This window comes from Kocuria sp. CH-021 (assembly GCF_049716185.1).
Classification (GTDB): domain Bacteria; phylum Actinomycetota; class Actinomycetes; order Actinomycetales; family Micrococcaceae; genus Kocuria; species Kocuria cellulosilytica.
The window spans coordinates 1-47,525 of sequence record NZ_JBNAFK010000026.1; the positions used below are offsets into that span (position 1 = coordinate 1).

Sequence of the window (47,525 nt, forward strand, 5' to 3'; positions counted from 1 at the left end):
CGGGGCTTCCGCAACTTCGACAACTACCGCCTACGAGCCCTGCTCGCCGCCGGCGGTCACCGGCCGTGGAGAAAGACACCTACCCATGCTCATCTGTGAAGGGCCGGTTTATGTCCTTCCGGGCATGTTCTGCGGGATCTCTTCTAGTCTGGACCGCACGTGACCGACCGATCCCGGAGGCGGCACCATGCCAGCCATCGCCCTGCGCCGACTTCTGCTGTCCGGCACCGCCGTCCTGGTCGTGCTGGCACCGGCAGCCGCAACAGTCCTTCCCCGGCTCCCCGCCGATCCGGTTCCTGCGGTCGCGGAGCACCCGTCCCCGGGGGTGGGCCACGGCCGGGAGGAGCCCCAGGGGCAGGCCGACGACGTCGACCCCACGGCCTACGTGGGCGGACCCGAGGTGCTGCGCGACGGTGCGGACGCCGACGGTTCCGCCGGGCGGATCAGCGGCCACGTGTTCGACGACAGCAACAGGGACAGCGTCCGGCAGGAGCACGAGGAGGGCCTGGAGGGCGTCGCCGTGTCCAACGGCCGGGACGTGGTGCGCACCGACCAACGGGGGTACTGGGAGCTGCCGCTGGCCGAGGGGCAGACCGTGTTCGTCACCAAGCCCGCCGGCTGGGACACCCCGGTCGACGAGACGAACTTCGCCCGGTTCCACTACCACCACGAGCCCGAGGGCACCGCCCAGGACCTGCGGTTCGGCGGTCTGGCCGCCACGGGGGAGGCCCCCGACGCCCTGAACTTCCCCCTGGCGCGCAACGAGGACAGCGCTCGCCGGGACCAGACCTGCGGGTTCCTGGGCGACGTGCAGACCTACTCCCACCAGGAGATCGGCTTCGCCCGCACCGGGCTGGTGCGGGACCTCGCCGCGCGCCAGGACCTGGAGGACTGCGGCCTGCTCCTGCTGGGCGACCTGGCCGGCGGCGACCTGGGGCTGTACCCGCGGCTGAAGGAGAACCTCTCCGGCGCCGGAGCCCCGATCCGCGCGGTGCCGGGCAACCACGACTACGACATCGACTCCACGGACCCCGAGGAGTCCTTCGACACCTTCAAGCAGCACGTCGGCCCGGAGAACTTCTCCTACGACGTGGGCGAGGTGCACGTCGTCGGACTGAACAACCTCTCCTACCCGTGCCGGCCCGAGGAGAACGCCGACGGCAGGCACGGCCAGTGCGCCGACCCGGAGAACGACCCCCAGTACAACGGCGTCCTCGGCGAGGAGACCCTGGCCTGGATCGAGGCGGACCTCGCCACGGTGCCGGAGGACAAGCTCGTGGTCGTCGCCACGCACGTGCCGCTGGTCTCCTACGCCGACTCCTCCAGCACCATGCACCAGACCGACGACGTCACGGAGCTCTACGCCCTGCTCGAGGGCCGCGAGGCGATCTCCTTCTCCGGGCACACCCACTCGGTCGAGAACATGACGGCCGGCACCACTGTGGCCGGGTGGCAGGAGTCGGCGGGCGTCCAGGAGCTGCCCTTCCACCACATCGTGGCCGGCGCCCCGAGCGGCGACTGGTACATCGGCGACCTCGATGTCGACGGCGTGCCCATGGCGCTGCAGCGGGACGGGGCCCCGCCCGGCTGGTTCTCGCTCGACGTGCAGGGCACCGGCTACCGGGAGAACTTCCACGCGATCGGCCGCGACGGGGACCGGATGGGACTGGCCGTGAACTCCCCGTACTGGCGGGACTGGTACAACACCCTCGCCGCGTGGGGCGAGGCCAACCTGGGCAACTGGGACGCCGTGCCCCCGGTGAACGTCAACGACCTCGGGGACCCCGGCATGGTCACGGCCGAGGACCTGCGGGGCGGCACCCGGCTGTCCGCCAACGTGTGGAACGGCACCCGGGAGACCCGCGTGACCATGTCCGTCGACGGCGGGGAGCCGCTGGAGACCACCCACACCCAGCCCGGCGCCGGCGAGGAGAAGGCCCAGGGCGCCGAGGTGGCGGACCCCTACGCGGCCACCCGCCAGCTGATGATCGCCCGCCACGCCTTCGAGTCCACCTCCGGGAACGAGGACGCCCAGGGGTTCCAGGCCTTCTACGGGATCCAGGCCGGCCCGGCGGCCCCGCGGCCGGGCTACCACGTCGCCCGGAGCACGACCCATCTCTGGCAGCTCGAGCTCCCGGCCGACCTGGAGCCCGGCGTGCACACCGCGGAGGTGACGGCCACGGACCGCCACGGACGCGAGAGCACCGAGTGGCTGACCTTCGAGGTCGTCGAGGAGCGACCGCAGATGTCGTTCCGCACCGAGGTCTTCGCGGGCTGATCCCGTCCCACGGTGCGGCGGGGTCCGGCCGGTGCGTCCGGCCGGACCCCGCCGACGTCACACGGCCGCCCGGGCCCGCACGGCGGCGGCCGCGTCCTCGGCCACGAGGTCCGCGTTGATCGCCGCGGCCGCGCCGAGCCCCGCTCCCGCGGCGGAGGAGACCATGGCCGAGAGATCACCGGCGTTGCCGGCCGCCCACACCCCGGGGACCTCGGTGGCGCCCATCGGGCCCGTGGCGATCAGCGTCCCGGCGGGGTGGTCGGTCAGGGTGCCGCCGAGCTGCTCGTAGAGCTCCGCCCGGGCCACGAACCGGGGCGCCACGACCACGGCGTCCACCGGGACCTCCCGGCCGTCGTCGAGGACCACCGCGCGCAGCGCGCCCTCCTCGAGGCGCAGCCGCCGGACGGGTCCCTCGACCACCCGGACCCCCAGGGCGTCGAGCTGATCCCACGCCTCGGCGCCGGGATCCGGCATCCGGTGCGGGAAGAGGGTGACGTCCTCGCTGAGCTGCCGGAACAGCAGCGTCTGGTGGATGCTCATGGGCACCGCGCCGAGCACCCCGATGCGCCGGCCGCGGACCTCCCAGCCGTGGCAGTAGGGGCAGTGCAGCACGCTGCGCCCCCACAGCTCGGCCACCCCGGGCACGTCGGGGAGCTCGTCGACCAGCCCGGTGGCGAGCAGCAGCCGTCGCGCCCGCAGCACGCCGCCGCCCGCGAGGCCGAGCGTGAACCCGTCCGCCTCGGCCCGGGCGGTCACGGCCCGGCCGGCCACGATCCGCGCCCCGTACTGCTCCGCCTCGCGCCGGCCGGCGGCCAGCAGCTCCAGCGGCGGGATCCCCTCGCGGCCGAGGAGGTTGTGCGCGCCGGCGGCCGGGGCGTTGCGCGGTTCGCCGGCGTCCACCACGACCACCGAGCGCCGCGAGCGCGCCAGGGCCACGGCGGCACTCAGGCCGGCGGCGCCGCCGCCGACGACCACCACGTCATGGGTCGGTTCCGGGCTCATGGCACACCTCAGGCTTTCCTGCGCTCTCGTCCGGCCGGGAACTCCCGGCCACAGCACCACGGTAGACGCACTGTGCGTACAAGACATAGCATCTTGCTCATGACGCAAGAACTGGACCTGGACGCCGTGATCCGCCGGCGCATCCGCGGCCTCCGGCTGGCGCGCGGCTGGTCCCTGGACGCGCTCGCGGCCCGGTGCCGGCTCAGCCCGTCCACGCTGAGCCGGCTCGAGACCGGGCACCGCCGGATCGCCCTGGACCAGCTGGTGCCCATCGCCCGCGCGCTCGACACCTCGCTGGACCAGCTCGTGGAGTCCCCCGAGGACGAGGACGTCGTGATCCGCCCGCAGCCCAGCAGCACGCCGGGGCTGACCACGTGGTTGCTGTCCACCGAGCGGGCGCTGCACGGGATGACCGTGGCCAAGATGCGCATCCTGCCGGGCCGCCCGCCCGCCCCGGAGCGGCTCGCGGTGCACCCCGGCCGGGACTGGTTCACCGTGCTCTCGGGGACCGCCCGCCTGCACCTGGGGGAGCGGGTGATCGTGGTCGAGGCGGGTCAGGCGGCGCAGTTCTCCACGATGGTCCCGCACGCCATCGTGGCGCAGGGCGGGCCGGTGGAGATCCTCACCGTGCTCGACCACGACGGCGAGCGCGCCCATCTGCACGCGGACGGTCCGGCCGGGGCCCGGCAGGAGCCGGCCCCGGCCGAGGGTCCGGGGGTCCGCGGCGCCGAGCACGACCGGGGCGCATCCCGGGGCCGGCCGGGGCGCCCCGGCCGAGGAGCAGGGCCCGGAGAATAATTGCCGTCCCCGCCCGGTTGTACAGTCGACCAGGCGCTGCCCGTGCGAGGGCGCGCCGCTCCCGCCTCGATCCAGGACCGTGAGATGACCTGTGCCCTGCCGTCCTTCCGGACGCCCCCGACCGTCCCCCCGCCCGTTCCCGGCGGGGGCGACGACGACGCCCGCTGTCTCGGGGTGGACATCGGCGGGACGACCATCAAGTACGCGGTCGTGGACCCGGTCCGCGGCACCACCGTCGGCCCCGTCCGCCGGGTGCCCACGCCCGCGCCGGCGACTCCGGCGGCAGTGGTGGCCGCCCTCCGCGGGGTCCTGGTGGGGCTGGAGGACGCGCCGGAGCTGGGCCGGCCCCTGACCGGGGTCGGCGTGGGCGTCCCGGCCATCATCGACCACGGCATCGCCCGCTCGGCCGCCCATCTCGACGACTCCTGGATCGGCGCGGACGCCCGGGAGCTGCTCGCCACCGGGCTGGGGCGGCAGGTCGCGGTGCTCAACGACGCCGACGCCGCCGGGCTGGCCGAGGTGCGCTTCGGCGCCGCCCGGGACGCCCGGGGCACGGTGCTGGTGATCACGCTGGGCACGGGGATCGGCTCGGCGCTGTTCCTGGACGGGGAGCTGATCCCCAACAGCGAGTTCGGCCACGTCTGGCTGGACGGCCGCGACGTGGACGGCTGGGCCGGCGCCTCCGCCCGGACGGTGGAGGCGCTGGACTGGCCGACCTACACGGACCGGCTCCAGCGCTACCTGTCCCACCTCGAGCGTCTGATCTCCCCGGACCTGATCGTCCTCGGCGGGGGCATCAGCGAGCGGCACCAGGAGTTCCTGCCCCACCTGCGGCTGCGCGCCCGCGTGGCCCCCGCGCAGCTGCGCAACGCGGCCGGCATCGTCGGCGCCGGCCGCCAGGCCCACCTCGGGGCGGAGCGCGCGGGCCGCCTCGCCGGGATCCGCTGAGCGGGTCCCAGGCCCGGCTGCCTGCACGTCCGTGCACCACGGGCCGCGGCGCGTGGACCGATGCGAAGGACTCTTCCCCCGTGTGACGTGGATCTCTATCATGGACAGGGACAGCGTGGTCGAGCACCCCGCCCGGCACCGGGACCTCAGCAGGTCCCCGTGCGCTCCCACGACTGGAGATCCCCGCCATGAGTCTTTCCGCACTGAGCCCCGTTCCCGACGACACCGGTCCCCTCGACGTCCTCCCGGGCATCGGCGTGGGTCCGGCCGTCGAGCCGGTCGCGTCGATCACCGTCTCCCACGTCGCCCGGTACCGCATGCGCACCGACCGCGCCGGCCTGGACCTCCGCGCCGGTGAGGCGGTGCTGTGCGCCCCCTACGAGCCGGTCGAGCTCGGGATGGTCGTGCTGGTCCGCTGCGAGGTCGACGGCTACACCCCGGGTGCCCTGATCCCGGCGGCCGACGTCGAGTACCTCGAACCGGTCGGCCCGTCCTTCGGCCCGTTCGTCTGGGGCACGCCCGGCGTCCGCGACTGAGCGCGGTGCCCGGCCCGCGGCGTCACGCCTCGGTCAGGGCGTCCGCCTTGTGGGTCGCACGGGCCCCGGTGTCGGCGGACTCCACGATGTAGTGCGGGTCGTCCGCGCTCGCGCGGTACGTGCGGCCGTCGAACTCGAAGTCCTCGGTCCTCTTCTCGACCACGGTGCCCTCGGTGGTGCCCTGCGGGGTGTTCCACGTGACCTTGGTGCCCTTGCTCAGACCCATCAGCTGCTCCTTCTCCCGTGCTCGTCCGCGCCGGCGTCCGTGCACCCTCGCGCCGGTCCCGGCCGCCGCGGCACGCCCTCGGCGGCCGGGCACTCCCGGGTGTGGGGCCCAACCTACCGACGGATCGGGGCTCTGGCGAGCGTCCGCGGGCGCAGGGCACGGGCGGGCCACGCCGGCCGGGCCGCACCGGGCGAGCCGGAACCATCGGGTCGCGACGCGCGGGCCACGGGCGGCTGGGCCGCCGCTGCCGCGCCCCGGCTATCGGGCGGAGGCGGCGGGTTCGCGGGTGGCCGGGCCCTCGCGCGACGTGCGGGCACCGCGTCCTCCGGTGTCCCGGTCCTCGTCGCCGGTCCGCCGGTCGGCAGGCCGGCCGGCGGACCGGCGGCGCCCCCGAGGCGGCCCTCGGCGAGCGCCTCGGGCTCGACGTCCTGCTCGATCGTCGTGGCCAGCGGCTTCTCGGTCACGAAGCACAGCAGGGCGGCCGCGAGCAGCCCCAGGGGCATGATCCACAGGAAGATGGGGGTCAGGGCGTCGTTGTAGGAGGTCACGATGGGGTCCTGCAGCGCCTGGGGGAGCGAGGCGACCACGGCAGGGGTCAGCGAGTTGGTCCCGCCCGCGCCGCCCTCGAGCGCGGCCGCCGGCAGGCGCTCGGCCAGCAGATCGGCCAGCCGGCCCGCGAAGACGCTGCCGACCACGCCCGAGCCCAGGGTGGCGCCGATCTGGCGGAAGAAGTTGTTCGCCGCGGTGGCGGTGCCGACCTGCCGCAGCGGGAAGGTGTTCTGCACGATCAGCACCAGCACCTGCATGGACAGGCCCAGGCCGAGGCCCAGGACCGAGATGTAGAGGCACACGTGCCACACGCCCTGCTCGGAGGTCAGGGTCGCGAGCAGACCCATGGCCACGGCCACGAGCACGCTCCCGGCCACCGGCAGCCACTTGTAGCGGCCCGTCCGGCTCACCGCCCGCCCGGCGAGCACCGAGGTCAGGAGCATGGTGCCCATCATCGGCACCATCAGCAGCCCGGAGCGGGTGGCGTCGATGCCGAAGACCATCTGCAGGTAGGTGGGCAGGTAGCCGAGGGCCCCGAACATCGCCACGCCGGTGAGCAGTCCGGCCAGGGTGGTGAGGACGAAGTTGCGCTCGCGGAACAGGTGCATCGGGATGATCGGCTCGGCGGTGCGCCGTTCCACGGCCACGAAGGCCGCGGAGGTCACGAGCGTCCCGGCGATCAGGCCGAGGATCACGGGGTCGGTCCAGGCGTACTTGCCGCCGCCCCAGGTGGCGAACAGCACCAGGCAGGTCGTGGCCACGGCCAGCAGCGCCATGCCGCCGATGTCCAGGCGCGGCCGGCCGCTGTGCCGGGGGAGCTTGAGGAACAGGACGGCCCCGGCCAGCGCCAGGAGCCCGAGCGGGATGTTGATCCAGAAGACCCAGCGCCAGCCGGGACCTTCGGTGAAGAACCCGCCCAGCAGCGGGCCGGCCACCGAGGCGAGGGCGAAGACGCCGCCCATGACGCCCATGTACTTGCCGCGCTCCCGGGCGGGGACCACGTCGGCGATGGCGGCCTGGGAGAGGATGATCAGCCCGCCGCCGCCGAGGCCCTGGACGGCGCGGGCGGCGATGAGGACCTCGATGCTGCCCGCGAGCGCGCCGATCACGGAGCCGGCCATGAACACCAGGATCGCGCCCAGGAGCAGGGGCTTGCGGCCCATCAGGTCCCCGAGCTTGCCGTAGACGGGCATCATGATGGTCGAGGCCAGGATGTAGGCGGTGATCACCCACAGCATCTCGTCGACCCCGTTGAGCTCGCCCACGATCGTGGGCAGCGCGGTGCTGAGCACGGTCTGGTTGAGCGCGGCCAGCAGCATGGAGAGCATGAGGCCCACGAAGAGCAGCACGAGGTGCCGGGAGCCGGTGGCCTGCTCGGTCCGGTGGGTGGGGGTGCGGGTCATGAGAGCTTCTCCTGGAGGCGGTGGAAGAGGGCGAGCGCCGACTCGTGGTCCTCGGTCGGCAGCCCGCGTGCCGGGGAGTAGCCCTCGGCGGTGATGGCGAAGCGCAGGGGGACCCCGGCGAGGAGCACCAGCATCCGGGCGACCTCGTCCACGGGGTGCTCCCCGATCCCGGGGGACCACTCCGGCTCCCGGGCGAGCAGCTCCGCGAGGGTGTGGCGCACCAGGGCCTCGGCCTCGAGCATCAGCTCGTGCCGGCGGCGGCCCAGGCTCGGATGGTCCTGCAGGAGCCTCCGGCGCCGCTCGGCGTCCGGGCCCGCGTAGGCGCTGCGGGACACGGCCAGGAGCAGGCGCGAGACCTGGCCCAGCAGGTCGTGCCCGAGGGAGAAGCCCTCCAGGAGCGCCGGGTCCAGCGAGGGGGCCCGCATGCCCAGGACGGCGTCCTCCTTGGCGGGGAAGTAGTTGAAGAAGGTGCGCGGGGAGACTCCGGCCGCGGCGGCGACGGCCTCCACCGTGGTGCCCTCGACCCCGTGCTCGACCGCGAGGGCTGCGGCCGCCTCGTGGATCGCGGACCAGGTCTCGGCCTTCTTGCGGGCGCGCAGGGTGGGGGCAGGATCGGTGGGCATGCCCATATTCTTGCACTTCTGCACTTTTTGCACAACTGCAATATTGTGGGCCTCCCGCTCGCCCGCGCGAATGGGGCCGGGCGGCTCAGTCCTCGAGCGGGTCGTGCCCCCAGTTCATGAGGGAGTAGCGCCACCGGGTCTCGCGCACGTCCCCGTCGGGCCGCTGGGCCAGGTGGCGGTGGACGTAGCCGACGACCTTGCGCATGTGCTCGTGGTCGGCGTCCGTGCGCTCACCCTCCGGCGTCCGCAGGATCTCCACGATGCGCCGCCCGGAGCGGTGGCCCACCGACTCCCCACCGTCGTCCTGGCCCACCGAGGCGGACTCCTCGGTCTCCAGCCAGTCCGACAGCTGCCCGGCGGTCATGTTGACGGCCTCGTCGAAGTCCTTGCCGGTGGTGTCGTCGCCGCTGCTCATGTCTCGCTCCTCAGGACCAGTTCGGTGTACTCGTCTGCTTGGATCTGCACGTGCGCCCGCGCCTGCGCCCGGGCCGTCTCCGGGTCGTGCGCCAGGACGGCCTCCGCGATCGCCCGGTGCTCGTCCAGGCTCCTGGCCATCCGGTCGCCCACGCGCAGCTGGAGGCGGCGGTAGACCTCCAGGGCGCCCTGCAGCTTCTCCGCCTCCGCGCGCAGGAACTCGTTGCCGGAGCCCGCGTAGATCGCCCGGTGGAAGCGGCTGTTGGCGTCGTAGTAGCCGTCCGGGTCGCCCTCCTGTACGAAGCGCCGGCACGCCTCGAGCGTCGCGGTCATCTCCGCGGCCGTCCCGGGGGGCATCCGCCGGGCGGCCAGCTCGGCACAGAGGCCCTCCAGGTCCGCCATGACCTCGAACCGCTCCGCGAGTTCGCGCACGCCCAGGCGGGAGACGAAGGTCCCGTGCTTGGGCCGGATCTGCACCATCCCCGAGTTGCTGAGGTGCTGGAGCGCGTCGCGGACCGGGGTCCGGGAGCACCCGTACTCGGCGGAGATGCTCGTCAGGTCCAGCTTGTCGCCGGGGCGGTAGCGGCCGGCGACGATGGCCTCCTCCAGGCCCCGCCGCACGCGCACGGCTTCGGTCATCGTTGCTCCTTCGACGAGTGGTCCAAATCTATCCCAGCCGAGCTGTGGTGCAGCTCACACGAATGCTCTACAGTGCAGTGATATATACAACAGCGCTCGAGATGTACACATCATTCCCGTCAGGAGCTGACCATGGACGCGTCACCCCATCTGCCGAGGCGGCTGACCGAGCAGTGCGCCGCGCTGCTCGACGTCGGCGACGGCCACTTCAAGCCGACCCTGGCCTCCGCCGTGCTGGACGGGTTCGAAGGGCTCGGCCCCGAGGGGCAGCTCGCGTTCTTCCGCCACCTCCACGGCGACCTGGGGGCGGCCCCGGCCGCCGTGGACGACGCCATCGCCCGGTGGCAGGACGCGCCCTCCCAGCAGTCGGCCCAGCGGCTGCACGCGGCCAGCGAGTCGCCGCGCCAGGCGCTGCTGCGCGCCCTGAACCTCGCGGAGGACGGCACCTTCCGTCTCGTCTCCATGCGCTCGCGCTTCCTGGCGGTGCTGGCCGAGCACCCGGAGCTCGAGCCGGTGGACCAGGACTTCCTGCACCTGTTCCGGTCCTGGTTCAACGCCGGCTTCCTCAAGCTGCACGAGCTCTCCTGGGACTCGCCGAGCTCGCTCGTGGAGCACGTCCTCGAGTACGAGTCCGTGCACCCGCTCGGCGGCTGGGCGGACCTGCGGTCCCGGCTCCAGCCGGCGGACCGCCAGTGCTTCGCCTTCCTGCACCCCTCCATGGGGGACCGCCCGCTGATCTTCGTGGAGGTGGCCGTGACCGAGGAGATCCCCTCCTCCACGGACTTCATCACCGACCTCGACCGGGCGCGGCAGGGCTCCGGCCGGACGGTGGCGACGCTGTACTCCATCAACAACACGTTCCCGGGGCTGCGCGGCATCCCGTTCGGCAACCACCTCATCAAGCAGGTGATCGCCCACGTGCGGCGGCACGATCCGGAGGTGACCACGTTCGTGACGCTCTCGCCGGTGCCGGGGTTCCGCCGGTGGCTCGAGACGCGCCCGGCCGGCGGGACCGGGGGGAGGCGCCTGGCCGCGGAGGCGGACGCCGCCCTGCGCCCCGGAGCCCCGGCCGGCGCCGTCGAGGCCGTCCGGCCGGCGATCGTGGCCGCGGCCCGCAGCTACCTCCTGGAGAGCACCGACGGCCGCGGCAGACCCCTGGACCGCGTGGCACGGTTCCACCTGCGCAACGGCGCCGTGCTGGACCGCATCAACTGGCCGGCGAGCACGGAGCCGCACGTTCTCGACCAGTCCTTCGGGCTCATGGTCAATTACCTCTACGACGCACCCAGCGGCAGCGACGAGCGCGCGAGGGACGACACCGAACGGGTCGCCGTCCCGGCGTCCCGCGCCGCGGCAGCGGCCCACCGACCGACCACCACCGAGGAGACGACATGAGGACCATCCACCAGCTGTTCGAGGACGCCGTGGAGAGACACGGCGAGAAGGCGCTCAGCATCGAGCCGGACGGGCGCCGGCTGACCTACGCCGCGGTGCACGCGCTGACCGAGGAGCTGGCCGGCACCCTGACCGCGCTCGGCGTGCGGCCCGGCGACCGGGTCGCGGTCAGGACCGAGAAGCTGCCCGAGGTCGTCGCGCTCTACCTGGCCACCCTGCGGGTGGGCGCGATCTACCTGCCGCTGAACACGGCGTACACCGGCAGCGAGCTCCGGTACTTCGTCGAGGACGCCCGGCCGGCCCTGTTCGTCTGCACCCCCGGCGAGGAGGAGGAGCTGGCCGGGAACAGCCCGGACGGCGTCCGCTACCTGTCGATGGGCCCGCACCGGACCGGCACGCTCTTCGAGCAGGGGAGCACCCGCCCGGGGCCCCCGGCCGCCGTGGACCTCGACGCGCCGGCGGCCATCCTCTACACCTCGGGCACCACCGGGCGCTCCAAGGGCGCCGTGCTGACCCACCGCAACCTCGCCAGCAACTGTGCCACCCTGACCGAGGCGTGGCAGTACACGCACGACGACGTGCTCATCCACGCGCTGCCGATCTTCCACATCCACGGGCTCTTCGTGGCCGTCAACATGTCGGTGACCACCGGGGCCACCATGCACTTCCTGCCGAAGTTCGACCCGCAGGCGGTCCTCGACCTGATGCCCGAGGCCACGGTGCTCATGGGGGTGCCCACGTTCTACACCCGTCTGCTCCGGCACCCGGACCTGACGGCCGAGCGCACGCGGACCATGCGGCTGTTCGTCAGCGGGTCGGCGCCCCTGACCGCCGAGACCCACCACGAGTGGCAGGACCGCACCGGCCACGCCATCCTCGAGCGCTACGGCATGACCGAGACCGGCATGATGTGCTCCAACCCGTACGCCGGTGAGCGCAGGGCCGGAACCGTCGGCCCGCCCCTGCCGGGCATCAGCATCCGCGTGGCCGAGCGCGGGAGCAGCGCCGAGCTCCCGGCCGGGGAGGTCGGCTCGATCCAGGTCGCGGGCCCCAACGTGTTCCGGGAGTACTGGAACCAGCCGGAGAAGACCGCCGAGGAGTTCACCGACGACGGGTTCTTCGTCACCGGCGACCTGGGCGTGGTCGACGACGACGGCTACCTCGCCATCGTGGGGCGGGACAAGGACCTCATCATCTCGGGCGGCTACAACATCTACCCCAAGGAGATCGAGGAGCTCATCGACGAGCACCCCGCCGTGCGGGAGTCCGCGGTCGTCGGCGTGCCGCACCCCGATCTCGGGGAGGTGCCCGTCGCCGTCGTCGTGCCCCAGGACGGCGCTCCGGCCGACCCGGAGGAGATCCTCGAGAGCATCCGGCCGCGGCTGGCGCGGTTCAAGCAGCCCCGGCGGGTCGAGTTCGCCGGCGAGCTGCCCCGGAACGTCATGGGCAAGATCCAGAAGGCGGCGCTGCGCCAGGAGCACGCGGCGCTGTTCCAGCAGGCACCGACCGGACCGAAGGGCTGAGGGGCGGACATGATCATCACAGCCCCTGGCGTAGCGGTACTGGCCGGGTGCTTCCTGACGGGAATGCTCATCGGTGAATTCCTGGGGCTGTTGTTGGGGGTCGACGCCAATGTGGGCGGTGTCGGCTTCGCCATGGTCCTGCTCGTGCTCGTCACCCACCGGATGCGCCGGGCGGGCATGCTGCCCTCGGCGACCGAGCACGGGGTGTTCTTCTGGAGCGCGATGTACATCCCGATCGTGGTGGCCATGGCGGCCACCCAGAACGTGGTCTCCGCCGTGAGCGGCGGCCCCATGGCGCTGCTGGTCGGGCTCGCGGCGCTCACCGCGGGGGCCGCGCTGGTCCCGGTGCTCGCCCGGATCGGGGGGCAGGCGGACCCGCTGCCTCCCCGGGAGCAGGACAAGGCGATGGAGGAGGTCTCCTGATGGACGTCGTCGCAGAACTGCTGGAGTCCAACGGGCTCGTCTTCGCGTTCCTCGTGGTCGGGGTGCTCATCCTGGTCTCGAACTACTTCTCCCGGCGGCTGACCCGCGGCCGGCTCCAGGGCTCGGCCATCGCCATCACCGTCGGCCTCGTCCTCGCGTACTTCGGCGGCCTGCACACCGGTGGTGAGCGCGGGCTCGCGGACATCGCGGTCTTCGCCGGGCTCGGCCTCATGGGCGGCTCCATGCTGCGGGACTTCGCCATCGTCTCGACCGCCTACGGGGTGGACCTGGACGTGATCAAGAAGGCCGGCGTCACCGGGGTGCTCGCCGTGCTGCTGGGCGTCTTCGTCTCGGCCGTCGTCGGTGCGGCCATCGCCGCCGGGTTCGGGTACACCGACCCGGTCAGCATGGCGACGATCGGCGGCGGCGCGGCCACCTACATCGTCGGCCCGGTCACCGGCACGGCGCTGGGCGCGAGCAGCGAGGTCATCGCGCTCAGTGTGGCCGCCGGCCTGGTCAAGTCCGTGGTCGTGATGATCGGCACGCCGTTCATCGCCCCGCTGATCAAGCTCGACAACTACAAGTCGGCCATGGCGTTCGGCGGGCTGATGGGCACCACCTCCGGAGTGGCCGGCGGGCTGGCCGCCACGGACGAGCGGCTCGTGCCGTACGGCGCCATGACCGCGACGTTCTTCACGGGGATGGGCGTGCTGCTCGTGCCCTCGGTCTTCTACTTCGCCCTGGTGCTCCTCACCGGCGGCTGAGCCACAGGACTCCGTTGCGAGTGTGACCCCGGTCCTGGCAGGACCGGGGTCACACCCGTGCGCGGAGGGGCCTCAGGCGGCGACGCCCACCTGGATCAGGGTGTTCCAGGGGTCCTCGAAGCGCAGCACGGCGCCGTCGTGCCGGGTGGGGACCCGGTGGTCCGCGAGCCGGGCCTCGAGGGCCGCGACGTCGTCGGCGCCCGGCAGGTCGATGTTGACCTGGCCCAGCCCCAGGGAGGCCGCGCGCGGGCCCGCCCCGGCGCTCTGCCAGGTGTTGAGCGCGATGTGGTGGTGGTAGCCGCCGGCGGCGATGAACAGCGCGGAGCCGATGTCGCTCATCACCTCGAAGCCGAGGACGTCCACGTAGAACTGCCGGCCCAGCGGGATGTCGCCCACCTGCAGGTGGACGTGGCCCAGGGTGGCGGGCGGCGCCGCCGGGCGCTGCCCGTCCTGCGGGACCAGGTGCTCCTGCAGGAAGCCGTTCGGGTCCAGCGGGTTGGAGGCCAGCGTCAGGAGGCCGTTGGCCTCCCGCCGCCACGTGTCGCGGGGGCGGTCGGCGTAGAGCTCCACGCCGTTGCCCTCGGGGTCGTCGAAGTAGAAGGCCTGGCTGTAGAGGTGGTCGGCGCTGCCGGTGAAGGAGCGGGGCGCCACGGTCGCCACGGACGCCAGCGCCGCGGCCAGGGCGGGCTCGTCCTCGAAGACCACCGCGGTATGGAACAGCCCGGCCTGCCCGCGGCGGGCCGGCGGCAGCTCCTTGACCTGGCGCAGCAGCATCACTGTCCGGCCGTCCCGGCCCAGCACCGCGGTGTCCCCGGAGTGGGCGAGCACGTCGAGGGTGATGGCATCCGAGTAGTAGGCGACCATCGTGTCCAGGTTGGAGACCAGCAGCTCCACGGCGCCCATGCGGGTGCCGGCGGACAGCAGGTCCTCGGCAGGGCGCCTCGTCAGGCTCTCGGGGGCGGGGTTCTGGGGAAAGATCGGCATCTCGGGGTTCTCCGTCGGCGTGGGCAGCGCATTGGTTGATGTGTCCCCAATGCTAGCCCGAGAAGCTTTCCGAGGCAAGTAAATGGTCGGTAGGACTCTCCGGGGGCCGCCCGGTCACGGGCGCGGGCGCCGTGACCGGGCCGCCGCGCCGTCCGCGCTCGCCGCGGCCCGAGCCGCGCCGGAGCCACGGCGGACCCGTGGCGGCCCCGTGGCAGCCCCGTGGCCGGAGGACCGGTCAGAGGACGAAGATCAGGGCGGCGATGACGCCCAGGATCACCAGGAAGACGATGCCCCAGGCCTTGAGGTTGTCGGAGTCGTCCTCCTCGGGCTCGGCCGGGCGCGGCGGCCAGCCGCCCGGACCGGGGCCGAACACCGGTCCGGAGGGTCCCTGCCCACCCGCTCCCGGTCCTGCGGGCGTTCCCTGCTCGGCGCCGTGCCCGGGAGCGCCGTACTGAGGGGCGCCGTACCCGGGTCCGCCGTATCCCGGTGCGCCCTGACCGGGAGCCCCCTGGCCGGGGTACTGCCCGGGCGGCGGGGGAGCCGGCGTCGCGGGACTCACGCCCCACCGCGGCGCCTCGGGCGGGTCCGCGGGCGGGGCCTCCGGTGGCGGCGACCCTGCGCCGGGACCGCCCGCCGCGGGCGGCGCCGGGGCGGGCGGCGGTCCCGCGACCGGGCCCGGCGTCGGCGGCAGGGCCTCGCCCGAGAGCACGGGGCCGTCCTCGCGGTGGCCCTTCTCCGCCTCGGTCAGCAGGGTCACGAACTGCTCGAGCGGCTCGGAGCCGTCGTGCTCCCGCGCCAGGAAGCGCTCGGCGCGGCGGCGCACCACCTTGTAGACGCGCCCGTCGTCGGGAACGCCCAGGTCCCGGGCGGCCCGCGCCACGGCGAGCGGGGGCTGCTCCGGCAGGGGGTTCGTGCCCCACTCCAGGAGCCCGGTCAGCAGCGGGCGCTCGAGCACCGAGGACAGCGCCGCCCGGGCGCCCGGCACCCGGGTCAGCTCCAGCAGCCCGCTCGGCGGGGCGGACGGGCACCCCGGCACGTCGCTGGGCAGCCGGGCCGCGCGCTCCAGCCAGAAGGTGTCGCCGAAGAGGGTGGCGAGCAGCACGGCCGCGGCCAGCCGGTCGTCGCCCGGCGCGGCGTCCTCCGGGGCGCCCTGCTCCCAGTGGGTGCCGAGCGCGCGGCGGGCGGGCTCACCGGCCAGCCGGACGCGCAGCTGCACGTCCTCCGGGCCGCGGGCGGTCTCCGCGGGACGCTCCACCGCGTGCCGCACCTGGGGGTCGAGCTCGGGGTCCATGGGCCACTCCTCCGTCGTCGTCCGTGGGTCCATGCTCTCAGAACGTGCTGAGCGCAGGCGGGGAGCCGGGGAGGGATCAGGCGGGGAGCAGGCTGCGCAGCTGCCCCGCGGCGACCCGGGGATCGGGGGCCTCGGTGACGGCGCGGACGACGACGACGCCGCGCGCCCCGGCCGCCAGCACCTGCGGGAGCCGCGGCTCGTCGATGCCGCCGATGGCGAACCACGGCACGGGCAGGACCTCCGGGCCCGCGGCGAGCCGGGCCTCCGTGAGCTCGGCGACCGCGCGGACGAACTCCAGGCCGGTGGCGGGGCGCCCCGGCTTGGTGGGCGTGGCCCAGACGGGGCCGGTGCAGAAGTAGTCGACGTCCGGGTCCTCCAGCGCCTCCCGGGCCTGGCCGAGGTCGTGGGTGGAGCGCCCGATCAGCACGTCGGAGCCCAGCAGCTGCCGGGCCTGCGCGGGGGAGAGGTCGTGCTGGCCCACGTGGAAGACGTCGGCGCCCACGAGGGCGGCGATGTCGGCGCGGTCGTTGACGGCGAACAGGGCGTCGTACTCGGCGGCGACCCGGCCCAGCAGCCGCAGCGCGGCGATCTCCTCGTCCGCGTCGATGCTCTTGTCCCGCAGCTGGACGATGTCCGCGCCGCCGGCGTACGCCGCGTGCAGGAACTCCTCGAGGTCACCCCGGTTCCGGCGGGCGTCCGTGCACACGTACAGCCGGGCGGCGTGGAGCGCGGCCGTCCGGGCGTCGCGCAGGGAGGAGTCAGCGGGGACGGAGTCGGCGGGGACGGAGTCGGCGGGGGCGGAGGCGGCACGGGTATGCTGGGTCACACGCTGATGATAGGTCAGCGGTTCTGCGGGAGCCTCACCGGGGGCTGAGAGGGCGTCCAGCGCCGACCGCCACACCTGATGCGGGTCATGCCGCCGTAGGAAAGGACAGCCCGAGTGACGTCTGCGCACCCCGCCCCGGCGACCGCGCCCCATCCTCTGGTCGAGCAGCCCGTGCACGTCCGGGCCGACGTCGTCGTGGTCGGCGCGGGGGTGATCGGCCTGGCCACCGCCTGGGAGCTGCGCCGCCGCGGCCGCTCCGTGGCCGTGGTGGACCCCGAGCCGGGCTCCGGCGCCAGCCGCGCCGCGGCCGGGATGCTGGCCCCGGTGAGCGAGGTGCAGTACCAGCAGGAGCCCCTCTACCCCCTCATGACCGCCTCGGCGGCCGAGTACCCGGCGTTCGTGGCCGCCCTCGAGCAGGCCGCCGGCGGGACGGTGGGCCACCGGGCCACCGAGACCCTGGTCTGCGGTGTGGACGCCGCCGACCGGCAGGCCCTGGCGGACCTCCGCGAGCTGCAGGCCCGGCACGGCATGACCGTGGAGCAGCTGAGCCTGCGGGCCGCCCGGGCCCTCGAACCGGCCCTGAGCCCCCGGCTGTCCGCCGCGTTCCGGATCCCCGACGACCACCAGGTGGACCCGCGCGGCCTCGTGGCCGGACTGCTCGCCGCCCTCACCGCCCCGGAGCCCTCGGAGCCTTCCGAGTCCGCTCAGCCACCAAAGCCCCCGGCATCCCCGGGACCCTCCCGGTCCCCGGCCTCGTCGGAATCCCGGGAATCCCCGGAATCTCCGGGGTCCCTGCGGTCCCCGGAGGGCGCCGGGCTCCCCGGCCTCCCGGGCGGGCGCGACGGCGGGCCGGCCCGCCTCGTCCACGGCCGCGCCACGGGACTGCGCCGCAGCGCCGAGGGCGCCGTGACCGGTGTCCGCCTGGCCGACGGCGGGATGGTCTCGGCGTCCTGGACCGTGCTCGCCCCGGGGACCGGCCTCGGCGACCTCGAGGAGCTGCCGGAGGGCTGGCACCCGCCCCTGCGCCCGGTGCACGGGGACATCCTGCGCGCCCGGGTCCCCGCCGGAGCGCCCGAGCTGCTCGAGCGCACCGTCCGCGGCCTGGTGCACGGGACACCCGTCTACCTGGTGCCCCGCACCGACGGGACCGTGGTGATCGGGGCGACCTCCCGCGAGGACGACCTCGCCGGACCCAGCGCCGGCGGCGTGTTCCGGCTGCTGCGCGACGCCCAGGCGCTGGTGCCCGGCGTCACCGACCTCGAGCTCGTCGAGGTGCTGGCCCGCGCCCGGCCCGGCACCCCGGACGACATCCCGTACCTGGGGCGGGTCCGCGACCCGGACGGCACGCCCGTGCCGGGGCTCGTGGTCTCCACCGGCTACTTCCGCCACGGCGTCCTGCTGGCCCCGCTGGCCGCCCGGCTCGCCGCGCAGCTCGTCGCCGGCGGCGCCGGGCCGGACCCCGGCGCCGACGCCGAGCACCTCGCCACCACCGACCCGCACCGCTTCGACCGCCCCGTCGAGGCCCGTCGAGGGGACCCCGCCCCGGCCGCCGCCGGGCCCGGCCCCGGGAACAGGAGCACCCGATGACCGCCATCACCCTCAACGGCCGGCCGCACACGGCGGCGGAGGACGCCACCGTCGTCGACCTCGTCGCCGAGACCGTCGGCCGCGCCCTGGGCCCGGACGGCGCCCCGCGGGACGGCGGGCGCCTCGGCGTCGCCGTGGCCGTGGACGCCGCGGTCGTCCCCCGCAGCCGCTGGGCCCGCACGCCCGTGGCCGAGGGCCAGGCCGTCGAGATCATCACCGCTGTCCAAGGAGGCTGACGTGACCCACCCGCACCCCCACCCCATACACGACCCGCTGGTGCTCGACGGCACGGAACTGTCCTCCCGGCTGATCATGGGCACCGGAGGCCTCAGCTCGCTGCACACCCTCGAGCAGGCGCTGCTGGCCTCCGGCACCGAGCTGACCACCGTGGCCCTGCGCCGCTACGCACCCGGTCAGGGGGACTCCCTCTTCGCGATGCTCGAGCGCAACGACATCCGGATCCTGCCCAACACCGCCGGCTGCTACACCGCCCGGGACGCGCTGCTGACCGCCGAGCTCGGGCGGGAGGCGCTCGAGACCGACTGGGTGAAGCTCGAGGTCATCGCCGACGAGGACACGCTGCTGCCCGACGTGGTGGAGCTCCTCGACGCCACTGAGCAGCTCGTGGCCCGCGGCTTCAAGGTCTTCGCCTACACCTCGGACGACCCGGCCGTGGCCCGGCGCCTCGAGGACCTGGGCGCGGCCGCGGTGATGCCCCTGGGCGCCCCCATCGGCACGGGGCTGGGCATCCTCAACCCGCACAACATCGAGCTCATCGCCTCCCGGGCGTCGGTGCCCGTGGTGCTCGACGCCGGGATCGGCACCGCCTCCGAGGCCGCCCTGGCCATGGAGCTGGGCTGCGACGCCGTGCTGCTCGCCAGCGCCGTCACCCGCGCCCAGGACCCGGTGGCGATGGCCACCGCGATGCGCCACGCCGTGCTCGCCGGCCGGCTCGCCGCCGGGGCCGGGCGCATCCCCGCCCGCCGCCACGCCCACGCGTCCTCGCCCATGGCCGGGCGGGTCGGCACGGACGCCCCCGACGACGGGCCCGCCGTCGGCCCGGCCGACGTCCCGCGCGGTGACTGGGCACCCGTGGGGGAGCGGCCGTGAGCCCGCTGCCCCCGCTCGTGGCGCCCGGCCCCGAGCTGACGCGCGAGGAGCTCGAGCGCTACGCCCGGCACCTGACCCTGCCCGGGATCGGGCCGCTCGGCCAGCGGCGGCTGGGCCGCGCCCGCGTGCTCGTCGTCGGCGCCGGGGGTCTGGGCGCCCCGGCCCTGCAGTACCTCGCGGCGGCGGGGGTGGGGACCATCGGGATCGTCGACGACGACGTCGTGGCGCTCTCCAACCTGCAGCGCCAGGTGGTGCACACCACCGCCGACGTCGGCCGGCCCAAGGCCGTCTCCGCCGCCGAGGCCGTCACCGCGCTCAACCCGCTGGTCGAGGTCCGCACCCATCCCGTCCGGCTGGACGCGGACAACGCCGTGGACATCATCCGCGGGTACGACCTCGTCCTGGACGGCGCCGACAACTTCACGACCCGCTACGTGGTCAGCGACGCCGCCGCCCTGACCGGCACCCCCTGCGTGTGGGGCTCCATCCTGCGCTTCGAGGGCCAGGTCAGCGTCTTCTGGGCCGGGCACGGACCCACCTACCGGGACCTCTACCCCGAGGCCCCGCCGGACGGCGAAGTGCCCAGCTGCGCCGAGGGCGGGGTCTTCGGCATGCTCCCCGCGACCATCGGCTCGGTCATGGTCACCGAGGCCGTCAAGCTCGTCACCGGCACCGGCGAGCCCCTGCTCGGGCGGGTGCTGCTGCACGACGCGCTCGCGATGACCTGGCGCGAGATGCGCCTGACCGCGGACCCCGCGGCCGCCCCGGTCACCGCGGTGGCCCGGCCCGCCGCCGGCTGCGCGCTGCCCGGGGCGGACCCCGCCGAGACCGTCGGGGCGGCCGAGCTGGCCCGGCTGCTCGAGCGCCGCTCCCGCGGAGAGGCGTCCTTCGCCCTGGTGGACGTGCGCGAGGACTGGGAGCGGGAGCTCGTGGCCATCGACGGCGCCGTGCCCGTGCCCCTGCAGAAGATCCTGGACCGCGGCGCGGACGCCCTGCCCCCGGAGGCCCGCGGCGCGGACCTCGTGCTGCACTGCAAGGCCGGGGCCCGCTCCGCGACCGCGCTCGCCGCGCTGCGGCCCTTCTACGCCGGGCGGGAGGAGCGGGTCCGGCACCTCGAGGGCGGGGTGCTCGCCTGGGTGGAGCAGGTGGCCCCGGACCAGCAGGTCTACTGAGGCGGTCCGCCGCACTCCCCTCCTTCCCCGGGCGGACGACCGGGTCGATACACCACTCCGGACGAGATGACCGTCTGTGACGCCGTCGTGACATCCGATGACGCGCACAGGTCATCGGCTGGCTCCGGACCCGGGTGGTCTGGTGCGATGTCGGACGTCCCATTCAGAGCGGCTGAGAGATCTGGCTCGACGACGCCGCAGCAACCCGCCCTCCCCCGGGGCCAGGGTGCTAAGGCCAGAACCGATGGAGATCCCGGATCTGCAGCCGGTCCCTGACGTCGGCGCCCGGCGCTGCCGTCACCGGGCCGGACCCTGGCGCGACCGGCACTCCTCGGTGCGACCGAGAGGACCACCGCATGACCCGCACCACGGACGAGAGGACCGCTGTCCGTTCCCGCGCCGGCACGAACCCCGCCGCCGGCCTGCCCCGGGACTACGCCGGGCTCCAGGAGCACTTCCGGCCCCTGTTCGCGGAGATCGCCGCCGGCTCCCTGGACCGGGACCTCCAACGCGTGCTGCCCCACGCGGAGGTCCGCCGGCTGGACCGGGCCGGCTTCGGCGCCCTGCGCGTCCCGGCGGCCCACGGCGGTCCGGAGGTCGGCCTCGAGGACTTCACCCGGCTGCTGATCGACCTGGCCGAGGCCGACTCCAACATCGCCCACCTCTACCGCTCCCACGCCGGCTTCGTGGAGTCCCTGCGCTTCCTGCCCCGGGAGCTCCAGGAGGTCTGGTACCCGCGGGTGCTGGCCGGGGCCACCGTGGGCAACGCCTCCACGGAGAAGGGCGGCAACGCGCTCGGCACCCTGAACACCGTGCTGAGCCGGACCGCCGGGGGCTGGGAGCTCACCGGCCGGAAGTACTACGCCACCGGCTCGGTCTTCTCCGACTACACCCGCGTCTCGGCCGCCCTGGACGGCCAGGACGGCCGCCGCTTCGCCGTCGTCCCCACGGACGCCGAGGGCGTCACGCTCGAGGACGACTGGGACGGCTTCGGGCAGAAGCTCACCGGCACCGGCACCGCGGTCTTCGACCGGGTGCGCGTCCCGGACGACGCCGTGCTGGACCGCACCGCCGGCAGCGCGGAGGCCGTCCACGAGGCCGCCTTCTTCCAGCTGGTGCTGCTGGCCGTGCTGGCCGGCATCGCCCGGGCCGCCCGGCGGGACGCCGTGGACACCATTGCCGCCCGCCGGCGGACCTTCAACACCGGGCTCGGCCTGCCGTTCCGGGAGGACCCGCTGATCCAGGAGGCCACCGGACGGATCTCCGCCAAGGCCTTCGCCGCGGAGGCCACCGTGCTGCACGCCGCCCGTGCCCTGGACGCCGGGATCGCCGCCGCCGCCGCGGCCGGCGCCGACCGGCCGGAGTTCACCGGAACCCTCCCGGCGGCGCTGCACCAGTCCGAGATCGCCGTGGAGCACGCCCAGGTCACCGTGCCGGAGCTGGCGCTCGGCGCGGCCCAGGACCTGTTCCTCACCGTGGGCGCCTCCGCCACGTCCACGGCCAAGGGGCTGGACCGGCACTGGCGCAACGCCCAGACCGTGGCCACCCACAACCCGATCGCCTTCCGTGCCCGCGCCCTCGGCGACTACCTCATCAACGGCACCCTGCCGGAGGGCCTGAACGCCATCGGCGACGCGAAGACCCCCGCCGACCGAACCCCAGGAGCCTGACCCATGACCACCACGAGCACGGCCGCCGCGGGCCGCAGCAGCATCGTCCACGGCAAGAAGCGCGTCCTGGCCTCGGCCTTCGCCGGCACCACCATCGAGTGGTACGACTTCTACCTTTACGGCACCGCCGCCGCGCTGGTCTTCAACGTCCAGTTCTTCCCCATGGCCACCGAGGTCGGCGGCATCGTCGCGTCCTTCGCCACGCTCGCGGTCGGGGTCATCGCCCGGCCCCTGGGCGGGATCATCGCCGGGCACCTGGGCGACCGGATCGGCCGCAAGGCCCTGCTGGTGGCCTCCCTGATGCTCATGGGCGTGGCCTCCACCCTGATCGGGCTGCTGCCGACCTACGAGGTGATCGGCTGGTGGGCCGTCGTCGGGCTCGTGGTCCTGCGCATCCTCCAGGGCCTGTCCGCCGGCGCCGAGTGGGGCGGCTCCGCGCTGCTGAGCGTGGAGCACTCACCGGCCCGGCACCGCGGGTTCTTCGGGTCCTTCACCCAGATCGGCTCCTCCGCCGGCATGCTGCTGGCCACCGGGGCGTTCTTCATCGTGCAGAACGTCATGAGCGAGGAGCAGTTCGCCGCCTACGGCTGGCGCATCCCCTTCCTGCTCTCGGCCCTGCTGGTGGCGATCGGCCTGTGGATCCGCCTCGGCGTGGCCGACGCCCCGGAGTTCCTGGCGCACCGGGCCTCGGGCAACGTGGCCACCGCGCCCCTGCGGGAGCTGCTGACCCACCACCGCCGCCCGCTGCTGGTCACGATCGGCCTGCGCCTGGCCCAGAACGCCGTCTACTACCTGGTGACGGTCTACATGCTGACCTACCTGCGGGACGTGCGCGGGGACAGCGCCGCGGGCGTGACCGCGGTGATGATCGCCTCGGCCATCGGCCTGTTCTCCACCCCGTTCTGGGGCTGGCTCTCCGACCGGGTGGGCCGCAAGGTCGTCTCGGTGACCGCCTACGCGGCGATCGGCGTCTTCGGCTGGGTGCTGTTCGCCTTCCTCGACACCGGCCCGCTCGCCCTGCTGCCGCTCGTGGTGATCCTGGGCATCAACCTCGTCCACGACGCGATCTACGGGCCGCAGGCGGCCTGGTTCGCCGAGCAGTTCCCCGTGCACGTGCGCTACTCGGGGGTGAGCTTCGGCTACCAGGTCGGCACCGTCCTGGGCGGCGGGCTGATGCCGATGATCGCCGCCCTGCTGTTCGCCGCCGGCGGGGGCACCCCGTGGCTCATCGCCGGCTACCTCTCCGGACTGGCGGTGCTCTCGATCGTCGCCGCCCTGGCCGCGAAGGACCCCGCCCGCGAACAGCGCGGCACCGAGCTCACCGACCTGCACGACATCCGCAGCGCCCTCGGCGCGACCCGAGCCGCCGACGCCGGGACCACCCCCGGGACCACCCCCGAGACAACCCCTGCGAGGAGCACCGTATGACCCGCCCCCTGCTGCTGAACGCCTTCGACATGATGGTGCCCGTGCACCAGTCACCGGGACTGTGGCGCCACCCCGAGGCCGGGGTCACGCAGTTCGACACGCTCGAGTACTGGACGTCCCTGGCCCGCACCCTCGAGAACGGCGGCTTCGCCTCGCTGTTCCTGGCGGACATCCCCGGCGTCTACGACGTGTACGGCGGCGGGACCGAGGCCACTGCCCGCGGAGGAGTGCAGTACCCGCTGCTCGACCCGCTCGTCGCGGTGCCGGCGATGGCCGCGGCGACCGAGCGGCTCGGCTTCGGGGTGACCGCCTCGGTCACCTACGAGGCCCCCTACCTGCTGGCCCGCACCTTCGCGACCCTGGACCACTTCACCCGCGGCCGGGTGGCGTGGAACGTGGTCACCTCCTACCAGGACTCCGCCGCCCGGAACCTGGGCATGGACCGGCAGATCCCGCACGACGAGCGCTACGACCGCGCCGACGAGTACATGGAGGTCATGTACAAGCTCCTCGAGGGATCCTTCGAGCCCGGGGCCGTGAAGGCCGACGCCGCCGCCGGGGTCTTCGTGGACCCCGACCTCTCGCACCCCGTCGGCCACGAGGGCACCTGGTTCTCCGTGCCCGGCCACGCGCTGACCCACCCCGGGCCCCAGGGCACCCCGCTGCTGTTCCAGGCCGGCGCCTCGAAGCGCGGGCAGCAGTTCGCCGTCGACCACGCCGAGGCCATCTTCTTCATCGGCAACACCCCGCAGCTCGTGCGCCGGTGGACCGACGGCGTCCGGGCCGAGCTCGCCGAGCGGGGGCGGGCCGAGGACGCCGTGAAGACCTTCACCATGGCCACGGTGGTGGTCGCCGAGACCGACGAGGAGGCCCACGCCAGACTGGCGGGGTACCGCCGGCACGTGGACATCGAGGGAGCGCTGTCCCTGTTCGGCGGCTGGACCGGGGTCGACCTCGCCGGGGCGGACCCCGAGGCGCCGCTCGAGTACGTGGCCACCGACGCCAACCAGTCCGCGCTCGCGGCGTTCACCTCGCTGTCCCCGGACCGGACCTGGACGGTGCGGGACCTGGCCGAGTTCGTGGCCATCGGCGGCCGCGGGCCCGTCATCGCAGGGTCCCCCGGCACCGTGGCGGACGAGCTGGAGCGCTGGCGCGAGGAGGCCGGAGTCGACGGCTTCAACATCTCGGCGGCCGTGCGGCCGGCGGACCTGGAGCGGTTCAGCACGATGGTGTCGCCCGAGCTGCGGCGCCGGGGCCTGCTGCCGGAACCCGGCACCGTCCCCGCCGGCAGGACCCTGCGCGAGGCGCTGACCGGCGCCGGTCCGCGGCTGGCCGACGACCACCGCGGGGCCTCCTACCGCCGGTGACCGCTGGGCCTTCGAGGCACACCGCTCGACGGGTCCGTCGGACGGTCACTGTCCCGGTTCCTCGGCGCGGCGGAGTGCACCTGCCCCGGAGAGGGCAGGAGCGCTTCGCCGCGCCGAGGCGCAGAAGGCGACCATCGGCCGCCGGGGAACGGATCATGGGGGTCGCGGGCAATCAGGTGCCATCGGAGAGGGGAACGAGGCGCCACGGATGTGCCCACACATGGTCCACTAGAAGCCCCGGAGGATCACGTTCCAGTAGTCCCGGGGGAGGACCTCGAGGTCGAAGAACCAGGAGGCGCGGTTCGGGGCCAGCAGCGGCACACCGGGGATGCTGGGTGCCAGTTCGTTGTCCCGGTCGAACTCGGCCAGCACGGCCCGGCCCCGCTGCACCGTCACGGGGGTCACGGTGTACCCGTCGTAAAAGGCGGTGGGCTCCCGGCCATCGCGGGTGGCCAGGAGATTCTCGGTGAGGATCTTCGTCTGGTGGCGCAGTGCCCCGCCGGACGAGGTGGTCTCCAGCGCGGCAGCGTCCCCGCAGGCCCACACGCCGGGCACACGGCGGTGACGCAGGGTCTGTGCATCCACGTCCGCGTAGCCGGCCCAAGCGGTGCCCGCGCCCGGCGCGACGCCCAGTCCCGCGTCGGCGATCCAGGCCGGGGCCCGGTGGACGGGGCTGTGGTGCAGCAGGTCGTAGGGCAGGTCCCGGGGCGTCCCGTCGACCGTGGCCCGCAGCCGGCGGGAGCCGGCGTCGATCGACTGCACGTGGGTGCTCGTCAGGACCGTGATGCCGTAGCGCCGGACCCAGGGCTGCAGCACCCGGTCCACGTCCGGCTGGCCGAACACGGTGGCAGTGGGCGTCAGCAGGGTCACCTCGATGTCCTGCAGGACACCCTGGCGCTGCCAGTAGTCGCAGGCCAGGTAGAGGATCTTCTGCCCGATCTGCGGAGTGGGTGCCGGGCCGTCCGGGATGGTGAACAGCGCCCGGCCGCGGCGCAGCCCGCGGATCAGCTCCCACGTCTTGGGGGCCAGCTCCACGGTGTAGTTGGTCGAGGCGTGCGGGCCGGCCATCGCCTCGGCACTGCCGGGGACACGGTCCCAGTCCGGGGTGGAGCCGGCGCAGATCACGACGTCCCGGTAGCCGATGTGCTCGCCGGACGACAGCGTGGCCGTCCGTGCTGCCGGATCCAGTGCCTGGACACGGTCCTGGACCCATCGCACGCCGCGAGGCATCACGCGGTGCTGGGCCCGGGACATCTGCCGCACGGTCTTCAGCCCGGCGCCCACGTAGGAGAGCATCGGCCGGTAGTGGTGCGTGGACTTCGGCTCCGCGATCACGATGTCCGTGATGCCCCTGCGGCGCAGTCGTGCGGCCAGCGAGATCCCGGCATTGCCGCCGCCGATCACGAGGACGTCAGTGGCGTGATCCGAGGGTGCAGTGGTCATCATGACTCCGTGGGACGAGGATGGCTCCACGGCCCCGAGCGGGGCCGCCCGACCATTCGACCACGAGCCGCGGCGCCCGCGCCCGAGCGGTGGGCATCCGAGGATTGAGAGGCTCCATGGGCGTCCATGTCGAGGAACTTGCCCGTCAGGACAGCTGATCGACGGTGCGATGCCGGTGCCTGTTCCGCCAAGGGTCCGGATGAAGTGGCGTCCTGTGTCCCATGGGATGCGAGACGTCTCGTCGAGCTCGAGGTGACTGTGCCACTTCCTTGGTAGTGGGACGACCCGCGTGGAGATCCTTGACTGATGTGCATGCTCGGCGTTTCTTGTACCAAAGCTTGGACCAAAAGTCATGAACCGGTTAGGCCGTACGGATTCGACTTCCGGTACGCTGGGCGCATGGAATTGGGCTACGCGCGGGTCTCGACGGCCAAACAGGACCTCGACCGGCAGATCGATGCCCTTCGGCAAGTCGGGATCGCGCCCGAGCGGATCTATGTGGACAAGAAGTCTGGGGCCACCACGGAGCGTCCCGGACTGACCGCGGCCCTGGCCTACGCCCGCCAAGGCGACGTGATCGTGGTGCACACCCTGGACCGGCTCGGGCGCACCGTGCGCGACACCCTGAACCTGATCCACGATCTCGCGGAGCGGGGGGTGGGGGTGCGCAACTTGGCGGACCCGATCAAGGTTGACTCCACTAACCCGAATGATCCGATGGCGCAGCTGGCGGTGGTGCTGCTGGCGCTGTTCGGGCAGATGGAACGGACCTACACCCTCGAGCGCGCCGCCCATGCCCGGTCGGTGGCCACGGCCAAGGGCCGGCGGATCGGGCGGCCTTCGGTGGTGGATCCGGACAAGCTGGCCTACGCAGCCCATCTGCGCGCCAGCGGGCACACGGTGGCTGAGATCGTGGCCAAGACCGGGATCACCCGCACCACCCTCTACCGCCACCTGCCGCCGAGGCCTCCGGCGGCGGTGACCGCCGGGCCGGTCACCGCCGCCGAAGCCGACCCTGGTCCGACAGACTGACTCCTCACCACACCCCTGACTGTCCGGGCTCAGCCAGAAGAGCATCCCCAGCTGGCTGGGCTCTGCCCACGGTCACGGGCGTTAGTGGCGATGATCCCCTCCGCACCGACGCCGGTGTTCCCGACGTCCGTCCCGAGCTTCTGCATTGGCTGCTCGACCGCCTCGGATCATGGGTGAGCAGCGCGTTGGACTGCCGGTGCTGCGGTGGCGGTGCTACGCAGGACCACCGGATGGGAGAGCTGATGGGCCAAGGGCAGGGCCGGGTCCTGCTCCTGGGCGGAGAATCCCTCGCTGTGCTGGGAAAGCAGAGAGCCGGACATGGGATGGTGTCCGGCTTTCTGTGTGGGAGATGCCTTTCCGCCACAGCACCAGTGTGAAACACCGTGAGGGCCGCTGACTAGAGGTTTCGTGCCGTGGTGGACGCGTATGACCGAGTGAGTCCAGGGGGCGACGTCGATGACGATAGTTGCCCTGGGATCAACGTCGCTCACAAGGGCGCCGCCCGACCGAGGGGATGACTCGTCAGTCGAGGGCTGGGCTGAGCGACGTCTTCTTGAGGGCGGATGCGCCTGCCGTCGCTGCGAGATCGTGGATAGATGTGGCAGGGGCGGGGTGGCCCCCCGGCCATCCCGCCCCGTGCTGCTTCGTCGCGGACCATGATCTGGCGCGCACCATGGATCCCCCCGGAACCATGGTGCGCCCGGTCAACACGGCCGAAGCTGGAGGATGGTCTGATGCAGATCACCTGTCCCCCTGGTAAGCCAGGATGCTCGCCCCCGCCCCGTGCGGCAATGTCGGGGCTGTGTTCGCGTTCACAACCTGAAACAACAATGTGCGGTCGTGAATAGAAGGGGTCGGGGTGGTCGGGCGTGGCGGGAAGGAGTGGCCCGTGCGCAGGGTCAGCCGCCGATGCTCGAGGTCTCGTCCTCGAGGTCGTCGAGCACCCACTCCGAGAGCTGTCCGGCCGGGACGACGAGCGTGTCCTCGCGCAGCAACTGCGTCTCCTGGTCCGAGAGGGGTTCCTCGGTGACCTCGGTGACCTCGGTGTCGTGGGCGGCGCGTGCGGCTGCGTAGCCGGCGGCCAGTTCGGTGGCCCACTCCTGGTGGCCGGCGTAGCAGGGGTGATCGGGATCGGAGCTGCACGCCTCCAGCCACCGTGCCGGCTCCCATGGGGCGGAGGTGGTGGGCATCAGGTGCTGGTGCAGCTCCCAGGTGACCTCGGCCCAACGGCCCGCGGGGGTGACCACCATGGGGTAGTAGGTGGCGGCCCACTGGGTGGGAGAGGCCGGGTGCAACTCGACGGCCAGGGCTCCAGGGGTGGAGGTCGTCATGTGTTGTTCCTGTTCGCAGGTGAGGGATGGTCCCGCGGCGCCGGCTTGGGGCAGGGCAGGGCCGTGCCGGCAGGCCGGGGCCCCGTGGTGATTTACCAGGGTAGGCGCGGGGTCGATAATTCTAGAAGCAGGCTGAGCAATGTGACATCAGGCCGCTTTTCAAACCATGGGATGCGAGACGTCTCGTCCGAAAAATTTGCGCCCGCATGATTCCGCGGATCTGGGTGTCTCGCATCCTTGTGCTTTATCCATGCCCCTAAAATCGGATACTCAACGTCAGTTGCGAGACAGATGGAGTGGATGTGGGGAAGCTGATCGGCTACGCGAGGGTGTCGACGCGGCAGCAGGGCGCCGACCGTCAAGTCGCTGACCTGCTTGGTGCCGGTGTGCGACGCGATGACATCTATATCGACCATGGAGTGTCTGGCGGACGTGCGTCACGTCCGCAGTTCGACCGTGCCGTGGCTGCGCTCGAGGAAAGCGACACGCTGGTTATCACCACGTTGGATCGCCTGGGCCGGTCGACGCAGAACATGCTGACCTTTGCCGAGGCGCTGCGGGGCAGAGGCGCCGGACTGCGGGTGCTCAACCTCGGTGGGGGAGACGTGGACACCGCTACCCCGATGGGTTCGATGGTCTTCACCGTCATGGCCGCACTGGCCCAGATGGAGCTGGAGATCAAACGGGAACGGATCACCGACTCGGTGGCCAAGAGGCGGGCTGCCGGCAAGGACCTCGGCGGAAGACGCCGGACCTTCACCGATTCCCAGATCCGCAATGCCCTGCGGCTCATCGAGGGCGGAGAGCCGGCCACCCAAGTGGCACGGGACCTCGGCATGTCTCGGGCGACGCTCTACCGGCGGATTCGAGAGCTGCCCTCCACGGTGGTGTGAAGCTTTAGCTGGTGCGCTTGGCCAGCTCTCGCTGGATCGTGCGGTAGACCGTGGAGCGGGCCACCCCGAACAACTCCGCCAGCTCTGCCTGGGTGTGCTCGCCCTTCTCGTGCAGGGACATCAGGTGCCGGCGCTGCAGCACGGAGAGCTTCGGCTGCCGCCCACGCAGTCGGCCCTTGGCCCGAGCGATGGCCATACCCTCGCGGGTGCGCATCCGGATCAAGTCGGATTCGAACTCCGCCACCATGCTCAGCACGTTGAACAGCAACCGCCCCACCGGATCGGTGGGGTCGTACTCGCTGCCACCGAGCGAGAGGGTCACTCCCCGGCCGGTGAGCTCATCGGCGATGTCGCGGGCATCGGGCAGGGAGCGGGCCAGGCGGTCGAGTTTGGTGACCACCAGCGTGTCCCCGGGCCAGCAGGCGGCCATCGCCTCGCGCAGTCCCGGGCGGGACCGGTGCGCCCCGGTCAGGCCATGGTCGACGTAGATCCGTTCCTCGGCCACGCCCAGGCGTTGCAGGGCTTCCCGCTGGACGGTGAGGTCCTGCTCGATGGTGGAGACGCGGGCGTAGCCGATTCTCTTCCCGCTCACCTTTCCAGTGTTGCGCATGCCGTACCTGTGCGGGCACCCCCTTACGGGCGGGGCATACGGGCATCAACCCCAGTCGGTTTCCTGCCTTCAAATCGTGATGTAGGCCCGCAGCGGGAGGGGTCCCCCTGGCGGGCACTTCTTGACCACTGTCAAGGCGAAATAGTGAAGACCTCGACCATCAGTGTCACGCGTGAGGGTGATTGTAGATTTGCGGCCGATATGTCTAGCTAGATGCATGGGAATATGGGGCAGGCAAGGATCCGGAGTGCGAGCTCGAGCTTCAAACCGAGGTGTTCGCACCGACATGGGTCCGCGAGCATCCCACATCCGTGTCGGTGCTGGACTGACGGGATTTTCCTTGGGCACCGGACCGGTTGGCTTCTACGCCACCCGGGGACTGAAATTTGCACGTCGCAGTAGCTAGTTGCCCAGCAAAGCCAAAATGGAAATTTTAGGCGATATTAATGTAAATTAAATAAATATCGCAACAATCAGACTTAGAGCAAAAGTCAGTTTAATAGAAAATTAAAGGAAGGCTCTGATGAATACAGAGACACTCCTCGCTGCCTTGCAGGAGGTTGAAAAGCGTGCCGAGCGAGTCAGTGAACAGGACGTCATCGCAACGTACGTAGGTGTTGATTCGTTGGTCAATGCCCTGAAAACTCGAGACAATGGTATTGTCTATGGCCGCCGTGGCACCGGAAAAACCCATGCTTTGAAGTATCTTGCAGAAATTGAACGCGCGAAGGGCAACTCTGTAGTTTACATCGACATGGAGCAAGATGTTGGATCAACGGAAGGCCGTTACGCTGACACAAATTTATCCTTAAGCGAGCGTGCCACGCGTCTTGTCGTCGATGTCCTTAGCATTGTACACACCCGATTGCTTGAAGATGCTTTTTCGGGAAAGGCGGATACTCAAATAGAAATCCTCGACCGCATGCTTGATCACTTCGATCAGGTCGTAGTGGTCGAGGAAACAGAAGAGGAAAGAATTTCCGGCCGTGAGGATAAGGGCGGAGCGAACGCATCTGTTGGAATCAAGGCTAACCTTGCTGGGCTCAGTGGGGATGCAAAGCTTGGTGGCAATAATGAATCTAAAGTTTCAGATTCGCAACGGGTGCGCGTGACGGGAAAGCCACGATATCGAATTCACTTCGGGGGTGTCACCCAGTCGATGAAACAGGCCATTCAGGCCTCGTCTGCTAGTCGTTTTTGGGTATTGATAGATGAGTGGAGTGGAATACCGCTCGATCTCCAGCCCTATTTAGCTGAAATGCTGCGGCGGCTTTTCTTCGGTATCCCAAAGGTGACGGTTCGTATCGGCGCCATTCCGCATCGCACCGAATGGCGCATAGCTGGAGAACGGGGAAGTTATATCGGGGCCGAAATTGGAGCGGAGATTTTTCCGTTACTTGATTTGGATGAGTTTGTTGTTTTCCCTGCAAGGAATCGAGAAGAGCAAGCAGAACGCTCCCTTTCCTTCTTTCGCTCACTGCTTCATCGTCACGTGTCACAGGCATTGACAAGTATTGGAGTCAATGAGTCTGTATCGCCAGCTGAGCTCGTCAGTCTTCTATTCACGCAGGTGACCGCCCTGCAGGAAGTGATTAGGGCGGCCGAAGGCGTGCCTCGAGACGCCTTAAACATTGTTGGTCGGGCTGGTCTTCGGGCGGGAGGTTCGAAAATTGCGGTAACTCATGTTCGCGAGGCCGCCGCTCAGCTTTATACAACTACTAAGGCCGCTCAACTTAACGGGGTTCCATCTGCGCGCATGCTTTTGGATCGTATTGTTCAGGATGTCATTTCCGGCCGTAAGGCTCGGGCATTCCTCCTTGCTCAAGAGCAAACCAATCATCCGTTGATTCAGCAACTGGTTGACGATCGCATTCTTCACATTATCAAGCGAGGGTATTCGAGCAAAGACGATCCCGGGGAGCGGTTCGATGTTTTGCAGATTGACTATGGTTGCTATGTTCATCTTTTAGGAACGACTGCCGCCCCACAACGCTTTTTGGGCGAGGCAGAAGATGATACTGCATTTTCCGCCCTTGTTGGCGCTGTTGAAGTACCCGAAGACGACTACCGTGCAATCCGGCGGGCGGTTCTCAATCTTCCGACCATGCTTCGAGGCCTCCCGCAATAAGTTGGTTGGCTTAAATTTTCATGTATAAATGATTCGCCTAACTCGATTTAATTGTGCTGAGACGGAGGTTTTGACGCCTCATTACTCCGAGTTCACTACTGTCAACACTGCGCTGATCGCCCAAGGCCGCTTAATATCCCGAAAGCCATCGGGTCGACGACGCACAAGAGGTTCTGCTTTCGGGATGTCCGAATATGACTATGAGTATCGTCCGTAGGTCTCGAATGGAGGCCGCCCATGGCACCGAGGGTGCTACGCATCCCTCGGTGCCATGAACCACGGCTCACCGTCGAATTCGTGGTCCATGCCGGACGTGTCGACAGACACACGAGTGGGTTCCGGTAGTTGCTCGGGACGAATTTCTCGTCCTCGTGGTGATGGAATAGCCACTCGCTCGCGTTCACAACCGTGTGGTAGTTGAAGAATCTTTCCAGTTTCGCCGTGCCGAGCTGAGTCGTGTCGGCCGTACCCTTGTGCACCTCCTAAACCGGAATTTCCCGGTCGATGAGTGGATCGGGGCTGCTCATGAGCAGCCCGAGCTTCCGAGTGAGTGGGAACTGGCTACTGCGTCTGCACCAGGACGTAGTGGTCGAGGCCATCGTGGTTGGCCTCCAGTCCAAAACCGCGGCGGGTGAGAACGCGGGCCGAGGCGGCGTTGGCCGGGTCGACTCGGGCGATCAGCCGGGCCCGGCCATAGATCTCCGGGACCGTGGCCGCAGCCAGGTCGATCATGGCCCCGGCCACTCCGCGACCCCAGTGCTCGGGGGACACCCAGTAGCCGACCTCCACACCCGTCTCCCACCGGGTGGAGACGACCAGACCGATCGCCTCGCCGGCTTCCTCGGCGATGAACCACCGGACGGCCCCGGCCTGCTCCACCGGCATCTGCTGCAAGGCGGTGCGAAGTCGTTCCTGGATGAGCTGCGGCGCCCAGGGGCGGCCGTCGCCCACGTAGCGGGTCACGCGTTCGTCGGTGGCCAGGTCGGTGAAGAAGGCGGTGTCCGTCTCCTGGAACGGGCGCAGATTCTTACCGTCGCCGTCGCTTGGACTGCCGGGTCCGGAGGGCGAGCCATCGCGAACGACGAGGTGCTGTTCGCCGTGTTCCATTTTGCCGTCAGCGTCTCGCTCCTTTGGGTCCTAATCCAATCGAACCGACAGGAGAAGCCTGAGTTTGATTCCACGGAACACCCAGGCACTAGGGAAGTTCAAAACGAATCCGTCCTGCCGCGTTGCAGGAGGGGTTCCCGTTTGTGCTGGGAGTCCGCCCGGCGAGTCGGGTGGCAAGGGGTCCTGGAGGCCGATGTTAGGCTTCGCGAACTCAACGGAAGTGATGTCATGCACACCAAAGTCCGAGTCGCAGCGATCGTCGTTCTCCTTCTCGCTCTAGGCCTGTTCGCCATTACTGAATGGCTGCCCGCCCTCCTCTTTCTCCCCGCAGCAGGGGGTGCACTCCTGCTGAACGAGACTGGGATGTTCACACCTGGGCGGCCTCGTAACGACAGGGACCGCTCACGCTCCTAGTCGTCGCGGATCCATGGGCATCGGCACGTGCAGTTGGGGTTCCCCTGTAGGAGCGAGAGCCGGGGGCGCCCGCGCGCGGACCGTCCCCTGGACAGGGACGCGGGAGTGAAGGGCTGCCCGCTGTTGGTCACCTGGCTCTGCTCACCACGAGTGCCTCCCGCACCTAGTCTTGGGCTACCGGCTGTGCGCGCCAAGGAACAATGCTGGCCTCGGGTCATGGATCCAAAGGTGGGGCTTCCTTGGTCGGTTTCCCACGGGGCCAGTGGTCGCGGACGAACTTTGCGCCTGCGAGGGCGAGGAGGGGGCCGCCGACCAGGAAGGCTGACCCGGCGAGAAATGCTCCCTCGAGGATTCGGAACGCTCCAGTGGCGACGATGCTGAGCACGCCGATGCCCAGGAACACTGCCATGACGACAAGGGCTGCCTTTTCTGGACCTTGGGTGGCTTCGGCCGCTCGACTCCGCGTGAGCATACGTTGACCGATGAGCAAGAGCACCACCGCTCCTGCGGCCGTGAAAGCGCCGGCGATGGGGCGGCCGAGCTGAAACAGGGCGCCGGTGCCGATGATGCAGAGGACGATCAATCCCATGAGGGCATAGCCGGTGACCTTCTGCCTGTGCATGCCCCAGTCCCCCGATATCCACCCTGACTCAGTCCTCAGCCAACCACGCCTGTTTGCGAAACGGAACGTCAAAGATGTGGGCTCTTCCGTCGCTCAACCCGGGCAACGCGTCCCGCTGAGGTGCAGTCGAGGTTCCCTGGGGGTCTGGTCACCTCACGAAGAGGAGATACTGCCCCGGCACGGCAAGGAGCAGGACGGCTCCGATCAGGAAGCACCACGAGGACCGCCTCATCAGCGCCTCCATTTCCTGTGGAGTCGTGGAATCGCCGGGGAAGGTGAGGAAAAGAAAGCGTTCGGCGGATCGTCGAGCTTTTGGCCCTGTACGGCGCAAGCTGACGAACATGACCATGTACACGAGAGCCCAGACTGGGGAAAGCAGGGCGACCTCATCCGCGTCCTCGAAGTTCGGCAGGATGACCAAGATAAGGAGCGGAAACAGCGTGAGCCCGGTGCATGCGGTGATCCACCGTGTGGTCGCTCTCACTGATGGCCTGCAGTCAATTTGGCCCTGCTTCCCATTGCTGTACGTATCAAGGCGTAGACCCTCAAGCGTGATCTAAGGCCTGGACTATAGCCCCTGCTCGTCCTACCGATTTATCCGAGGATTCTGGTTCTTACGGGTCTGGCGGACCCCTACCCAAACGCTGAGCAAAACACAGACCATGCCCACGCTGGTGAACCACGATCCCAGGTGCCCTTGGAAGGCCAGGATCAATGACACGACGAGAACCGCGCTTGCGAGCCCCACAAGGACCCATCGCCCTGTTGTCATCTGCCCTCCAATTGCTCGGTCTGCCTAGCTTCAGATCCTTGCACGGGCGGGTCACGGGAGTCTGTCGGCTCTTGTGAAACAGACTCCCTGCGCCGGACATGCAGTCCAGCCGGCGCCTCCAATGCCGTTTAACGTGGGCGACCATGGGCCTCTGGGCGATCGGCCTATTGAATTACTCCTTGTGGCGGCGTCTGGTACCGCGAAGCACTCCGTAGATGGGGAAAGCGACCGACCCGCCCAAAGCAGATGAGGGACCTCCGACCAGCTGCGGTTGGGGTTCCCTAGAAGGGGCGTCCGGTGCGGCGGAAATGTACGGCGTCGATGACGACGAAGATGGAGCCGAGAAAGGCCAATCCGGACCCGATCATGAAGATGCCGGCCGGGAGAATTGGGACCCCAGTCGGATCTTGGGCACGCGAGACTTCCATGAGCACGAACATGGCCAGGGCGGCACCGACACCGGCCCCGGTGAGGGTCAGGCCGAAGTGGCGGGCGGATCCGGTGAGGTCCGTCAAGAACGCCTTAATGGCATGAGTCCCATCACCTGAGGGCTTGGATGAGCGTGGCCCCTGTTTCAGCGCCCAGAAAAAGACCACAGCACCCATGAGCAAGGCAACACCTGTGATGATGACGAACCCCGTTTGGTTGTAGACGCCCATGGCGATGACGCCCAGCGCACCTACGACCAGGAGGCCGGCGTAAACAAGAACAATCGCTCTCATCGGGCCCGCCGGGCGCTGCGTGTGCACCAGGGCTGCGCCTGCTTCCGCATCGTTGGACTCCTCAAAGTAGATCTATTCGAACAAGCCCCCCTGGGGCGGGGGCCTGTCTTCTAGATCTATCAGCGCCCACCTCCGCCTACCAGCCACATAGTCGTGGTCCCATCGTGACTACGGCGGTACCGCTACTGGGCGGCCGCATCCCGGGCATTGCAGTTGAGGTTCGGCTTCGGGTGGAGCCTGATGAGGGTCCCCTTTTGTGCGCCGAGACTGCCGCCCACATCGGGCGGTAACGTCGCGAACGTGGACGAGGACGCTGGCGCCGTGGGCCGTGACATTCGACCCGCCGACGGACTCTCGATCCCCACGGTTGGTCAACTCATCAGGCGCGCCCTACCGGCAAGTGCAGTGGCGGTGATCAGCTTTCCGGCGCTGGCGTGGTTCCTGCCCAATGCTGCGCCGGAGCTGCTGTGGTTCCTGGCCACCCTGGCCGTCTTCGGGTTGCTAATGCTCGTCCACCACTTCGCTCAGGCCCCACGTCCCCGTTTCAACAAGAAGGTCAGCAAGGTGCGATGGCAGGGGGCGCTGTCCTCGGCACCGAAGTTCAGGACCGTACCGTCGGATCCCGACGTCCGGGCCGCTGCGGGCCTGGCTGCCTGCGCCATCATCGAGGGGCTTGTGGTGATGGTGGCAGTCCTGCTGGGCATGTTCCTCGGTGAGCTCGTCCGGCCGGAGTTTCCGTGGGTGCTGGCTTCCTGTGGGGCGTTGGGGGTCGCGATCGGTTCCGCCTTCCGGATCCGGCGCGCTTGGTGCTATCTGAACGTGCTGCACGCTGGGTCACGCTCCGCTTGACCACTGGACCTGCCATGTCGCGGTTGGGGTTCCCTTGATTAGCATCGTTCTACATGCTCCAGGGGTAGCTGGAACGGCGGACAGACAGGTCCCCATCCCCTCGATAACGTCATTGCATGAGCAATGCGGAGCCAGGGGACTTGGCGCAGGTGCAATTGGCGCATGCCCAGCGGCCGATCCCGTCCCGTCGGCGCCTGCTACAGTCCGCGGCAACGTTCGCCGGCATCTTCACCGCGCTCAACCTCACCGTCGTCTGGGGCGTCGACCAGCTATGGGGCCTGAATTATGAGCGCTTCCTCGTCGGACTGCTCGTAGCGTTGCTGATCGGACTGGCTGTGCGACGGCTCATCCGCATTCCGGTCCCTGTGGTACGCCGTGTCGAAGGACGAAAGCAAGCCGATCGAGCCCGTGATGAGACGGTCCGCATCGGGCACGTGCCGGCTTCTTCCTCCTTGCGAACCGGTGCAGCCGTCAGGTCATGCGAGGACGTCGAAGGAGCTGCTTTCGCCGTTGGATTGGGCCTGACGATAGGACTGGGCCTGGTGCTGTGGCCTCACATGGCCTGGACGGTGGTGCTCATTGCGTTCGTTCTGGTCGCACTGGGACCAGCGGTACGTATGCGTCGTGCGTGGGCCTACTTGCGTCTCCACGAGACGAGCCCGAACCCAGGCTAGATTCCACCCACCGGGTGCGATACGGGTTCCCGTTTGCGCTGGGAGTCCGCCCGGCGAGTCGGTTATCAGGGGGTCTTAGGGGCCGATGTTAGGCTTCGCGAACTCAACGGAAGTGATGTCATGCACACCAAAGTCCGAGTCGCAGCGATCGTCGTTCTCCTTCTCGCACTAGGCCTGTTCGCCATTACTGAATGGTTGCCCGCCCTCCTCTTTCTCCCCGCGGCAGGAGGTGCACTCCTTCTGAACGAGTCCGGGATGCTCACACCTGGGCGGCTCCGTCACGACAGGGACCGCTCACGCTCCTAATCGTTGCGGGTCCATGGGCATCGGCACGTGCAGTTGGGGTTGGTGTTCGGTCGTGGCGGTGTCGGATGTCCGGCTGGTGGGGGATCTGTGGGCGGTGGCATCGGGAAACAATGGGGTGGCCGTGTTGCCGTTGAAAGGCTCGTTGTCCGTGAGTGGTGCTCCTGTCCTGTCTGTTCGTGAGTTGGTGTGTGGTTATGCCGGGGTGCCGGTGACCGCCGGGGTCAGCTTCGAGGTGGGGCCAGGGGAGGCGGTGGTGCTGCTCGGGGCCAATGGGGCGGGCAAGTCCACGGTGTTGCGCACGTCGGTGGGCCAGCAGGCTGCGGTGAGCGGGGACAGGTGGCTGAAGGGTGGGCCGGTGGTGGAGAACTCGCTGGTCTACCGGCGGGTGGTGAGTTGTCTGTTCGACGAGGACGCTTTTTTGCCTGGGGTGTCGGTGGGTCATCACCTGGAATTGGTGCTGCGCGGTCACGGGGTAGCCGAGGCGGCGGTAGTGGCGGGCGAGGCGGTGGCGGAGTTCGGGTTGGGCGACCGGGTGGACGCCTCGCCGTTCGCTCTGTCTTCGGGCCAGCGCCGGCGGGCGCTGCTGGCCGCAGCCCTGATCCGCCCGTTTGAGCTGCTGGTCCTCGATGAGCCCGAACAGCGCCTGGACACTCTGATGCGGTCCCGGCTGGCCGATCGTCTGGTCGCCGCCCGCGACGCGGGGGCGGGGTTGCTGATCGCCACGCACGACGCGTCGCTGGCGGAGGCGGTGGGCACCACCGTGCTCGCCATCGATAGGGACACCGCCCTTCCACCGGTCGTTGCTGACCCGCAACGGGAGGGACGGTCGTGACGGCCGGTGTCGGCGTGAGGCCTGCCGGGCCCGCTGAGATCGAGGTGTTCCTGCGAGGCGCCCGGGCGCAGGTTCGAGGCCGGGCTCGAGGTGCGGATCGGTTCGTCGATGTCTACACCGGGCTGTTCGTCACGGTGGTGCTGGTGGCCTGGGCGGTCGCCGGGGTCCTGGGTCTCGGGGCCTCGTTGGGGGATCTGGTGGCCGCCGGTTCCCCCGGCGGGATGCTGCACCGCCCGGCGGCCGCCTGGGTGGGGGCCGGGGCGCCGGTGCTCGGAGTCGCTGTGCTGCTGGGGGTGGCCTGGGTCGGTGTGGTGGACCTGTTGCGGGGGCTGGGACCGGTGGGGGTGTCCCCGGAGCGGGCGGTGTGGGTGTGGCCGCTGCCCGGGGCCGGGGCGCAGGAACCGATCCGCAGTGTGCGCCGGATGCTGTGGGTGGCGGTTGCGGCCGGGGCGGTGTTCGGTGGCACCGGGCTGCTGCTGCTGTCGGGTGCCGGGCCGGCAGCCGGGCGGGGCGCGCCGTGGTGGGAGGCGGCGGCACGGCTGGTGTGCTGGGCCGGTCTGGGGGTCAGTGCGGTCGGGGTCTCTGTCTGGGCCCAGACCGCCGGCGGGGTGCCGGACTCGCTGCGGTCCCGCCCCTGGGCGGGCTGGTTCCTGGTGCTGGGGGCTGTGCTGGTCGTGTTGGCCGGGACCCGGGACGGGGCCACCGGCCCGTGGGATGTCCTCGTGCCGCCCCTGTGGGTCGTGGGGGTCGCAGGATTACTGGTGGTAGTGGCCGGGCTGTTCTGGGTCTGGTCGCTGCGGTGGGCCCGGGGCCTGGACGGGGTGCACCTGCGGGCGTCCGGAGCGCGGACCCGGCATCTGTCCAACGCCGTGTCCCTGCTGTCGACCCAGGACCTGACCGCCGCGCTGGCCCCCGCCACGGTGACCGGGGTGCGGGGACTGTCGGGGAGCACACCGGGCTGGGTGTCGGGGCCGCGCACGGTGGTGCTGTTCGCCTCGCTCACGGCCCTGCGGACCAGCCGGTGGCGGTCCGGGCTGGTCGTCGACCTCGGGCTGACCGTGGTGCTGCTGGCCGCCTTCTCCCACACCGTGGTGCTGGCCGGCTGGGCCGCGCTGCTGGTGGTGGGATACCGGGGGCTGGGCCGCGGCACGGCCTATCTGGCCGATCTGCGCGCCGGGGCCGCCGCCGAACGGAACCTCCCGATCGCCCCCACCGCAGCCGCCCTGATGCACCTGGTCCTCCCGTGCGTGCTCAACGCCGCGGTCCTGGGCGCCGTGGCACTGCTGGCCGGGCTCGCGGCCGGCACCAGCTGGGCGGTGATGATGCTTCTCGGTGCCGTGACCGGGACCGGAATCGGTGCGGCCGGCCTTTACCGCGCTCTGGGCCCGGAACCGGACCACACCCAGCCCCCGATCGACACCCCCCTGGGACCGGTGCCCGTAGCCCAGCTGATCGGCTACAGCCGGGGGCTCATCCTGGTGCCCGCCCTGCTCGCGGCACCGGCCACCGTACTGCTCCACCCCACCGCCTGGCCGGCGGCCCTGGCAGCCGCCCTCGCCCTGACGGCCACCGCCGTGGCCCTGGCCATCAGCACCGACCGGAAACACTGAGACCCGAATCCTGGGGGCCACAGCCGAGCCGAACCACACCTACCGGGCTCCCGAGGTGCGATAGGGGTTCGTGCCCGGGCGCGAGGCAGCGCCCGGCGGTCGGTTGAGGTGCTTTCCGAATTCCGCTGACCAGTGGAGACCGAGGACGCGTGGCGCGCGAACCTGAGGCATGTCGATGTCTCTACGGTGGTGGCATGGGATCCATCGTGTCTGCTCCTGCCGATCTGGTGATCGCCACCAGCGACGGCATCGATGTGCACTTCGCCGGCATCGACCTCGACGCCAGCCTGTCTGCCCAAGCGCAGGAGCCACCGGGTGGCAACGGCGTGCGGATCAGCCTCGCCGCGGTGCGCGGGGAAGAGACCATGCGCCGGGACGGCCAGTTCCAGGCTGCCCGCCTGGCCTGGGCCCAGCGGCGGCAGGACCAGGTGACCGAGGAGGAGCCGGTGCCGCTCATGCCGGGGTTCTCCGTCCTGGACCGGGTCGGGGTGGTGCTCAGCGATGAGCTCGGTACCGAGTACCGCCTGGTGGCCGGACAGGCGGCCGGGGACGGCACCGAGTGGGAGAGTGCCTGGGAGTTCGTGCCCCAGCCCTCGGAGGTGTCCGGGACCCTCCGACTCCAGTTCACCCTGGACGGAGCGCCGACCGGCAAGACCTGCGAGGTCCGGGTCCCATAGGCTTCGACGGCGCCCGTGAGCCGGGTGACCGTGCCCACGACCGCTGGTATCGCGTCGAGGCGCTGGGAAGACAAGCCTGGCCCCGCGATCTCAGGCGCAAGGACCACGAGCACAGTTGAGGAAAGGAACGGCGATGAACACCCCGGACTATGCAGGACTGGAGCGCCTGCTGCGGGAGCGCAACGGGATCGACTGGGTGATGGTCGCCAACGTGATCGACGATGCCACCGCCTACGGCCTGCCCGGGACCGAAGAAAACGCCATTGACTACATCGTGGGGCTTCATGAGCAGGGCAAGATCCGTGTCGGTACCTACGTCCATGGCACCCGGGAAGGATTCATCCCGTGGGAGGAACCGATCCCCGACCTGCCGGCCCGCTTGCGGGCGGCCTTGGTGCCCACAGACCCCGAGGACCCCTTGGGGCCGGTCATGACCGTCATGTTCACGTTCATCGACGAGGCCCCACCCGCTGCTTGATCGATGGAGGGCAAGAAATTCCTCCACGGGCTCAGATGGAGGGTATGGCGAGACTCCGGGGTCTACTTCCTGCCCTTCTCTCGCCCTCTCAGACGAAACCCGTGAGTGCTCCTTACCGACAGGTCGGCCATACCGTGGGACGAACCTACCTGAGGCCTCTATACACGCGGAAGGAGACCACTTGAAGGCCACGGCGGCCTCATCCGGAGTTCAATCGTCGACCCACTGTGCTGCGGTTGAGGTTGGGTCTGGGCGCCTCTAGGGGGAGCCCGGAAGAGCATCCGTGGTCTTTCTGGCGCACAAGAGGGGATCGAGCAGAGCGGAACTGGCGTGTGAGGATACGACTACCTGCGCCATGAGCGGTGGCAGACCGGCAGAACGGAGCAAGCGCAGATGTCGTCGAATGGGATAGCCCGGTTGATCATCGGTGTGTTCGGCCTTCTGCTGATCGTGCTTACGGTTGTCGAGTCCCCGGAATTTGCCTGGTCTCTGGTTCCCATTGTCTTCATCATTCTGGCTCTGCTGTTCGTCCTGCCGGGGCGACGGCTCGCCTGGGGGCCGAGGTCGCCGAAGGCCCAGCGGGTGATCTACACGGCGGTCTTCGTGCTGGGGGCGATCCTGGCCATGCTTCTGCCCGAAGTCGTCCGGGGGGAGGGGATGTCCTGGTTTATCCTTCCCGTCACGGCGATTGCTGCAGCGACCATCGGAACCATTAGCTGGTTCACTTTCCGAGCGCAGGGGCAAGGGTCCGAGGGCGGCGGGAGGGAGATTCGCTGACATGGAAGTTGTCCAGCCTGTCCGGGTGGACACGGGCCCTTGCCGTGGAATAGGGCGCGGAAGCCGAGCATCCACGGGTGCAGCTGGGGTTCTTGACGCGACGCGATGGCTATCGGCGCATGTCCCTTCGCAACAACGGTCGTTCACTTATGCACATATGATGGATGTTTGTACCGGGCGGTAAGACAAAAGACCGCCCAGACCTGGGGGTGGCGGGTGCAGCAGCGACGGTGGGCGCAGCTGGCGGTGCTGGGCGGGTTGTTCATGATCGCCGTCGGGGCGGTGCCCCTGTGGTGGAGCATCGGGCACCTGACCTCGCCGGCCACCTCGGAACTCTTCGCCCCGTGGCTGGGCGTGCTCACCGGGGCGATGGCGGTCGTTCTCGGCGTCCTGCTCATCGGTGGTGTTCTCCGTCGGGCTCCTCGGCAGCTGAACCGGCGACGGTCCACCTGGATCATGCTGGTGTGGTGGCCGGTCGCCGGGGTGCTGATGCTGCTCAGCAGCTGGGAGAAGCCGGCCATGGCCGGTGTCGCGCTGTTCCCCGTCCTGGTGGCGTTCCCCGTGGCAGCACTGTTCGAGAAGCCGCGGCAACAGCAGCGCTACGCCCAGCTCATCGCCGCCCGTCCGCACCGGGTGCAGGCCATGATCGGTGTCGGGGTGGTCGGCTCCGTGCTTTTCGGTGCCTTCGGTGTGCTCTCCGCAATCGCGCGGGACTGGCAGTCGCTGGGGGCTTTCCTGGCGTTCTTCCTGATGAGTTCCAGCTACCTGATGGGGGCGCGAGCCGACCGTCGACAGTTCTCTTCGCCGGGGGCACATCCCCGGGGGACCGGTTCCTGAAGTCTCTCCTCGTGTCGGCCGAGGAGTAGGACCCGGCGGGCTCTTCGGGCGACGCTGGAGCCGGGTCACGCCTCGGATGAGGGGTCAGACTGGTGGTGTGCTGTCGTGCCAGGATGCCGTTACCGCAGGCAATGACTGGGGGAGGGGACGATGCTGACCAGGGTCGACAAGGTGCTGCTGGCGCTGTGGCTGGTGCCTCTGGCCGTCGGCGCAGGCGCTGCTGTGAACACTGGCGGGGACGAGCAGATGATCATCCTGTTCGTCACCGGGCTCACCGCTCTGATGTACGTGATCACGGTGATCAGCATGTTCCACTACGCCCGCCGCCGGCGCGAGTGGGCCGAGCAGATGGCCGGTGAAGAAGCTGACCCTGACCACGTGGAGGGGCGCATGTTCTACCCTGGGCACGGCTACATCGACACCCCGCGAGCCCGTGGACGGTCCATGATCACCAGCGACGCGATGAAACTGTTCATCTTCATCCCGGTCGCGGTCTTCTTCGGCGTCACCCAGGGTGAGTGGACCTTCGCCGTGTTCGCTTTCGAGTTCATCGCCATGCTCACCATGGGTGTCTACCTCCACGAGCGCGACACGGAGCTCGATCCGGCGAAGTGACCGGAGCCCGAACCGGCAGGGCCGAGGGCCTGGGGCAGGTTGAGACTCTTCATTGCGGTAGGGGTTCCTTTATGAGCTGTTATCGCAGTGGCACCTTGACCTTCCCCCGGGGGGCAAGGTGCAGGCTGGCTCGGAGAAGGGCACGCGGAGGGCTTCCGATGGGAGTGTTCCTCACGGACTTGTGGAGGTTGTCATGGCTGGAACTGCAGTGATCGAGACCGACCTGGCCATCATCGGTTCCGGTGGTGGTGCTTTCGCCGCCGCGATCCGGGCCTCCAGCCTGGGGCAGCGGGTGGTGATGGTTGAGCGGTCCACGGTGGGGGGTACCTGTGTGAACACCGGGTGCGTGCCGTCGAAGGCGTTGCTGGCCGCCGCGGACGCCCGCCATGTGGCCCTGGACGCATCCGGTCGGTTTCCCGGAATCAGCACCTCCGCCAGCTCGGTGGAGATGTCCGGGCTGATCACGGGCAAGGACGCCCTGGTGGAGGGGATGCGCTCGGAGAAGTACGTGGATCTGATCGGGGACTACGGGTGGGATCTGCGCCCGGGGGAGGCCACGTTCACCGGCGACGCCGGGGATCCGGTGCTGGAGATCACCGGCCGCGGCGGGGCCGTGGAGACGGTGCGGGCCCGGCACTACCTGGTGGCCACGGGCTCGGCCCCGTGGGCTCCACCGGTTGATGGCCTGGAGCAGGTCGACTACCTGACCTCCACGACGGCGATGGAGCTGCAGGAGGTCCCGGAGTCCATGATCCTGCTCGGCGGCGGCTATGTCGCCTTGGAACAAGCCCAGCTCTTCGCCCGGCTGGGCTCGAGGGTCACGATGCTGGTTCGCTCCCGGTTGCTGTCCGGGGAGGAGCCCGAGGTGTCGAAGACGCTGATGGGGGTCTTCGCCGATGAGGGCATCCAGGTGGTGCGCCGGGCTGCGGTCGAGTCCGTGGCCACCGACCCGGCCACCGGGGGCGTCGTGGTGGCCGCCATCACTCGGGCCGGGCGCCAGGAGTTCACCGCGGACCGGCTGCTGGTGGCCACCGGGCGCCGGGCGGTCACCGAGGGCCTGGGCCTGGGGGCGGTCGGGGTGGCCACCGGGGAGCGGGGGGAGGTCCTCGTGGAGGACACGCTGGTGAGCTCGAATCCGCGGATCTGGGCGGCCGGGGATGTCACCGGGTACCCGGAGTTCGTCTACGTGGCCTCGGCCCACGGGGTGACCGCGGTGGAGAACGCCTTCAACGGGACCGGGCAGCGGATCGACTACACCCACCTGCCCCGGGTCACCTTCACCTCCCCGGCCGTGGGCGCGGTGGGCATGACCGACCAGCAGGCCAGGGAGGCCGGCATCCGGTGTGAGTGCCGGGTGCTGCCACTGGAGTACGTACCTCGGGCGCTGGTGAACCGCGACACCCGCGGGTTCGTGAAGATCGTCGCTGAGGTCGATACCGGGCGGATCGTGGGGATCACCGCGGTGGCCCAGGAGGCCGGGGACCTCGCTGCGGCCGGGGTCTACATCCTGTCCGCGGGCATGACGGTGGACCAGGTCGCCACCTTGTGGTGCCCGTATCTGACGATGGCCGAGGGCCTGAAAATCGCCGCCCAGTCCTTCCGCACCGATGTCTCCAAACTGTCCTGCTGCGCCGCCTGAGGCCCGTTCGACCCCACCAGCAACCCGACTCGTGGGAGGGAACGACCGTGAAGGGCCACGATGGCTCTGCGGTGACCGGGCGGGCAGCCACCACGGCCGAGCAGACGCTCACCCAGGCCTCCGCCGACACCTCCGGCAACAGGCCAGGCGGCGGCTGCTGCTGAGATCTCACGTCCTGCCCCGAGATGAGATGGGGCGGCACGACGAGTTCGACGAGTGAAACCGAAAAATCCACCGAATCTGCAGGAGGTACATCATGGGCGAACATTTCGACGTGGCCGTGTTGGGCATGGGCCCCGGTGGTGAGGTCGCCGCCGGCCGCCTGCTCACGGCGGGGAAGAACGTCGTGGTCCTGGAGCGGGAGCTGATCGGTGGGGAGTGCGCCTACTGGGCGTGCGTCCCCTCCAAGACGGTGCTGCGCCCGGCCGAGGCCCGCACCGAGGTCCGCCGGGCCGCCGGGGTGTCCGGGACCGAGGTGGACTGGGCGTCCACCCGCGAGTAACGCGACTACATGATCCGCGACCTCGACGACTCCGCCCAGGCCGAGGGCTACACCGACCAGGGCGCGACCGTGATCCGGGGCGAGGCCCGCCTCACCGGTCCGGGCCGGATCCAGGTCGGGGAGCGGGAGATCACCGCCGAGCACATCATCATCGCCACCGGCTCCGAGGCCGTGGTCCCCCCGATCGAGGGCATCGAGGAGATCACCGCCTGGACCAACCGGGAAACCTACACCACCCACGACCTACCCCAACGGGCGGTGATCATCGGTGGCAGCGCCGTCGGGGTGGAAACCGCCACGTTCCTGGCCCGCTTCGGGGTGCAGGTCACCCTCATCCACCGCGGGGACCGCCTGCTGGGCCGGGAGGAACCCCGGGTGGGGGAGCTCGTCCACGACTACCTGACCGAAGCCGGGGTCGACATCCGCCTGGGTGCCTCGGCCGCCACGGCCCACCGGAACGGTGCGGACAGTGTGGTGACCCTCGAGGACGGGAGTGAGGTGGCCGCCGACGTCGTGATCTTCGGCACCGGCCGCGCACCCCGTACCCAAGGTCTGGGCTTCGAGACGGGCGGGGCACGCCTGGGCGAGCACGGCGAGGTGCTCATCGACGAGCACGCCCGGGCCGGGCAGAATCTGTGGGCGATCGGGGATGTCACCGGGGTGCTGCCCTTCACCCACGTGGCGAAGTACCAGGGGCGGATCGCCGCCGACGCGATCCTCGGCCGGGCGCATCCTGCCACCTATGAGGGGATCCCGCGGGTGGTGTTCGCCGACCCAGAGATCGCCGCCGCCGGCCTCACCGCTGAGCAGGCGCAGCAGCGCGGGATCCGCACCACCGCCACCGAGCTGGATCTGGCCCAGGCCATCGCCCGGCCCTGGACCTACGAGCAGGACCCGCGCGGGCACCTGGGGCTGCTGGCCGATGCCGAGCGGGGAGTGCTGATCGGGGCGTGGGCGGTCGGCCCGCAGGCCGGAGAATGGATCCACCACGCCTCCTTGGCCATCCGGGCGCAGCTGCCGCTAGAGCTCCTGCGCGATCAGGTCGCCCAGTTCCCCACCTACCACGAGGCCTATCAGGCAGCACTGGACAAGCTCGAGGTCTAGGTCTCGGGCCTGCGCAGCTCCGGGAAACCGGGGATGATCCGGTGCAGAACGCGAGAGCAAGCCGAAGAACTGCTCGAGGAAAGGGAAGCACATGGCCCAGCGATTGATCGTCATCGGCGGGGACGCTGCAGGGATGAGCGCGGCCTCGGCCGCACACCGCCAGCTGCCTCGGGGTCAGTTGGAGATCGTGGCTTTTGAGCGCGGTCACTACACCTCCTACTCCGCCTGCGGGATCCCGTACTTCATCGGCAAGGACGTCGCGGAGGCCTCGGAGTTGATCGCTCGCACCCCGCAGCAGTTCCGCGACCACCACGACATCGACGCCCGGACCGGTCACGAGGTCCAGGAGATCGACCTTCACCGGCGCGCCGTACTGGTGCGTGAGCTGCCCACGGGACGGGAGAGGTGGGAGGGCTTTGATCAGCTCATGATCGCCACCGGCGCCACCCCGGCCCGCCCTCCACTGCCCGGGATCCAAGCGCAGGGCATCTACGGGGTGCAGACCCTCGATGACGGCCTGAGGTTGACCCCCTTCGGTGGACGTCCTTGATGGTCAGGCCTGGTGCCTGGCAGGGAGGATGTTCCTGTGGGAGCC

At 70.3% G+C, this 47,525-nt stretch carries 46 protein-coding genes, 1 pseudogene and 2 riboswitches; of the genes and pseudogenes, 31 read left to right on the forward strand and 16 right to left on the reverse strand.

The genetic code is table 11. The annotated features are described in order from the left end of the window. Positions 1-187 precede the first annotated feature (187 nt). Entirely contained in the window at positions 188-2,278 is a 2,091-nt protein-coding gene (locus tag ACPYN7_RS16005) for a calcineurin-like phosphoesterase C-terminal domain-containing protein (protein ID WP_424348297.1), read from the forward strand. 57 nt (positions 2,279-2,335) lie between these two features. On the opposite strand, the gene ACPYN7_RS16010 is transcribed toward ACPYN7_RS16005, so the two are convergent. Then, positions 2,336-3,280 carry an NAD(P)/FAD-dependent oxidoreductase gene (locus ACPYN7_RS16010; protein WP_424348298.1) on the reverse strand — a complete coding sequence of 315 codons (945 nt, stop codon included), beginning with the start codon at positions 3,278-3,280 and terminating at the stop codon, positions 2,336-2,338. Between the two features lie 99 nt (positions 3,281-3,379). Between ACPYN7_RS16010 and ACPYN7_RS16015 the strand changes: the two genes are divergently transcribed. The 3 genes from ACPYN7_RS16015 (at position 3,380) to ACPYN7_RS16025 (ending at position 5,562) form a co-directional block, all read left to right on the forward strand. Then, on the forward strand, positions 3,380-4,078 hold the full coding sequence (locus ACPYN7_RS16015; RefSeq protein WP_424348299.1) for a helix-turn-helix domain-containing protein: 699 nt from the start codon (positions 3,380-3,382) through the stop codon (positions 4,076-4,078). Between the two features lie 84 nt (positions 4,079-4,162). Beyond that, complete coding sequence (ppgK, locus tag ACPYN7_RS16020) at positions 4,163-5,026, forward strand: polyphosphate--glucose phosphotransferase (protein WP_424348300.1); 864 nt, start codon at positions 4,163-4,165, stop codon at positions 5,024-5,026. 188 nt (positions 5,027-5,214) lie between these two features. Next, positions 5,215-5,562, forward strand: coding sequence for a hypothetical protein (locus ACPYN7_RS16025; protein WP_424348301.1), 348 nt, complete (start codon positions 5,215-5,217; stop codon positions 5,560-5,562). A 22-nt stretch (positions 5,563-5,584) separates the two neighbouring features. Here the strand turns inward: ACPYN7_RS16025 and ACPYN7_RS16030 are convergent, their stop codons facing one another. The 5 genes from ACPYN7_RS16030 to ACPYN7_RS16050 all read right to left on the reverse strand — a co-directional run bounded on the left by ACPYN7_RS16030 (position 5,585) and on the right by ACPYN7_RS16050 (position 9,416). Beyond that, positions 5,585-5,788: a DUF2945 domain-containing protein gene (locus tag ACPYN7_RS16030; protein ID WP_424348302.1), complete on the reverse strand. Its 204-nt coding sequence runs from the start codon at positions 5,786-5,788 to the stop codon at positions 5,585-5,587. A 113-nt stretch (positions 5,789-5,901) separates the two neighbouring features. Continuing rightward, positions 5,902-7,740, reverse strand: a complete 1,839-nt coding sequence (locus ACPYN7_RS16035) for an MDR family MFS transporter (protein ID WP_424348303.1) — start codon at positions 7,738-7,740, stop codon at positions 5,902-5,904. Then, the gene (locus ACPYN7_RS16040) at positions 7,737-8,363 is read right to left on the reverse strand and encodes a TetR family transcriptional regulator (protein ID WP_424348304.1); all 627 of its coding nucleotides are present in this window, start codon (positions 8,361-8,363) and stop codon (positions 7,737-7,739) included. The genes ACPYN7_RS16035 and ACPYN7_RS16040 overlap by 4 nt, the downstream gene beginning before the upstream one ends. Before the next feature lie 85 nt (positions 8,364-8,448). Next, positions 8,449-8,778, reverse strand: coding sequence for a DUF3140 domain-containing protein (locus ACPYN7_RS16045; RefSeq protein WP_424348305.1), 330 nt, complete (start codon positions 8,776-8,778; stop codon positions 8,449-8,451). Beyond that, entirely contained in the window at positions 8,775-9,416 is a 642-nt protein-coding gene (locus tag ACPYN7_RS16050; RefSeq protein ID WP_424348306.1) for a GntR family transcriptional regulator, read from the reverse strand. Before ACPYN7_RS16050 ends, ACPYN7_RS16045 begins: the two co-directional genes overlap by 4 nt. A 132-nt stretch (positions 9,417-9,548) precedes the next feature. Between ACPYN7_RS16050 and ACPYN7_RS16055 the strand changes: the two genes are divergently transcribed. The 4 genes from ACPYN7_RS16055 to madM are packed head-to-tail and all read left to right on the forward strand — an operon-like array spanning position 9,549 to position 13,521. Continuing rightward, positions 9,549-10,811, forward strand: coding sequence for a malonyl-CoA decarboxylase domain-containing protein (locus tag ACPYN7_RS16055; RefSeq protein ID WP_424348307.1), 1,263 nt, complete (start codon positions 9,549-9,551; stop codon positions 10,809-10,811). After that, a complete protein-coding gene (locus ACPYN7_RS16060) occupies positions 10,808-12,334 on the forward strand; it encodes an AMP-binding protein (protein WP_424348308.1) in 1,527 nt (508 codons plus the stop codon). Before ACPYN7_RS16055 ends, ACPYN7_RS16060 begins: the two co-directional genes overlap by 4 nt. A 9-nt stretch (positions 12,335-12,343) precedes the next feature. Further along, positions 12,344-12,757, forward strand: a complete 414-nt coding sequence (gene madL / locus ACPYN7_RS16065) for a malonate transporter subunit MadL (RefSeq protein ID WP_424348309.1) — start codon at positions 12,344-12,346, stop codon at positions 12,755-12,757. Then, on the forward strand, positions 12,757-13,521 hold the full coding sequence (gene madM / locus ACPYN7_RS16070) for a malonate transporter subunit MadM (RefSeq protein ID WP_368827170.1): 765 nt from the start codon (positions 12,757-12,759) through the stop codon (positions 13,519-13,521). The genes madL and madM overlap by 1 nt, the downstream gene beginning before the upstream one ends. Before the next feature lie 72 nt (positions 13,522-13,593). On the opposite strand, the gene ACPYN7_RS16075 is transcribed toward madM, so the two are convergent. The 3 genes from ACPYN7_RS16075 to thiE all read right to left on the reverse strand — a co-directional run bounded on the left by ACPYN7_RS16075 (position 13,594) and on the right by thiE (position 16,502). Continuing rightward, positions 13,594-14,505, reverse strand: coding sequence for a VOC family protein (locus ACPYN7_RS16075; RefSeq protein WP_424348310.1), 912 nt, complete (start codon positions 14,503-14,505; stop codon positions 13,594-13,596). A gap of 235 nt (positions 14,506-14,740) precedes the next feature. Continuing rightward, positions 14,741-15,796, reverse strand: a complete 1,056-nt coding sequence (locus tag ACPYN7_RS16080; RefSeq protein WP_058874238.1) for a hypothetical protein — start codon at positions 15,794-15,796, stop codon at positions 14,741-14,743. Positions 15,797-15,872: 76 nt separating this feature from the next. Beyond that, positions 15,873-16,502 (reverse strand): thiamine phosphate synthase, encoded by a 630-nt coding sequence (thiE, locus tag ACPYN7_RS16085; RefSeq protein ID WP_424348332.1) that lies wholly within the window; start codon positions 16,500-16,502, stop codon positions 15,873-15,875. 135 nt (positions 16,503-16,637) lie between these two features. Further along, positions 16,638-16,741, forward strand: a riboswitch (TPP riboswitch). On the opposite strand from thiE, the gene ACPYN7_RS16090 reads away from it, so the two are divergent. The 7 genes from ACPYN7_RS16090 to ACPYN7_RS16120 all read left to right on the forward strand — a co-directional run bounded on the left by ACPYN7_RS16090 (position 16,737) and on the right by ACPYN7_RS16120 (position 24,956). Further along, positions 16,737-18,209, forward strand: coding sequence for an FAD-dependent oxidoreductase (locus ACPYN7_RS16090; protein WP_424348311.1), 1,473 nt, complete (start codon positions 16,737-16,739; stop codon positions 18,207-18,209). (Overlaps the previous riboswitch by 5 nt.) Next, positions 18,206-18,445 (forward strand): sulfur carrier protein ThiS, encoded by a 240-nt coding sequence (thiS, locus tag ACPYN7_RS16095; RefSeq protein WP_368827163.1) that lies wholly within the window; start codon positions 18,206-18,208, stop codon positions 18,443-18,445. The genes ACPYN7_RS16090 and thiS overlap by 4 nt, the downstream gene beginning before the upstream one ends. A 1-nt stretch (position 18,446) precedes the next feature. Further along, entirely contained in the window at positions 18,447-19,319 is an 873-nt protein-coding gene (locus tag ACPYN7_RS16100) for a thiazole synthase (RefSeq protein ID WP_424348312.1), read from the forward strand. Further along, entirely contained in the window at positions 19,316-20,491 is a 1,176-nt protein-coding gene (gene moeB / locus ACPYN7_RS16105) for a molybdopterin-synthase adenylyltransferase MoeB (protein ID WP_424348313.1), read from the forward strand. The genes ACPYN7_RS16100 and moeB overlap by 4 nt, the downstream gene beginning before the upstream one ends. Before the next feature lie 156 nt (positions 20,492-20,647). Beyond that, a riboswitch (SAM riboswitch) is annotated at positions 20,648-20,742 on the forward strand. A gap of 105 nt (positions 20,743-20,847) precedes the next feature. Next, positions 20,848-22,161, forward strand: coding sequence for an acyl-CoA dehydrogenase family protein (locus tag ACPYN7_RS16110; RefSeq protein ID WP_058874242.1), 1,314 nt, complete (start codon positions 20,848-20,850; stop codon positions 22,159-22,161). Between the two features lie 3 nt (positions 22,162-22,164). After that, the gene (locus ACPYN7_RS16115) at positions 22,165-23,589 is read left to right on the forward strand and encodes an MFS transporter (RefSeq protein WP_082697078.1); all 1,425 of its coding nucleotides are present in this window, start codon (positions 22,165-22,167) and stop codon (positions 23,587-23,589) included. Next, positions 23,586-24,956 carry an LLM class flavin-dependent oxidoreductase gene (locus ACPYN7_RS16120; protein WP_424348314.1) on the forward strand — a complete coding sequence of 457 codons (1,371 nt, stop codon included), beginning with the start codon at positions 23,586-23,588 and terminating at the stop codon, positions 24,954-24,956. Before ACPYN7_RS16115 ends, ACPYN7_RS16120 begins: the two co-directional genes overlap by 4 nt. A 228-nt stretch (positions 24,957-25,184) precedes the next feature. On the opposite strand, the gene ACPYN7_RS16125 is transcribed toward ACPYN7_RS16120, so the two are convergent. Continuing rightward, positions 25,185-26,399 carry an NAD(P)/FAD-dependent oxidoreductase gene (locus ACPYN7_RS16125; RefSeq protein ID WP_424348315.1) on the reverse strand — a complete coding sequence of 405 codons (1,215 nt, stop codon included), beginning with the start codon at positions 26,397-26,399 and terminating at the stop codon, positions 25,185-25,187. 399 nt (positions 26,400-26,798) lie between these two features. On the opposite strand from ACPYN7_RS16125, the gene ACPYN7_RS16130 reads away from it, so the two are divergent. Then, positions 26,799-27,431, forward strand: coding sequence for a recombinase family protein (locus ACPYN7_RS16130; protein ID WP_101851568.1), 633 nt, complete (start codon positions 26,799-26,801; stop codon positions 27,429-27,431). A gap of 899 nt (positions 27,432-28,330) precedes the next feature. Here the strand turns inward: ACPYN7_RS16130 and ACPYN7_RS16135 are convergent. Continuing rightward, on the reverse strand, positions 28,331-28,762 hold the full coding sequence (locus ACPYN7_RS16135; RefSeq protein ID WP_424348316.1) for a hypothetical protein: 432 nt from the start codon (positions 28,760-28,762) through the stop codon (positions 28,331-28,333). 302 nt (positions 28,763-29,064) lie between these two features. Here ACPYN7_RS16135 and ACPYN7_RS16140 point away from each other — a divergent pair, with 302 nt between their 5' ends. After that, on the forward strand, positions 29,065-29,655 hold the full coding sequence (locus tag ACPYN7_RS16140; RefSeq protein ID WP_424348317.1) for a recombinase family protein: 591 nt from the start codon (positions 29,065-29,067) through the stop codon (positions 29,653-29,655). Between the two features lie 4 nt (positions 29,656-29,659). On the opposite strand, the gene ACPYN7_RS16145 is transcribed toward ACPYN7_RS16140, so the two are convergent. Further along, positions 29,660-30,247 (reverse strand): recombinase family protein, encoded by a 588-nt coding sequence (locus ACPYN7_RS16145; RefSeq protein WP_424348318.1) that lies wholly within the window; start codon positions 30,245-30,247, stop codon positions 29,660-29,662. A 541-nt stretch (positions 30,248-30,788) separates the two neighbouring features. Between ACPYN7_RS16145 and ACPYN7_RS16150 the strand changes: the two genes are divergently transcribed. Continuing rightward, positions 30,789-32,393, forward strand: a complete 1,605-nt coding sequence (locus ACPYN7_RS16150) for a hypothetical protein (RefSeq protein ID WP_424348319.1) — start codon at positions 30,789-30,791, stop codon at positions 32,391-32,393. A gap of 561 nt (positions 32,394-32,954) precedes the next feature. On the opposite strand, the gene ACPYN7_RS16155 is transcribed toward ACPYN7_RS16150, so the two are convergent. From ACPYN7_RS16155 to ACPYN7_RS16170, 4 genes are all read right to left on the reverse strand, one after another. Then, positions 32,955-33,500 carry a GNAT family N-acetyltransferase gene (locus tag ACPYN7_RS16155; protein WP_424348320.1) on the reverse strand — a complete coding sequence of 182 codons (546 nt, stop codon included), beginning with the start codon at positions 33,498-33,500 and terminating at the stop codon, positions 32,955-32,957. Positions 33,501-34,128: 628 nt separating this feature from the next. After that, positions 34,129-34,536, reverse strand: coding sequence for a hypothetical protein (locus ACPYN7_RS16160; RefSeq protein WP_424348321.1), 408 nt, complete (start codon positions 34,534-34,536; stop codon positions 34,129-34,131). 148 nt (positions 34,537-34,684) lie between these two features. Continuing rightward, positions 34,685-34,957, reverse strand: a complete 273-nt coding sequence (locus ACPYN7_RS16165; RefSeq protein WP_424348322.1) for a hypothetical protein — start codon at positions 34,955-34,957, stop codon at positions 34,685-34,687. Positions 34,958-35,589: 632 nt separating this feature from the next. Continuing rightward, positions 35,590-36,057, reverse strand: coding sequence for a hypothetical protein (locus tag ACPYN7_RS16170; protein WP_424348323.1), 468 nt, complete (start codon positions 36,055-36,057; stop codon positions 35,590-35,592). 273 nt (positions 36,058-36,330) lie between these two features. On the opposite strand from ACPYN7_RS16170, the gene ACPYN7_RS16175 reads away from it, so the two are divergent. The 13 genes and pseudogenes from ACPYN7_RS16175 to ACPYN7_RS16235 all read left to right on the forward strand — a co-directional run bounded on the left by ACPYN7_RS16175 (position 36,331) and on the right by ACPYN7_RS16235 (position 47,480). Then, positions 36,331-36,879: a hypothetical protein gene (locus ACPYN7_RS16175; protein ID WP_424348324.1), complete on the forward strand. Its 549-nt coding sequence runs from the start codon at positions 36,331-36,333 to the stop codon at positions 36,877-36,879. A 116-nt stretch (positions 36,880-36,995) separates the two neighbouring features. Continuing rightward, positions 36,996-37,553 (forward strand): hypothetical protein, encoded by a 558-nt coding sequence (locus tag ACPYN7_RS16180; RefSeq protein WP_424348325.1) that lies wholly within the window; start codon positions 36,996-36,998, stop codon positions 37,551-37,553. A 319-nt stretch (positions 37,554-37,872) separates the two neighbouring features. Further along, the gene (locus tag ACPYN7_RS16185; RefSeq protein WP_424348326.1) at positions 37,873-38,691 is read left to right on the forward strand and encodes an ABC transporter ATP-binding protein; all 819 of its coding nucleotides are present in this window, start codon (positions 37,873-37,875) and stop codon (positions 38,689-38,691) included. A gap of 14 nt (positions 38,692-38,705) precedes the next feature. Next, on the forward strand, positions 38,706-40,301 hold the full coding sequence (locus tag ACPYN7_RS16190) for a hypothetical protein (RefSeq protein ID WP_424348327.1): 1,596 nt from the start codon (positions 38,706-38,708) through the stop codon (positions 40,299-40,301). Between the two features lie 194 nt (positions 40,302-40,495). Then, positions 40,496-40,978, forward strand: a complete 483-nt coding sequence (locus ACPYN7_RS16195) for a hypothetical protein (RefSeq protein ID WP_101851571.1) — start codon at positions 40,496-40,498, stop codon at positions 40,976-40,978. A 133-nt stretch (positions 40,979-41,111) separates the two neighbouring features. Continuing rightward, positions 41,112-41,456, forward strand: coding sequence for a hypothetical protein (locus tag ACPYN7_RS16200; RefSeq protein WP_101851572.1), 345 nt, complete (start codon positions 41,112-41,114; stop codon positions 41,454-41,456). A 417-nt stretch (positions 41,457-41,873) separates the two neighbouring features. Further along, positions 41,874-42,233, forward strand: coding sequence for a hypothetical protein (locus ACPYN7_RS16205; protein ID WP_424348328.1), 360 nt, complete (start codon positions 41,874-41,876; stop codon positions 42,231-42,233). Positions 42,234-42,449: 216 nt separating this feature from the next. Next, the gene (locus ACPYN7_RS16210; RefSeq protein WP_424348329.1) at positions 42,450-43,070 is read left to right on the forward strand and encodes a hypothetical protein; all 621 of its coding nucleotides are present in this window, start codon (positions 42,450-42,452) and stop codon (positions 43,068-43,070) included. Positions 43,071-43,220: 150 nt separating this feature from the next. Then, positions 43,221-43,685 carry a hypothetical protein gene (locus ACPYN7_RS16215; protein WP_424348330.1) on the forward strand — a complete coding sequence of 155 codons (465 nt, stop codon included), beginning with the start codon at positions 43,221-43,223 and terminating at the stop codon, positions 43,683-43,685. A 193-nt stretch (positions 43,686-43,878) separates the two neighbouring features. Further along, the gene (gene merA, locus ACPYN7_RS16220; RefSeq protein ID WP_101851575.1) at positions 43,879-45,324 is read left to right on the forward strand and encodes a mercury(II) reductase; all 1,446 of its coding nucleotides are present in this window, start codon (positions 43,879-43,881) and stop codon (positions 45,322-45,324) included. 256 nt (positions 45,325-45,580) lie between these two features. Then, a pseudogene (locus ACPYN7_RS16225) lies at positions 45,581-46,510 on the forward strand (dihydrolipoyl dehydrogenase family protein); the annotation flags it as partial. Positions 46,511-46,588: 78 nt separating this feature from the next. After that, positions 46,589-46,930, forward strand: a complete 342-nt coding sequence (locus ACPYN7_RS16230) for a hypothetical protein (RefSeq protein ID WP_424348333.1) — start codon at positions 46,589-46,591, stop codon at positions 46,928-46,930. Between the two features lie 91 nt (positions 46,931-47,021). Beyond that, positions 47,022-47,480, forward strand: coding sequence for an FAD-dependent oxidoreductase (locus ACPYN7_RS16235; RefSeq protein WP_424348331.1), 459 nt, complete (start codon positions 47,022-47,024; stop codon positions 47,478-47,480). Positions 47,481-47,525: the final 45 nt, after the last annotated feature.

Bases quoted from the DNA above. Each gene is read 5' to 3' on its own strand.
- ACPYN7_RS16005 (WP_424348297.1), top strand. From the start codon at position 188: ATGCCAGCCATCGCCCTGCGCCGACTTCTGCTGTCCGGCACCGCCGTC.
- ACPYN7_RS16010 (WP_424348298.1), bottom strand. From the start codon at position 3,280: ATGAGCCCGGAACCGACCCATGACGTGGTGGTCGTCGGCGGCGGCGCC.
- ACPYN7_RS16015 (WP_424348299.1), top strand. From the start codon at position 3,380: ATGACGCAAGAACTGGACCTGGACGCCGTGATCCGCCGGCGCATCCGC.
- ppgK (WP_424348300.1), top strand. From the start codon at position 4,163: ATGACCTGTGCCCTGCCGTCCTTCCGGACGCCCCCGACCGTCCCCCCG.
- ACPYN7_RS16025 (WP_424348301.1), top strand. From the start codon at position 5,215: ATGAGTCTTTCCGCACTGAGCCCCGTTCCCGACGACACCGGTCCCCTC.
- ACPYN7_RS16030 (WP_424348302.1), bottom strand. From the start codon at position 5,788: ATGGGTCTGAGCAAGGGCACCAAGGTCACGTGGAACACCCCGCAGGGC.
- ACPYN7_RS16035 (WP_424348303.1), bottom strand. From the start codon at position 7,740: ATGACCCGCACCCCCACCCACCGGACCGAGCAGGCCACCGGCTCCCGG.
- ACPYN7_RS16040 (WP_424348304.1), bottom strand. From the start codon at position 8,363: ATGCCCACCGATCCTGCCCCCACCCTGCGCGCCCGCAAGAAGGCCGAG.
- ACPYN7_RS16045 (WP_424348305.1), bottom strand. From the start codon at position 8,778: ATGAGCAGCGGCGACGACACCACCGGCAAGGACTTCGACGAGGCCGTC.
- ACPYN7_RS16050 (WP_424348306.1), bottom strand. From the start codon at position 9,416: ATGACCGAAGCCGTGCGCGTGCGGCGGGGCCTGGAGGAGGCCATCGTC.
- ACPYN7_RS16055 (WP_424348307.1), top strand. From the start codon at position 9,549: ATGGACGCGTCACCCCATCTGCCGAGGCGGCTGACCGAGCAGTGCGCC.
- ACPYN7_RS16060 (WP_424348308.1), top strand. From the start codon at position 10,808: ATGAGGACCATCCACCAGCTGTTCGAGGACGCCGTGGAGAGACACGGC.
- madL (WP_424348309.1), top strand. From the start codon at position 12,344: ATGATCATCACAGCCCCTGGCGTAGCGGTACTGGCCGGGTGCTTCCTG.
- madM (WP_368827170.1), top strand. From the start codon at position 12,757: ATGGACGTCGTCGCAGAACTGCTGGAGTCCAACGGGCTCGTCTTCGCG.
- ACPYN7_RS16075 (WP_424348310.1), bottom strand. From the start codon at position 14,505: ATGCCGATCTTTCCCCAGAACCCCGCCCCCGAGAGCCTGACGAGGCGC.
- ACPYN7_RS16080 (WP_058874238.1), bottom strand. From the start codon at position 15,796: ATGGACCCCGAGCTCGACCCCCAGGTGCGGCACGCGGTGGAGCGTCCC.
- thiS (WP_368827163.1), top strand. From the start codon at position 18,206: ATGACCGCCATCACCCTCAACGGCCGGCCGCACACGGCGGCGGAGGAC.
- ACPYN7_RS16110 (WP_058874242.1), top strand. From the start codon at position 20,848: ATGACCCGCACCACGGACGAGAGGACCGCTGTCCGTTCCCGCGCCGGC.
- ACPYN7_RS16115 (WP_082697078.1), top strand. From the start codon at position 22,165: ATGACCACCACGAGCACGGCCGCCGCGGGCCGCAGCAGCATCGTCCAC.
- ACPYN7_RS16120 (WP_424348314.1), top strand. From the start codon at position 23,586: ATGACCCGCCCCCTGCTGCTGAACGCCTTCGACATGATGGTGCCCGTG.
- ACPYN7_RS16125 (WP_424348315.1), bottom strand. From the start codon at position 26,399: ATGACCACTGCACCCTCGGATCACGCCACTGACGTCCTCGTGATCGGC.
- ACPYN7_RS16130 (WP_101851568.1), top strand. From the start codon at position 26,799: ATGGAATTGGGCTACGCGCGGGTCTCGACGGCCAAACAGGACCTCGAC.
- ACPYN7_RS16135 (WP_424348316.1), bottom strand. From the start codon at position 28,762: ATGACGACCTCCACCCCTGGAGCCCTGGCCGTCGAGTTGCACCCGGCC.
- ACPYN7_RS16150 (WP_424348319.1), top strand. From the start codon at position 30,789: ATGAATACAGAGACACTCCTCGCTGCCTTGCAGGAGGTTGAAAAGCGT.
- ACPYN7_RS16155 (WP_424348320.1), bottom strand. From the start codon at position 33,500: ATGGAACACGGCGAACAGCACCTCGTCGTTCGCGATGGCTCGCCCTCC.
- ACPYN7_RS16160 (WP_424348321.1), bottom strand. From the start codon at position 34,536: ATGCACAGGCAGAAGGTCACCGGCTATGCCCTCATGGGATTGATCGTC.
- ACPYN7_RS16180 (WP_424348325.1), top strand. From the start codon at position 36,996: ATGAGCAATGCGGAGCCAGGGGACTTGGCGCAGGTGCAATTGGCGCAT.
- ACPYN7_RS16185 (WP_424348326.1), top strand. From the start codon at position 37,873: ATGGGCATCGGCACGTGCAGTTGGGGTTGGTGTTCGGTCGTGGCGGTG.
- ACPYN7_RS16195 (WP_101851571.1), top strand. From the start codon at position 40,496: ATGGGATCCATCGTGTCTGCTCCTGCCGATCTGGTGATCGCCACCAGC.
- ACPYN7_RS16200 (WP_101851572.1), top strand. From the start codon at position 41,112: ATGAACACCCCGGACTATGCAGGACTGGAGCGCCTGCTGCGGGAGCGC.
- ACPYN7_RS16215 (WP_424348330.1), top strand. From the start codon at position 43,221: ATGCTGACCAGGGTCGACAAGGTGCTGCTGGCGCTGTGGCTGGTGCCT.
- merA (WP_101851575.1), top strand. From the start codon at position 43,879: ATGGCTGGAACTGCAGTGATCGAGACCGACCTGGCCATCATCGGTTCC.
- ACPYN7_RS16235 (WP_424348331.1), top strand. From the start codon at position 47,022: ATGGCCCAGCGATTGATCGTCATCGGCGGGGACGCTGCAGGGATGAGC.